Here is a 54,695-nt window from a genome sequence, read left to right as displayed (position 1 = left end):
GGCCACTTCCTGGTGGCGCATGTCGTTGGTGATGCTTTCGGCGAGCATCAGGTGGCCGATGTCGTGCAGCAACGCGGCGACGATCAGGGCCTCGGACTCGCCGGCCTGTTCGGCCAGTTGCGCGCATTGCAGCGCGTGTTCGGTCTGGCTGATGGCCTCGCCGCCATAGTAGGCGGCGCCATGGTGGGCGAAGAGGTCCTGGATGCGGGGCAGGGTGAGCATGAGGGGATGCCTTCGGGATGGGGATCGGCAGAGACGATATGCCTTCATGGTGACATCTAGATGACTAGAACATGAGGGGCGGCCGTTCCGCGCCCCGCCGCGCGCGGCGGGGCCGGAGGGAGCGCGCTTTCGGAGACAGTCTTCGATACTCGACAGGCAGTCTTCATGCCCGCCGTTCATCTCAAGCCTGCCCTGGTGAGTGCTTGCCTGATGCTGGCGGCATGCCTGGCCGCCGCGCCGGTGACGCCGCCGTGGACGGATGAGATACCCATGTGCGGCGGACAGGACCGTTCCACGCCGGCCGTGAAGGCCGCGGACGAGCGGCTGGCCGCGGACGCGGCGATTGCTTTCGGGCGCGTGCCGATGCGGCGCGGGCCTAGCTGCAGGTCAGGATATTGAGCCAGGCGATGGCGCTGGCCAGCAGGCCGGCGGCCCGCACGCGTTCGGGGGTCTGGCGGCCGGCCTGTAATTGGGCCAGCGCTTTTTTCATGTACAGCAACGGCGTGGCTTCGGCTTCGGCGACGGGCGTGACCGCGAGCGAAGCACGGGGGCGGCGGGTCTTGGCGTTGAGCGGTTCGGTGGTCAAGGGAGCCTCCTGGGCGGGCGCCGGCGCGGCGGGAGGAGGTCTGACCGCAGGCGTGTGCGAATGTTCCGGACAGGCAACTGCGTTATCCTGCACTCCATCATGATGAGAGCACTGTGGCTGATCCTGGGTTGCGCGATGCTGGCGCTGGGCGTGATCGGCGCCTTCCTGCCGGTGATGCCGACGACGATTTTCCTGATCCTGGCGGTGGGCTGCTTTTCGCGTTCGTCCCCGCGCCTGGAGCGCTGGCTGCTGGACAGCCCCACCTATGGCCCCTCGCTGCGCGCCTGGCGCGAACAGGGGGCGGTGTCGCGCAAGGGCAAGCTGTATGCGTCGCTGGGCATGGCGGTGGGCTACGGCCTGTTCTGGTGGGGCGCGCATCCCTCGCTGCTGCTTGCATCAGGCGTCGGCCTGTTCTTCCTTGCAAGCGCCGCCTATGTGCTGAGCCGTCCCAGTCCGCGAGCGCTTGATTCGCAAGGGAAAACGCCCGACGAAACCGGCGGCCCGGCGGCAGGCGCGTAAAGCCCGGTCGAAAGCCTGCGCGCGCCGTAACGCGCCGAAACCGGCACCTTTCATCGGCTGGGTCTGCCTGCCGGATTTCTCTGCTTAAATGGCCCGCAGCGTGGCCGGGCTGGCGGGCGTGTGGTTCCGCCGGCATGGCGCGCCCGCGAGGAAGATCCATGCATATCAAGCGACGAGAACTGCTGTTGGCCGGCCTGTCGGGCGCGGCGCTGGGGCTCTTGACGGAACCGGCGGTGGCGGTTGCCGCGCCGGCGGGTCAGCAGGCCATCGATCTCTGGCCGGGCAGCCGCGCGCCGGGCGGGCCCGGACCGGGCGAAGCCGAGCAGGTCAGCGCCAAGGGGGCGGTCACGCGGGTGTCGCGGCCACGGCTGGTGGTGTACCGGCCCGAGCGTCCCAATGGCAGCGCGATGCTGGTGATCGCCGGGGGCGGCTATGCCCACATCGAGCGCGGCGCCGAGAGCACGCCCGCCTGCCTGTGGCTGCAATCCCTGGGCGTCACGGCGTTCGAACTGGTGTATCGCCTGCCGGGCGAGCACTGGCCGGCCATGGCGCCGTTGCAGGACGGCCAGCGCGCCATGCGCGTGATCCGCGCCTCGGCACAGTCGTTCGGCCTGGATACCGGCCGCATCGGCGTACTGGGGTTTTCCGCGGGCGGACACCTGGCGGGCATGACCGCGGCCACGCCCGGCCTGGCGCGCTACCAGCCGGTGGACGAGGCCGACAGGCTGTCGTCACGGCCGGATTTCGCCGGGCTGATCTATCCGGTGTTGACCTTCATGCCGCCGTTCGACCATACCCACGCTCGTCGTTCGATCGTCGGCCAGCATCCGACGGCCGAGCAAAGCGCGGCGTTTTCCGTGGACCTTCTGGCCACGGCGCAGATGCCGCCCACTTTCCTGGCGCAGGCGCAGGACGACCCGATCGCGCCGGTCGACAACAGCCTGCTGATGTTCGCGGCCTTGCGGCGCCTGGGCGTGCCGGCCGAGATGCACATCTTCGCGGCTGGCAAACATGGCTGGGGCATGGGCAAGCCGGATTCGCTAGTGCATGCATGGCCCGGCCTGTTCACGCAGTGGGCCGCCTTCAACCAGTTCTTCAAGGCCTGAACCCGACCCTCCGTGTCAGTGCGAGTGGCGCGGATCGCCGCGGGTCTCGACCACCTTCAGGTACAGCGTCGCCGGTTCGAGGCAGCCGCCGGTGGACAGTTGGCCCACCAGTTGACGATACAGTTCCTGCCAGGGGGTCTGCGCCGGCGGCGGCTGGTACGGCGGCTCCTGCCGGCGCCGCGCCAGTTCGGCTTCGTCCACCAGCGCGATGACGCTGCGCTGGTTCAGGTCGACGCGGATGCGGTCGCCGGTGCGCAGCAGCGCCAGCCCGCCGCCGACGGCGGCTTCGGGCGACATGTTCAGGATTGACGGGCTGGCGGAGGTGCCGCTCTGGCGGCCGTCGCCCAGGCAGGGCAGCGAGTCGATGCCGCGCTTGATCAGATGCGAGGGCGGCGCCATGTTGACGACTTCGGCGCTGCCGGGGTAGCCCACCGTGCCGGCGCCGCGGATGACCAGGATGCAGTGTTCGTCGATGTTCAGCGCGGGGTCCTCGATGCGCGCGTGGTAATCCTCCGGGCCCTCGAACACGATGGCGCGGGCCTCGAAGGCGTTCTCGTCGCCGGGCGCGGACAGATAGGCACGGCGGAACGCCTCGCCCACCACCGACATCTTGATGACCGCGCTGTCGAAGAAATTGCCCGATAGCACGATGAAGCCGGCGCGATGCTTGAGCGGCGCGTCGCAGGCGCGGATGACGTCCGCATCGTGCGTCTTGGCGCCGGCGGCGATCTGGCCGATGGTCTTGCCGGACACGGTGGCGCATTCGGCGTGCAGGCGGCCGGCAACCAACAATTCGTGCATCACGGCGGGGACGCCGCCGGCGCGGTGGAAGCCTTCGCCCAGGTGTTCGCCCGCGGGCACGCAGTTCACCAGGAGCGGTACGTCCTCTCCCAACCGCTGCCAGTCGTCCAGGCTCAGGTCGATGCCGGCATGGCGCGCCATGGCGATCAGGTGCGGCGGACAGTTGCTGGACGCGCCCAGCGCCGAGGCCACGACGATGGCGTTCTCGAAGGCCTCGCGCGTCAGGATATGGGACGGGCGCAGGTCCTCGCGCACCATGTCGCAGATGCGCAGGCCGGTGGCGTAGGCCATCTGACCGCGTTCGCGGTAGGGCGCCGGGATGCTGGCGCAGGTAGGCAGCGACATGCCCAGCGCCTCGGCCAGCGAGTTCATGGACAGCGCGGTGCCCATGGTGTTGCAGTGGCCCACCGACGGCGAGGAGGCCGTGGCCAGCGTCATGAAGCCCTCGTAGTCCAGCTTGCCCGCCGCCATGAGGTTGCGGGCGTGCCAGATGACCGTGCCGGAGCCGACCCGCTGGCCGTCGTGCCAGCCGTCCAGCATGGGGCCGCCCGACAGCACGATGGCGGGGATGTCGACGGTGGCCGCCGCCATCAGGCAGGCGGGCGTGGTCTTGTCGCAGCCGGTGGTCAGCACCACGCCGTCCAGCGGGTAGCCGTGCAGGATCTCGACCAGGCCCAGGTAGGCCAGGTTGCGATCCAGCGCCGCGGTCGGGCGGCGGCCCTGTTCGGCCAGCGGATGCACCGGGAACTCCATCGGGATGCCGCCGGCGTCGCGGATGCCGGCCTTGACGCGCTCGGCCAGCGCCAGGTGGTGGCGGTTGCAGGGCGCCAGGTCGCTGCCGGTCTGAGCGATGCCGATGATGGGGCGGCCCGATTGCAGTTCCTGCCGCGTCAGGCCGTAGTTCAGGTAGCGCTCGACGTAGATCGCCGTCATGTCGGCGTGGGCGGGATCGTCGAACCATTTCTGGCTGCGCAGCTTGCGGGGGGTGTCGGTCATGGGGTGCCTCGTGTGCTTCTGTGATGCGTGGCGCGCCAGCGGGCGCGCCGGGGACCTAATTGCGCGCCTTGCTGATTTCGGCGTTCAGTTGCCGGATCAGGTCGGGACCCAGTTCCTGGGTGTACTTGTCGACCACCGGCTGTACCTTTTCGCGCATCCGCGCCACCTCCTCGGGCGACACGGTATTGATCTTCATGCCGGCCTGCTCCAGCGTGCCCATCGCCTTGAGCGAATCGGCGCGGCTGTCCTTGCGCTCGAAATCGCGCGAGGCCTCGGCGGCCTGGCGCACCAGCTTTTGTTCGTCGGGCGACAGCTTGTCCCACCATTTTTTCGAGGCCATCACCACCCAGGGCGTATAGACGTGGCGGGTGATGGTCAGGTAGGGCTGCACCTCGTAGAACTTGCTGCTCTGAATGGTGGTGATGGGATTTTCCTGGCCATCGACCGTGCGCGTTTCCAATGCCGTGAACAATTCCGAGAACGGCATTGGCACGGCATTCGCGCCCAGGGTGTTGAAGACGCCCAGCGCGATCTGGTTCTGCATCACGCGCAGTTTGATGCCTTGCATGTCCTCGGCGCGCACGATGGGGTGCTTGGAGTTGGTCATGTTGCGAAAGCCGTTTTCCCAATACACCAGCCCCACCAGGCCCTTGGCTTCCAGCTTCTTGAGCAGGTCCTGCCCCAGCTGCCCATCCAGCACCGCATCGGCTTCCTTTTCGCTGTTGAACAGGAACGGCAGGTCGAACACGCCGAATTCCTTGACCATGCCGGCCAGCGGCGCGGTGGAGCCAACCATCATTTCCTGCGCCCCGCCAACCAGCGCGCCCTGCATCTGTTCGTCCGAGCCGAGGTTGGCCGAGCCGAAGGTCTTCATCTTGAGCTTGCCGCCGCTGATCTTCTCCAGCTCCTGCGCCAGGTGGCGCGCGGCGCGGCCCTGCACGCTGTCTTCATTCAGGCCGTAGCCGAAGCGGATCAGGCGCGGCTTGACGTCGGCGGCCGCGGCGGCCCCGGCGAAGGCGCAGGACAGCGCCGTGGCCAGCACGACGAGGCGGGTCTTGAAACGGATGTTCATGGTGTTCCTCCTTGGCTTCTTCTAGGTGGCGCCGGATCGGCGCGCTTGTTCACGGGCCTCAATGCATCCAGCTCGCGGGGACGGTGATCAGTTCGGGGAAGATCACCAGCAGTACCAGCAGCAGCGTGTAGGCCACGACATAGCGCCACACGCCCCTGCAGATGGTTTCCATGTTGATGCGGGCGACGCCGCAGACCACGTTGAGCACGGTGCCGACCGGCGGCGTGAGCAGGCCGACGCAGCCCACCATGACGAACATGACGCCGAAATACACCGGGTCGATGCCGGCCTGGGTGACGACCGGCATGAGCACCGGCGCCAGGATCAGGATGGTGGGTGTCAGGTCCATGACCGTGCCCACCAGTGTCAGCAGCACCAGCAGCGCGAACATCAGCAGCTTGGGATGATCCAGCACCGGTTCCAGCAGCGCGATCAGGTCCTGCGGCATGTCGGCCAGGGTGATCATGTAGGACGAGACCATGGCGGCGGCCACCAGGAACATGACCACGGCGGTGGTGCGGGCGGCATTGATGAACAGCGGCAGCAGGTGGCGCAGGCCGATCTCGCGATAGACGAACAGGCTGATCAGCAGCGCGTAGACGGCAGCCACCACCGCCGCTTCGGTGGGGGTGAAGATGCCGCCGCGCAGGCCGCCGATGATGATGACGGGCAGCAGCAGCGCCCAGGCCGATTCGCGCAGCGCCCGCAGCCGGGCGCTCCAGGGCTGGCGCGGCGCGGGCTTGATGGCGCCGTGCTTGCGCGCCACCCAGGTCCACACCGCCACCAATGTCATGCCCATCATCAGCCCGGGGGCGATGCCGGCGAAGAACAGCTTGGTGATGGAGACGTTGGTGGCGACGCCGAAGATGATGAACGAGATCGACGGCGGGATGATCGGCGCGATGATGCCGCCCGCGGCGATCAGGCCGGATGCCTGGCCGGCGTCGTAGCCTTTCTCGCGCAGCATCGGGATCAGCAGCGATCCGAGCGCGGCCGCGTCGGCCACGGCCGAGCCGGAAAGCGCCGCCAGCAGCACGCTGGCGAAGATGGCGACGTAACCCAGCCCGCCCTGGATATGGCCGACGAACATGCTGGCCAGGTTGACAATGCGGCGCGAGATGCCGCCGGCGTTCATCAGTTCGCCGGCCAGCATGAACAGCGGCACCGCCATCAGCGTGAAGCTGTTGGCGCCGGACAGCATGTTCTGCGCCAGGATCTGGGTGTCGAAGAAATCGAGTTGGAACATCATGGCGATCGCGCTCAGCAGCAGCGCGAACGCGATCGGCATGCCCAGGGCGATGAAGCCCAGCAGCACCAGCAGGAAGAGGGTCAGGATCATGGGGGGCGGGTCCGAACGTGGGAGGCGAGGAGGCCGGGGTCAGACCAGCGGGTCTTCGGGACTGGATTCCGCGGGCAGCGGGCCGCCGGCCAGCACGCGAATCAAGTCGAACAGGGTCAGCAGGCCCATCGCGACGGCGGCGTAGAGCGCGGCGGCGTTGAATACCGCCAGCGGCATCGCGGTCACCGGCAGGCGGGTGTCCAGGCCGATCAGCGTCTGTGCCCAGCTGCCATCGGCCAGCAGCCACAGCATCCACAGCACCAGCAATTGGCAGACGATGTGCGAGACACGGCGGGCGGCGGGACCGAACCGTTCCACCAGCATCGTGACGCCGATGTGCTGGTGGTCGCGCAACGCCAGCACCGAACCCAGGAAGATCATCCAGACGAAGGCCAGGCGGGAGATCTCGTCGGACACGTTGATGCCGGAATTGAACAGGTAGCGCATGGCGACATTGCCGAACAGCAACACCACCATGACCACCAGGCAGGCGGCCATCAGCCAGGTCTGCAACCGGGCGCACCAGTCGGCGGCGCGCGCCAGCGGGGTGGCGCCAGGCCGCCCCTTGGGGGAACCATGCATGCTTGTCTCCTCTCCGTTTTCCGGAATTCTTATGGATATCGCGAGGCTGATGTTAGCGCTAACATTTTTGGTTTGGCAAGCCCCGATCTTTAGGTCAGACTACGTGCTCGCCAACCGCTCAGAACGGCCGATGTCCATCCGAAAGCCCCGCAGCACCCGCGCCGGGCGCGTGACCATGCAAGAGGTCGCGCGCCGCGCCGGGGTCAGCGCGATCACCGTGTCGCGCGCCTTGCGCACCCCCGACAAGGTGGCCGAGGCCGTGCGCCTGCGCATCGCCGAGGTCTGCCAGGAACTCGGTTACGTGCCCAACCACGCGGCCAGCGCGCTGGCGTCGGCGCGCTCGCAGACCATCGTGGTGCTGATCCCGTCATTGAGCAACGTGGTGTTCGTCGACATCATCAACGGCATCAAGGAAGTGCTGGACGAGCAGGGCTACCACCTGCTGATCGGCGTCACCGGGTATTCGCCCGATGCCGAGGAGGCGTTGCTGCGCAAGTACCTGCAGCACCTGCCCGATGGCCTGATCCTGACCGGCATCGACCACAACCCGGGGGTCTGGGAGCTGCTGCGGGCGCAGGGGATGCCCACGGTCCACACCATCGAGACGCTCGAGGGCAGCGACGGCATGAGCGTCGGGTTTTCTCAGTTCGAGTCTGGCTATGCCGCCGGCCGCCACCTGGTCGAACGCGGCCGCAAGCGCATCGGCATCGTCGGCGCCCAGCTCGATCCACGCTCGTTGCGGCGTTGCGAAGGCTGCCGCCAGGCGTTGCGCGACGCCGGCCTGTACGATCCGGCGCTGGAGATCATGACGCCCGAGAAGTCGTCGATCGCGCTGGGGGCGGCGCTGCTGGAAACCCTGCTGGCAGGACATCCCGATTGCGACGCGCTGTTTTTCTGCAATGACGACCTGGCGCAGGGCGCGGTGTTCCAGTGCGGGCGGCTGGGCGTGCGCGTGCCGGGCCAGATGGCGCTGGTGGGCTTCCATGACTTTGCGGGCACGGCCTGGACCACGCCGCCGCTGTCGACCATCGCCACGCCGCGCTACGAGATCGGCCGCGAGGCGGCGCTCTTGCTGATGCGCCACCTGGCCGGCCAGCCCATCGCGCAGCGCCACATCGACCTGGGTTTCACGCTGGTGCGGCGCGAAACCACCTGATCCCGCGTCAGCCGGCACGGCGCAACGCCAGGAACACGCCGGACGCCATGATCATGGCGATGCCGGTCAGCGCCAGTCCGTCAGGCGGACGCTGGAACCAGAACGTGCTGAAGGCCACCGCCAGCAGCAGCTGGAAGTAGTTCAGCGGCGCCAGCGTGGCCGCCGCGACGCGTTGGAAGGCGGCAATGAGCAGGATCTGCGCCAGTCCGCTGCAGGCGCCCAGGCCCACGATCAAGGCCATGTCCGTCAGGTCGGGCCAGGGATCCGGCAGGAAGAAGGGCGCGGGCAGGGCAGTGACGATCAGGCAGATGAAGGCGGTGTAAGCGTATTGCACCGGGCCGGCCACCTTGCCCGACAGCTTGCGGGTCAGCACCTGGAAGATGGCGTAGCTGATCGCCGACACCGCCATCAGCAGCGTGCCCAACGCCGGCAGGTCGGCGCCCGGCCGCACGATCAGCAGCATGCCGGCGAAGCCGGCCGCCACCGCCATCCATTGCACCGGCCGCACCCGTTCGCCCAGCAGCCAGGGCGACAGCGCGACCATGATGAGGGGCGAGGTGAAGTAGATCGCCGTGGCCTCGGACAGCGGCATCCAGATCAGCGCCGTCATGAAGCAGGTGCCGACGGTGGCCAGCATCAGGCCGCGCAGGATCAGCAGGGGCTTTAGCGGCGCGGCGCGCAGGTCGGGCCAGCCATGGCGCCACAGCAGCCCCAGCGCCAGCGTCGCCACGGCGAGATAGCGCATGATGTTCAGGAACGGCGCCGGGTAGCGCATCAGCATCTGCTTGGAGCCGGCGTCGAAAGTGGCGAAGGCCGCCAGCGCCGCGAAGAACAGCAGGATACCGGCCCGCCGTGAACCGGCGGCCGGGATGGCGCCGGGCGCCGTGGCGGAGGTGATGGCCATGGCGGGGTTCAGGCGCGGGCCAGGCCTTGCATGAACGCGTCCAGCGCCGGGCCGATGGCCTGCACCATGTAGCCGCCTTCCTGCACCACCACCGTGGGCAGGCCCAGGCTGGCCACGCGCGCGCCGATGTCGCGGTAGGCGTCGATGTCCAGTTTCAGGACGCTGATGGGATCGTCCTTGTAAGTGTCGAACCCCAGCGCCAACACCAGGGCCTGCGGCCCGTAGCCGGCCAGCGCCGCCAGCGCCGTGTCCAGCGCCCGCAGGAACGGGTCGTTGCCGGCGCCGTGCGGCAGCGGCAGGTTGAGATTGCAGCCCTCGCCGGCGCCGTGGCCGCGCTCGTGCGCGTAGCCGGTGTAGAACGGGTAGTAGCCGGCAGGGTCGGCGTGCAGCGACACCGTCATCACGTCGGCGCGCTGGTAGAAGATGTTCTGGGTGCCGTCGCCATGGTGCGCGTCCACGTCCAGCACCGCCACCTTGGACCAGGTTTGCAGCAGCCGCGCGGCGGCGGCCGCGCTGCTGTTCAGGTAGCAGAAGCCGCCAGCGCGGTCGCGGTGGGCGTGGTGGCCCGACGGGCGGCACAGCGCATAGGCCGATCCGCCGAAGACTGCCACGTGCTCGGCCGCGGCCACCGCGCTGTGGGCGGAGCGCAGCGCCGAGCGCCAGGTATGCGCGCCGATGGGGCAGGACAGGTCGCTCAGGTAGTAGCCGGTCTGCGCCACGATCGACGGCGACGGGCAGGGACCGCGCCCGGCCGTTTCGACGCGGCCGCTGTAGTAGGGCGACAGGTTCGGCAGCACTTCCGGGCCGGGGTCGACGCCCGGGGCCTTGAGCGCCTGCCAGCGGGCGAACGCGGTTTCCAGGTAGTCCAGGTAGTCCGTGCTGTGGACGGCTTCCAGCGGCTGACGGCCGTAGTCGGGCGGCGCCTCGACCGCGATGCCGCGGGCGCCCAGCGCGCCTTGCAGGCTGTGAGCGCGAGAGGGCAAGTCGGTGGGGCGCTGATGCGTCCCAGCCGCATGAACTGCTGGGGGGTGTGCAGCAGTTGTTCTTCCGAGAAAAACGCCTTCATGGTGGTCCTTTGCGTGTCGGCGGAACCGGGCCCGCCGACCGGCGGGTGGATGCGTGGCTCAGGGCGCGACGGTCGATGTGTGGCCGTCGGCCCAGGGCTGCCGGTCAATGCGAACAGCCGGCGTCCGGGGCCTGTCCCGGCTGCTTGATCTCGATCTCGACGAAGACGAACTCGGTGTCGCCCGGGTTGATGACATTGTGCTCCACGCCCACCGGCCGGTAGTAGGACACGCCAGTGGTGAGCTGGCTGGTGACCTGGCCGTTGGGCGTGTCCAGCAGCAGCGGGCCGGTGGTCTGCGGCACCACCACGTAGTTCATGCCGTGGCGGTGCCAGCCGGTTTCTCCGCCGGGCGGAAAACGCCATTCGGTGACGATGACCTGCTCGTTGTCGATCTGGACGGTGGGCACGGCGGGCGGGCGTTGCATGCGAGTCTCCTGGTTGGGGTGCCGCGGGCGTCGCGGCGGGTCATGCGCTTCACGCCGCGGCCTGCGCCTGGGTCGGATCCCAGTGCTGGCCGGGCACGGCGGCGATGAGTTGTTGCGTGTAGGCGTGCTGCGGGTTGTCGAAAATCTGGCTGGGCGATCCGTATTCCACCACCTTGCCCCGGTGCATGACCAGCACCGAATTGCAGATCTGCGCGGCCACGCGCAGGTCGTGGGTGATGAACACCAGCGCGATCTTCAGGCGCTGCTGCAGGTCATGCAGCAGTTGCAGCACCTGCGCCTGCACCGACACGTCCAGCGCCGATACCGATTCGTCGGCCACCAGCACCTTGGGCTCCAGCGCCAGGGCGCGGGCGATGCCGATGCGCTGGCGCTGGCCGCCGGAGAACTGGTTGGGGTAGCGGTCGAAGGCCGAAGGATCCAGACCCACCAGCGACAGCAGCTCGCGCACGCGGGCCTCGGCCTGGGCGCGCGGCACGCCGTTGGCGACCGGGCCGTCGCTGATGATGCGGCCCACGGTATGGCGCGGGTTGAGCGAGGCGAAGGGATCCTGGAAGATCATCTGGATGTCCTTGCGCAGCGGCCGGAAGCGCGACTCCGGCATGGCGGCGATGTCCTGGCCATTGAAGATCAACTGGCCGCCGTTGATGCCGACCAGCTTGAGCAGGCACTTGCCGATGGTCGACTTGCCCGAGCCGGACTCGCCGACGATGCCCAGCGTCTCGCCGCGCCGCACGCTGAAGCTGACGCCGTCGACCGCATGCACCTCGCGCTTGCCGCCCAGCCAGCCATGGCCGACGACGTAGGTCTTTCTCAAATCCTTCACTTCCAGCACCGGTTGTTCCGGCGTGGCGGTGGCGCGTTCCTCGCCGCGGCGGTGCGGCACCGCCGCGATCAGGCGCTGGGTGTAGGGATGGCGTGGGCGGTTCAGCACCTCCTCGGCCGGGCCCTGTTCGACCAGCACGCCTTTTTCCATCACCGCCACCCGGTGCGCGATCTCGGCCACCACGCCGAAATCATGAGTGACGAACATCACGCCCATGCCCTTTTCCTTCTGGATGCGGGCGATCAGCGCCAGGATCTGGGCCTGGGTGGTGACGTCCAGCGCGGTGGTCGGCTCGTCGGCGATCAGCAGCGCCGGTTCCAGCGCCAGCGCCATGGCGATCATGACGCGCTGGCGCTGGCCGCCCGACAGGCGGAAGGGATAGACATGGTAGAGCGTGGCCGGATCGGGCAGGCCGACGAAGGCCAGCAGTTCCAGCGTGCGCCGCATGCGCTCCGGTCCGGGATAGGCGTTGTGGACCCGCATGACCTCGTTGATCTGTTCGCCCACCGTCATCAGCGGGTTCAGCGCCGACAGCGGTTCCTGGAAGATCATGGCCATGTCCTTGCCGCGCATGCCCTGCAGCGTGGCTTCGTCCTGGCGCAGCAGGTCGGTGCCACGGAACAGAATGCGGCCCTGTTGCGGCGTCAGGTAGTCGGGCAGCAGGCCCATGATGGCGTTGGCGCTCATGGACTTGCCCGAGCCGGATTCGCCAACGATGCAAAGGATCTCGCCGGCGTGGATGTCGTATGACACGTCCTGCACCGCGAACGGGCGGTCGCCGCCGCGGGGCAAGGCGATGCTGAGGTGCTGGATGGACAGCAGGGGCGGGGAAGCGTTCATGCCGGTCTCCTATTCGCCGCGCTTGCGCAGTTGCGGGTTGAGGGCGTCGTTCAGGCCTTCGCCGATCAGGTTGATGGCCAGCACGGTCAGCAGGATCGCCACGCCCGGCCACACGCTCATCCACCAGGCTTCGCGGATCATGGTGCGGGCCGCGCCGATCATGAAGCCCCAGCTCATCTCGTTGCGGTCGCCCAGTCCCAGGAAGGACAGCGACGATTCGGTCAGGATGGCGGTGGCCACCATGAACGAGGCCGAGACGATGATGGGCGACATGGCGTTCGGCAGGATCTGCGTGCCGACGATGCGCGCCGGGGTCTGGCCGATGACAATGGCGGCCTGCACGAATTCGCGCTGCTTGAGCGTCATGAACTCGGACCGCACCAGCCGCGCCGCCGGCGGCCAGGACACCACCGCGATCGCGCCCATGATGGAATACATCGAGGGTCCGAGGATCGCCACCAGCACCACCGCCATCGCCAGTTGCGGGATGGTCTGGAAGAACTCGGTAAAGCGCATCAGCGCGTCGTCGACCCGGCCGCCGCAGTAGCCGGCGATGGCGCCCACGACGATGCCGAACACCAGCGCCACGGCGGTCGACAGCAGGCCCACCATCAGCGAGACCCGCGCGCCCCACACCAGGCCGGCGGTGATGTCGCGGCCCAGCATGTCGGTGCCGAACGGGTAGGCGGCGTCGGTGAAGGGCGGAATCAGCGGATCGGCCACCATCATCCAGGGCGAATCCTCGTACAGCAGCGGCGCGGCCAGGGCCACGATGACCACGGCCAGCACGATGGCCAGTCCGGCCACCGCGCCGTAGTTGCGCATATAGCGTCGGGCGAATTGCTTCATGCCGCGGCTCCTTGTTGCGCGCCCGCGCTGATGCGCGGATCGATCAGGCGGTACAGCACGTCGGTCAACAGGTTGAACACCACCACCATGATCGAGGTCACCAGGAAAATGCCCAGCAGCAGCTGGTAGTCGCGTTGCAGCAGCGCGTCGAACATCAGCCGGCCGATGCCGGGCCAGGCGAACACGGTCTCGGTCAGCACCGCGCCGCCGGCCATCTGGCCGAGCTGGATGCCGGCGAAGGTGATCACCGGCAAGAGCGCGTTGCGCAGCACGTGGGCGCGGATCACGCGGCCGGGGCTGACGCCCTTGGCGCGCGCCGTCTTGACGAAGTCCATGCCGATCACCTCCAGCATCGAGGCGCGCGTCAGGCGCACGTACACCGCCATGAAGAAGCAGCCCAGCGTCACCGTCGGCAGGATCAGGTGCTGCGCGATGTCGCCGGCGCGCGCCCATCCGGTCAGACCGGCGCCCACGGTTTCCATGCCGAAGGCCGGCAGCCAGCCCAGCACCACCGAGAACAGCAGGATGCCCATCAGCGACAGCCAGAACAGCGGCGTGGCATACAGCAGCAGGGCGCCTGTCATGACCGAGCTGTCGATCCAGCGGCGCTTGTTGCGGTAGCGCGCCTTGGCCGCGACCACGCCCAGCAGCACGCCCAGCACGATCGAGAAGACGAAGGCGCACGACATCAGCAGAAAGGTGGCGGGCAGGCGTTCGACGATCAGGTCCAGCACCGGCACGTGGTTGCGATAGGAAAAGCCCAGGTCGAGCTGGACCACGCCCTTCAGATACAGGAACAACTGCGTCAGCACCGGCTTGTCCAGCCCGAATGCGACGCGCAGTTGCTCGACGTAGGCGGCATCGCCCGCGCCGGCCTGGCCCGCCAGCACGGCGGCGGGGTCGCCGGGCGCCAGGCGGATCAGGAAGAAATTGATGATGACCACGCCCAGCACGACCACCAGGGCCTTGCCGATGCGCGAAACCAGGAAAGACAGGAATTTCATGCTCTGGGTCCTCCGTGGACGGGCGCGGACGTCCGTCGCGCGGCCGGGCGCCGCAAGCGAGCCGGGGTTGGCTGCGCTTGCGGCTTGCGGCGCTTACTTCTCGATGTAGACGTCGTCGAACGACTCGTTCAGGCCGATGGCCGTCTTGACCAGGTTCTTGACGTTGGCGCGATACAGCGTGGGGAACTCCATGTCCACCAGGAAGCCGTTGGCGACTTCATTGACCAGCGTGGTCTGCAGCTGCGTGTAGAGCGCCTGGCGCTTGGCCGGGTCGACCTCGGACGCGGCGGCTTCCCACTGCTTGTCGGTCTCGGGATTGCTGTAGCCCTGCACGTTGGCGAACGGCGATCCCTTGACGATGTTTGATGAGATGTACAGACGTTGCACGCCCAGCGCCGGATCGCCGTACTGGTAGGTGAAGTTGGTGGTCAGGTCGAAGTCCCAGTTGCCGGTGCGGCTGGCCCAGCCGCCGGCGTCGGTCGATTCCAGGTTGACCTTGAAGCCCAGCTGTTCCAGCGCTTGCTTGGTGTACTCGCCCAGGCGGTCCCAGGTCGAGCCGTACGGGAAGCTCAGCTGGCGGATGGTGTAGTCGCCGGGCTTGATGCCCGATTCCTTGATCAGCGCGCGCGCCTTCTTCATGTCGAAGGGCATCGGCGGCATGTTCTTGTCATAGAACATCTCGGTGGTCACGAACGGGCTGGTCGAGACCTTGCCCAGGCCGAAGAAGATGTTGTTGACCACCATGTTGCGGTTGATCGCGGCCATCACCGCCTGGCGCACCTTCAGGTTGTCGAAGGGCGGCTTGCGCATGTTGAAGATCAGGTAGGCCTGGGGCGAGAACATCTCCCAGCCGGCAGTGGTGTATTCCACCTTGGGCAGGGCGCGCAGGCGCTTGATGTCGACGTTGTCGACGTCGCCGCCACGCAATACGTCGACGCTGCCGCGCTCGAACGCCACCGCGCGCGAGGCCGCGTCCGGGATCACGTTGAACACCAGCTCATCCAGGTAGGGTTTGCCGGGCTTCCAGTAGTCGGGGTTGCGCGCCAGCTTGATGTATTCGCCGCGTTTCCATTCCTTGAACACGAACGGGCCGGTGCCGATCGGTTTCTGGTTGGCCGGGTTGGTCATGTAGTCGGTGCCGGCGTAGATGTGCTTGGGCATCATCGGCGCGAAGCCGGGTTCGAACATCAGCATGAAGGCCGGGAATGGCGATTTCAGCTTGATGACCACCGTCTTCGGGTCGCTGGCCTGCACCGAATCGACGAACTTGTTCAGGATCACGCGAGCTCGCGCATGGGTCTTGGGCAGCATGTCCGACAGCGTGAAGACCACGTCGTCGGCGGTGAACGGCTTGCCGTCGTGCCACTTGACGTTGTCCTGCAGGTGAAAGGTGTAGGTCAGGCCGTCGCTGGAGGCCTCCCACGACTTGGCCAGGCCCGGTTGCGGCTTGAGGTCGGTGGTGTAGGTCAGCAGGCTTTCATAGATCTTGCCGGCGACGAACTGGGTGGGACCCTGCTGGTTGATGGCCGTGACGATCACGGGCGGCTCGGGCTGGACGATCATGTTGAGCGTGCCGCCCTTGGTCTGGGCCAGCGCCTGCGTGGCGGGCAAGGCGGCCGCCAGGATCAGGGCGCCGATGCTGAGGGAGAACCAAGTCTTCGATTTCACTGCGAGCCTCCGGGCTGGAAGAGGGTTATCAGGTGGCCGCGCGTCACGCGGCGTGTGCCGGCTATGACAAGCAAACCTCGTGCCACCTGTTTCTCGGGGAACTGCGGGGTGGAGCTGCTACAACAATGCTGCGTATGGGTGCAGAGACGGCGCCGCGCACCAATGCGGCGATAGACGAGGTGCACGGCGGCCGCGCTATTGGGTGATGTCGATCCAGGTGGTTTTCAGGTCGCTGTACTTGTCCAGCGCGTGCAGCGATTTGTCGCGGCCGAAGCCCGATTGCTTGACGCCGCCGAACGGGACCGTGATGTCGCCGTCGGCATAGCAATTGACCCACACCAGGCCGGCGCGCAGGCGGCGCGACAGGCGATGCGCGCGGCCCAGGTTGGCGGTCCACAGGCCGGCGCCCAGGCCGTACGAGGAATCGTTGGCCAATGCGATGGCTTCGTCTTCCGTATGGAAGCGCTGCGCCGCCAGCACCGGGCCGAAGATCTCCTCGCGGATCAACGCGCTGGAAGCGTCGGCGCAATCGAAGATGGTGGGCTCGATGTAGAAGCCGCCGCTGTCCGTGTGCAACTGGCGTCCGCCGATGCGCAGCGTCGCGCCCTCGGCCTGGCCGGCCGCGATGCGCGCCATGACCGAGCGCGTCTGGCGTTCGTCAACCATGGCGCCCAGCGCCGTGGCCGGATCCAGCGGATTGCCCGGCCGCATCTCGGCGGCATGCCTGGCCACCTTCTCCATGAAGGTGTCGTAGATGGCGTCGTGCACGTACAGGCGCGAGCCGGCGATACATACTTCGCCCTGGTTCGAGAAGATCGCCAGCGCGGCGATCAGCGCGGCGCGGTCCAGGTCGGGGCAGTCCTCGAAGACGATATGGGGCGACTTGCCGCCGCATTCGAGCCACACGCGCTTCAGATTCGATTCGCCCGAATAGCTCATGAAGCGCTTGCCGGTGGCGGTGGAGCCGGTGAATGCCACGCAGTCCACGTCCGGATGCAGGCCCAGCGCGCTGCCCGCGACCGGGCCCGTGCCGGGCACCACGTTGAACACACCCGCCGGGATGCCGGCCTGTTCGGCCAGCGCCGCCAGCCGCAATGCGCTCAACGACGACTGCTCGGCCGGCTTGAGGATCACGCTGTTGCCCGCGGCCAGTGCCGGCGCGACCTTCCAGGCCGCCATCAGCAGCGGATAGTTCCACGGCACCACGGCCGCCACCACGCCGAGTGGCTCGCGCGTGACGGTGGCCAGTGCGTTGCCGCCCGTCGGCGCGATCTCGTCGTAGCGCTTGTCGATGGCCTCGCCATACCAGGCATAGCAATGCGCGGTCTCGGGCAGGTCGAAGGCCAGCGCGTCGCGGATCGGCTTGCCCATGTCCAGGGTCTCGATCAGTGCCAGCTCCTCGCTGTGCTCGGTGATGAGCTGTCCCAGCCGCACCAGGCGCGTCTTGCGCTCGCGCGGCGCCAGGCCGGACCAGACGCCGGCTTCGAAGGCGCGGCGGGCGGCCGCCACGGCGCGGTCGACATCGGCCTTGCCGCAGGCGGCCACGTCGGCCAGCTTGCGGCCGTCGATCGGGCTGGTGGCCGCGAAGGTGGCGCCGTCGGCGGCGTCGGCGTAGGCGCCATCGATGTAGGCCTGGCCGCGCAGGGTGAGCGCCGCGGCGCGGGCTTGCCAGTAGTCGAGAGTATGCAGGGTCATGACGAGGTCCTCGGTTCAGCGCGCGGCGTTGGCGCGGGCCACCATGGCGTCCAGCAGCACGTTGCAGCCGGCTTCCAGGTGCGCGGGCTGCGCGTCTTCGATTTCGTTGTGGCTGATGCCGTCCTTACACGGCACGAAGATCATGGCGGTGGGCGCCACCGCCGCCATGTAGACGGCGTCGTGGCCCGCGCCGGTGACGATGTCCATGGCCGGCAGGCCGCGACGCGCGGCGCCCTGGCGCACCTTCTCCACCAGATCGGGATCGAACGGGGTGGGGCGGAAGTACTGCACGTCCTTCACGTCCACCTGCACGCCGTGCTTCTCGGCGACCTCGCGGCAGGCGTCGCGCCACAGCTGGTCCATGCGCGTGAGCGTGGCCTCGTCCTCATGGCGCAGGTCGGTGGTGAAGCGCACCTGGCCCGGGATCACGTTGCGCGAGCCGGGGTGGGCATGGATCTCTCCCACCGTGCCGCGCCCGTGCGGCTGGTGCGCGTTGGCGATGTTGACCACGGCCTGCAGCAGATAGCTGGCGGCGAACAGCGCGTCGCGGCGGATGCCCATGGGCGTGGGGCCCGCGTGCATTTCCATGCCGGTCACGGTCACGTCGTACCAGCGCAGGCCGAGCGAGCCGGTCACCGCGCCGATCACTTTCTCTTCGTGTTCGAGGATCGGGCCTTGTTCAATGTGGGCCTCGAAATAGGCATCCACCGGACGGCCGCCGACCGGCTCCGTGCCGGCGTAGCCGATGGCCCGCAGTTCGTCACGCACCGCCAGGCCCTTGGCGTCGCGCGCGCTCAGCGCCGTCTCCAGCGAGAACTTGCCGGCGAACACGCCCGAGCCCATCATCACCGGCACGAAGCGCGAGCCTTCCTCGTTGGTCCAGATGGCCAGCTCCAGCGGCGCCTCCGTCTGCACGCCGGCATCGTTCAGCGTGCGCATCACTTCCAGCCCGGCCAGCACGCCGAAGCAGCCGTCGAACTTGCCGCCGGTGGGCTGCGTGTCGATGTGGCTGCCGGTCATCACCGGGGGCAGCGCGTTGTTGCGGCCGGCGCGGCGCGCGAAGATATTGCCCACCTGGTCCACGCGGATCGTCAGGCCGGCATCGCGCATCCAGCCTGTGACCAGGTCGCGGCCCTGGCCGTCGAGCGCGGTCAGGGCCAGACGGCAGTTGCCGCCCTTGGGCGTGGCGCCGATCTCGGCCAGATCCATCAGGGATTGCCAGAGCCGGTTGCCGTTGACGGACAGGGATGAAGTCATGGTGATCCTCGTTCGGTGTTAGTGGGTGGAGGCGGCGGCCTGGCGCGCCAGCGCGGCCTCGCGGATGGCGGTGAGCGTCTGGCCGGGGGCGATGCCGTCGGCGTCGTAGCGGATTTCCAGCAGCGCGGGCCGGCGTTCGCGCTCGGCGTACGCCAGCGCGCGGTCGAATGCCGCGGCGAAGTCCTCGGTGCGTTCGACCGCCTCGCCGTAGCCGCCATAGCCGCGCACGATCTGGGTGAAATCGGGATTCTCGAAATCCAGCGCGATCGGACGGCCCGGGAATTCGCGCTCCTGATGCGCGCGGATCGTGCCCCACATGCCGTTGTTGAACACCAGCACCACGATGCCCAGCCGGTACTGCTGGGCCACGCCCAGTTCCTGCAGGTTCATCTGGAAGCACCCGTCGCCGGCGTAGCAGACCACGGTCTTGTCCGGGTGCTCCAGCTTGGCCGACACGGCCGCCGGCAGCCCGTAGCCCATCGAACCGACAGTGGGCGCCAGGCTGGTGCCCGGGCCGGTGAACTGGCGATAGCGGTGCGGATACAGCGCGTAGTTGCCCGCGCCCACCGTGATGCAGGCGTCCGGCGCCAGGCGTTGGTTGACCAGCGCGGCCACGGCGTCCAGGCCCAGCGGGCCGGGTGACGGCAACGGTTCGAGCGAATCCAGGTATTCGGCGTGGGCCGCGCGCACCGCGGCGCCGCGCGGCATGGCGTGGGCCGGTTGCAGCGTGGCCAGCGCCTGCGCGAAGCCGGCGACGCTGGCGACGATCGCGTGAGTCGGCGCGTAGACGCGGCCGAGCTCCTGCGGGTCCGGATAGACATGGATAAGCGCCTGGCGCGGCAAGGGACTCTCGACGAGTTGATAGCCCTCGGTGGTGGCTTCGCCCAGGCGCGTGCCAACCGCGAGGATCAGGTCGGCCGTCCTGATGCGGGCGCGCAACGCCTCGGTCATGCCCCAGCCGATCTGGCCGGCGGCATTGGGATGGCGCTGGTCGAAGCACTCGAGGCGGCGCCAGGCGGTCGCCACCGGCAATTCGAAGCGTTCGGCGAAGGCGGCGATCTGCTGGATCGCGTCCGGAGTCCAACCGCTGCCGCCCAGCACCATGACCGGCCGTTCGGCCTGGTCGAGCAACTGGCGCATGCGTTCCAGGTCGGGTTCGCCGGGGCTGGCGGCGACGCGCGGGTAGCGCGGCATGTCGGCCACCGTCGCCGTGCCCCACAGCGTGTCTTCCGGCAGGGCCAGCACCACCGGGCCGGGGCGGCCGCTGGTGGCGGTGGCGTAGGCGCGCGCCACGAATTCCGGAATGCGGTCGGTGCGATCGATCTGCGCCACCCATTTGGCCATCTGGCCGAACATGCGCCGGTAGTCGATTTCCTGGAAGGCTTCGCGTTCGTAGAAGTCGTTGCCGACCTGGCCGACGAACAGGATCATCGGCGTCGAATCCTGGAACGCGGTGTGCACGCCGATGCTGGCATTGGTGGCGCCCGGGCCACGGGTGACGAAGCACACGCCGGGCTCGCCGGTCAGCTTGCCATGGGCCTCGGCCATGTAGGCGGCGCCGCTTTCCTGGCGGCACACCACCGGCTCGATGGCGCCGCGGTGCTCATTGAGCGCGTCGATGCAGGGCAGGTAACTCTCGCCGGGGATCATGAAGATCCGGCGTGTGCCGTGGATGCGCAGTTGCTGCATCAGGATCTGGCCGCCATTGCGCGGCAGGGGGGAGACAACCGTCATGCAAACACTCCCGGAATGGGCGCCCCGCGCCGGGCGCGGGCTTGGGGTTCGTGGCAAGAGGCAGGCGTTGCCGCCGGCGCGGTGGCGAGGCGGGGCCTAGATATCGGGCCGGATGCTTCCATCGTCATCGCCGAAATCTTCCCGCAGGCGGGCGAGAATGCCGATCAGGTGCGCATGCATGGCATGGCGCGCGCGGATCGGATCCCGCGCCAGGATGGCGGTCAGGATGCGCTGGTGCTCGGCGTGGGCGACCGCCCACACCTTGGTGTTGACGAAGTAGTCCTGCATGCGGCTGAACACCGGGCTCGCCAGGCTCAGGTTCCATAGATGGGCCACGGAGGCCGCCAGCGCCGCGTTGCCGCAAGCGGCTGCGATGGCGCTGTGAAATTCACGGTCGTGCCAGCCCGGCGATTCGGTCAGCGACATGGCGTCGTGGGCCGCGCGGATCGCGGCGATCTGCGCCGGCGTGCCTTGCTGCGCGGCCAGCGCGGCGCACTCGGGTTCGATCAGCATGCGCGCTTCGAGCAGGTCGAAGGGGCCGATGTCGTCCTGGGCGGCCGCCGGGGCGGGGGCCGCCTCGCGGGTTGCGGTCACGAATACGCCGGTGCCCACGCGCACTTCCACATAGCCTTCGATTTCCAGGGCGATCAGGGCTTCCCGGATCGAGGCCCGGCTGACCTGCAGTTGCTCGGCCAGCTCCCGTTCGGACGGCAGCCGCCCGCCGCGCGGGAAATCGCCCGCGCGGATGCGTCCGGCGATCTGGTCGGCAATCATGCGATAGAGGCGGGTGACGGCAACGGCTTGGAAGGTGTTCATCGTGGCACTGCGAAATCTTGGTCTGGTGGTCAGGCCACCAATATAGGTAGGTTGCCCTTGAAATAAAAGTAAAAAACGCACGATAGAGGGAAAACGATCAGAGGGATTTCCCGTCTTCCTATCTGGTGGTCAGGCCAGTTGGCGTATGCCCTCTCGCGCCCGCGCTTTACAGTTTTCGAACAAATGGCGAACAAATCCCGCGCCGTTGTGACGTCACCCGACCCCGATAATCGCTGCGCCTCGCGTCGAGGCCGACAGGGCGGGGCATTGCGTACGCCGACATTGGGAGAGTGGCGTGCAAGGGAGTGGCAACATGGCGTGGGCGCCGAAGCCCTGGCGAGTCGGCATCGGCATGGCGCTGTTTGCCCTGGCGTGGCTGTGGTTGTCGGATCGGGCCGTGCTGGCGCCGCCCACCGACAACATCGAACAGCTGATCTGGGTGCGCAGCCTGGAATGGGGCTACTACAAACATCCGCCGCTGCCGACCTGGCTGCTCTGGCCCGTCGTGCAGGTGCTGGGCTGGAGCGCCTGGGTTACCTACCTCCTCGGGGCGCTCTGCACCTTGGGGGCGTTTGCGCTCATGTGGAACATGCTGCGCGGCATGCGTGGCGAGGCCTATGCCGCGACCGCCGCGCTGGCCGGCCTGTGCATCACGTTCTACAACGGCCGCCTGTATTTCTATAACCACGAGATCGTCCTGATCCCGCTGGTGGCAGGGTGCGCGGCGGCCTGCTGGAAAGCCTATGCCAGCCGCAAGATCGGCTGGTGGATCGTGCTGGGCGTTTGCCTGGGGCTGGGGGCGCTGGCCAAGTACCAGATCGCCGTCGCGGGCCTGGCGGTGCTGGTGTTCTGGTGCGGCCGCAAGGCCTGGCGCGATCCCATGCACCTGTTCGGTTTGCAGGTGGCGGGGCTGACCGCGCTGGCGGTGTTCGCGCCGCACATGGTCTGGCTGGTCAACCACGATTTCGAGCCGCTGCGCTATGCGATGTCGTCGTCGCTGGCCGCTGGCCTGCCGTGGGGCGCGCGGGGCTACGAAGTGGCGCGCTGGTGGGGCGATCAACTGCTGAACCGCGCTTTGCCCGCCTGGGCCTTCCTGGCGTCGCTCTGGCTGTTCACCCGCCGCCAGCGGCGGGCGCCTGCCGTCTCCCCGGCCGCCGCGCCGGTCCGGGACGATGCGGCGCGCGCGCTGCTGTTGTCCTTCGGACTGGTGCCGCTGCTGTTCGTCAGCGCCATGGCGCTGATCTCGGGCTCGCACATCCAGTTGCATTGGGGCACGCCATTCCTGCTGTTCATCGTGCCGGCGGCGATGGAGCTGGCGCGCGGGCCCTGGCGCGCGCCGTTTGCGCCGCGCCGCGCCCTGGCGGTGTTTCTCGTCATCCAGTCGCTGCTGATGTTGCGGGTGGAACTCACCGCGCCGAATGGCGCCGGCCTGTGGCGGCGCGCGACCGATTGGCGCTATTTCGACGCGAAAGGGCTGGCCTCGGTGCTGCATGCGCCCGCCGTCGCGGCGCTGGGCGGGCCGGTCCGGGTCGTGTCAGGCCCGTGGGAAGAGTCAGGCGCGCTGGCGTTATGGCTGCCGGAAAGACCCGTGGTGCTGATCGACGGCCAGGCCCGCTTCAGCCCTTGGGTCGGCGCCGGCCTGGTGGCCGAGCGCGGTGCCCTGGAATTGCGCAGGGCCAAAACCCCGCCGCACGGCTTTCAGGCCGTCGGGCCGGATTTCCCTTTGCTGTATTGGCGCGTGTCGCGCCCTGCCGCGACGCGCGCCGGTGTCGCCGCGGAGTGATGCCGCGCGTTGGGCGTGGGCCTGGCCAGCCCTCAGGCCCCGCTATCCGGTTCCGGCGTCTGGGTAAAGGCGCGCACCAGGCGAGCGATGCCGTCCAGTTCGTCGTGCGCGCCGCTCACCCATTCGGGTTTATCGAAGGGGCTGTCCGCGGGGGCATCGTCCAGATTGGCCTTCAGGTCGCCCAGCAATTCCAGCGCCATGTCGGTGGCCTGCAGGCTGCCGCGGGTGGAAAGGGCGATGGCGATCGCCAGCGCCTGGCGCAGCGCGAGCAGGCGGCCGTCGAGTTCGGTGTCCACGGGGAATGTCCTTGTAATGGAGGAATCCCGCCATTTTACGGGCGCCGACGTCCCCCGCTCCTGGCTGGAGCGCGACGTCGGGCGGCAGGGCCGCCCGCCGCGGGGGCGCCCATCCCCGTATCGCCCGCCGCCGCATTCGCCCAGGCCGGCTTTGCTGCGCGGTGGCGGGAGGAGCCAGGCTAGACGCAAGCGCCTCGTGCCGCGCGCGAGGTTCTCGCGGGTTGCGCCTTCGGTGCTGCGGGATGCCGCGTTTGCGCAAGATCAAGGCGGGCAGGGCGGCGCGGGCGAATAATTCGAGGTATGCAAGCCGCCCTACGCCCAGCCTCCGCCGAACCCCCGGCCGCCGCCGAACCTTTCTTTCCGCCGCAGTTGCTGGCGCGCCTGGACAAGAACGGGCCCCGCTACACCTCCTATCCCACGGCCGACCGCTATAGCGGCGATTTCGACGCCGAGCAATATCGGCAGGCCCTGCGCCAGCGGCGCGCTTCCTGTACCACGGAGCCTCTGTCGCTCTACGTACATATCCCGTTCTGCGATTCGGTCTGCTATTACTGCGCCTGTAACAAGGTCGTGACCCGCCATCACGACCGCGCCGCCCGCTACCTCGATGCGCTGGCGCGCGAAATCGCGCTGCACGTGGCCGAACTGGGGCAGGGCGTGCCGGTATCGCAACTGCATTTCGGGGGCGGCACCCCGACCTTCCTGTCCGACGAGGAACTCGACCGCCTCATGGCGGATCTGCGCGACGCCTTCCGTTTCGAACCCGACGCCGAGATTTCCATCGAGGTGGATCCGCGTACCGCCACGCCGCAGCGCCTCGAAAAGCTGCGCAAGCTGGGCTTCAATCGTCTCAGTTTCGGTGTGCAGGATTTCGACGCGCGGGTACAGGTGGCGGTCCATCGCGTACAGTCCTTCGAAGAGGTCCGCGACCTGATGCAAAGCGCCCGGGCGCTCGGCTACGCCTCGGTCAACGTCGACCTGATCTACGGCCTGCCTCTGCAGACCACGGAATCGTTCGCGCGCACCATCGCCCAGGTCAGCGCACTGCGGCCCGACCGCATCGCGCTCTATGCCTACGCCCACCTGCCGGAACGCTTCAAGCCGCAACGTCGCATCAATGTGGCGGACCTGCCGGACCGCGCCACCCGGGTCGGCCTGCTCAGCGCCGCCATCGAAGGCTTTCTGAAGCAGGGCTACACCTACATTGGCATGGATCATTTCGCGCTGAACACCGACGCCCTGGCCATCGCCAAGCAGCGCGGGGAACTGCATCGCAATTTCCAGGGCTACAGCACCCAGCCCGACCGCGACCTGGTCGCGCTGGGGGTGTCGGCCATCGGTCGCATCGGCGATACCTACAGCCAGAACGCCAAGGACCTGGACGCCTACTACGCCGCCATCGAGTCCGGCCGTTTCGCGGTCGAGCGCGGACTGGCGCTCAGCGCCGACGATCTGGCGCGGCGTGACGTCATCATGGACATCATGTGCCAGGGCAAGGTGGACTTCGCCCGCGTCGAGGCGCGCCATGGCTTGCGGTTTGGTGATTATTTCGGGCCGGAGTTGTCGCAGGCGGCCAACCTGGCCGAGCTGGGCCTGGTCAACCTGCGCGCGGGCGAGCTGCGGGTCACCGGCTTGGGTTGGTATTTCGTCAGGGCCGTTGCCATGACGTTCGATGGCTATTTGCGCACGGTCAGCACCGGCGCCAGCTACTCGCGCATCATCTGACGGGCGCCGGCCGCCCCGCGGGCAGCCGGTACGCGCGTGTGGGCTACTCGGCGAATTTCTCGCGCAGGAACAGGGCAAGCGCCAGGTCGTCGGACAACTGCAGCTTGCGCATGGCGCGACGCTTGTGGGTGCTGACGGTCTTTTTGCTGCGTTTCAGGCGCGTGGCGATCTGGGTGACCGACAGTCCCTGGCTGATGTGGCGCAGGACCTCGACTTCGGAGGTGGTCAGCAACGCATGGGGCGGGCGCGGCGACAGCGGGCGGATCCTGCCGTCCTGCACCGACAGGAAGGGATCCTTCTTGCTGAGGACGCCGTGGATCATCTCGGGCAGCAGCAGCATGCCCCATTGCTTGGCCAGGTAGCCGTTGGCGCCGGCGCGGTAGGCCGCGTACTGGGTTTCCTGGCGGTTGCCAGCCGAAAAGGTGATGATGGCCAGGTTCGGGTGGTAGCGCCGCAAGCGGCGCAGGTAGTTGACGCCGTCCCAGGGTTCCTGGGGCAGGTAGAAGTCGATCAGGGCTACGTCGCAAGGCATGCTGGCGAGTTTGTCGAGCAGCCGGCTGGCCGAGGTTTCCTGGTGGATGACGCGGAAACCCGGGCGGGCGTCGAGGTAGGCACCCAGGCCGAGCGCGACGACGGGATGGTCGTCGAGGATCGCCACGCGGATGACGGGTGGCGGCCGCGACAGCAGCAGGTGCTTGCGGGAATTGGGGCGGTCACCTGCATCGTGGGAGCGCGGTTCGGTAGAAGCGGCATCCGGCGCTGAGGCAGTATTCATCAGGACTCCACAGAATGGACGGGAAAACGTCGGTAAAGAGGGTGTGCGCCCGAAGGCAGCTGGGACTGCACACTCGCGTAACCAGTCCGAAATTCGAGTGTGAAGCTTATGGTCTTACGGCTCAGCCCTGGCGAAAACTAAACACGAATAAGACAAAACTACATTTGTGATACCGTGATGCGACGTTAGTCCCGGCCACGTCGCACGTTGCATGGCAGGGATAAAATCAACAGCATGTCCCGGGACGGCATGTCGCCGGCCCGAGGCACGAGACAGGCAAGGCGGCGGACGGCGCATGTCCAAGAAGATTCTGGTGATAGGCAGGGATGGCCAATTGGGCTTCGAGTTGCGGCGCAGCCTTGCGCCGCTGGGCGCCGTGGTCGCGGTCGGACGCGGCGAGTGCGACCTGACTTATCCGCTGCAGATCGCGCGGCTGGTGCGGCGTGAAAAGCCGGACATCATCGTGAACGCGGCAGCCTATACCGCCGTCGAGCGCGCCGAAGAGGACACGGTGCGCGCCATGCGCGTCAATGCGGAAGCCGCGGGCGAACTGGCGGCGCTGGCGGCCGACCGCGGCGCGCTCATCGTCCACTACTCGTCCGACTACGTGTTCGACGGCGCCAAGGCCGGCGCCTACGACGAGCAGGATGCGCCGGCGCCGCTGAACGCCTATGGCCGCAGCAAGCTGGCCGGCGAGCAGGCGGTGCGCGCCCTGAACCCGGCGCATCTGGTGTTCCGTACCTCCTGGGTCTACGGGGTGTTCGGCAACAGTTTCCTGAAGACCATGCTGATGGCGTTGCGCCAGCCGGAGGCGTTGCGGGTGGTGAGTGACCAGCGCGGCGCGCCGACCGGCGCCGCCTATATTGCCGATGCCACCGCGCTGGTGCTGGCGCGCTACCTGGCGCTGCCGGCCGACTCGGACTTCCCCTTCGGCCTGTACCACCTGGCGGCCACCGGCGATGCCAGTTGGCACGAGTACGCTTGTTTCATCGCGCAGCAGGCGCGCCGCGCCGGCCTGGCGGTGACGCTGACGCCGGGTGACATCCGAGCGGTGCCGTCCGACCAATATCCCACCACGGCGCGCCGCCCCGCCAATTCGCGGCTCGATTGCCGGCTGCTGGCGCGCACCTTCGGCATCCGCGCGCCGCATTGGGAGGAGGGCGTGACCCACGCACTGGCCGCGATCGCCGACAGCCGCAACCTGGCATGAACGCCGGGGCCAAGCGCCGTCCCTGTCGCGTAAATGTCACGAAATGGGCGCAAAGGGTGCTACAATCGGCAACGATAAGCACTGCCAGCCATGGGTTGGCGGCGCGGCACTTACCCCCTGAAGGCCCAGGCACCATGTCTTTCCCGCTGGCACGAACTACGACCCGGAACTTTCGCCCTATGTCGCGTTAGTTTTTCGTGCGTCGGGTTTCACCGTGTCAGGTCAGCGGTAAGACTCAGCAAGACAACCAAATGAACGCGGCTACCAGCCGCGTTTGTCGTTTCTGAATTTCGTATTTTTCCCAAGAACCCCAGGAAGCACTCCCGATGGTACAGATCACATTGCCCGATGGTTCGCAGCGCCAATACCCGGGGCCGGTCACGGTCGCCGAAGTGGCGCAATCGATCGGCGCGGGATTGGCCAAAGCCGCCTTGGGCGGCCGCGTGACCTTTGAAGGCGCCGACTCCACGCTGGTCGACACCAGCTACCGCATCGAGGGCGACGCCCGCCTGGCCATCGTGACCGCCAAGGACGCCGACGGCCTGGACATGATCCGCCATTCCACGGCCCACTTGCTGGCCTACGCCGTCAAGGAGCTGTTCCCGGACGCGCAGGTCACCATCGGCCCCGTGATCGACAACGGCTTCTACTACGACTTCTCATACAAGCGCCCGTTCACGCCCGAAGACCTGACGGCCATCGAGAAGAAGATGGCCGAACTGGCCAAGAAAGACGAAGTGGTGACGCGCGAAGTCTGGTCGCGCGACGATGCCGTCGAGTTCTTCAAGGGCATTGGCGAGAAGTACAAGGCCGAGATCATCGCCTCGATCCCTTCGAACGAGCCGCTCAGCCTGTACCGCGAAGGCGATTTCATCGACCTGTGCCGCGGCCCGCACGTGCCGTCCACGGGTAAGCTGAAGGTCTTCAAGCTGATGAAGGTGGCCGGCGCCTATTGGCGCGGCGACAGCAAGAACGAGATGCTCCAGCGCATCTATGGCACGGCCTGGGCCACCAAGGAAGAACAGGAAGCCTACCTGCACATGCTGGAAGAGGCCGAGCGCCGCGACCACCGCAAGATCGGCCGCGAACTCGACCTGTTCCACTTCCAGGACGAAGCGCCGGGTCTGATTTTCTGGCATCCCAAGGGCTGGGCCCTGTGGCAGCAGGTGGAGCAGTACATGCGCTCCGTCTATCGCGACAACGGCTACCAGGAAGTGAAGGCGCCGCAGATCCTCGACATCTCGCTCTGGAAGAAGACGGGCCACTGGGACAACTACCGTGAAAACATGTTCACGACGGAGTCCGAGAACCGCGTCTATGGCCTCAAGCCCATGAACTGCCCGGGCCACGTGCAGATCTTCAACGCCGGCCTGCACTCGTATCGCGAACTGCCGTTGCGCTACGGTGAATTCGGCCAGTGCCACCGCAACGAACCGTCCGGCTCGCTGCACGGCATGATGCGCGTGCGCGGTTTCACGCAGGACGATGGCCACATCTTCTGTACCGAAGAACAGCTGCAGGACGAATGCGCCGATTTCACGGCCCTGCTGCAGAAGGTCTACCGCGACTTCGGCTTCACCGAAGTGCTGTACAAGGTCGCCACGCGTCCGGAAAAGCGCATCGGCTCGGACGAGGTCTGGGACACGGCCGAACAGGCCCTGATGGAAAGCCTGCGCCGCACCGGCTGCGAATTCGAGATCTCCCCGGGAGAGGGCGCGTTCTATGGCCCGAAGGTCGAATACACGCTGAAGGACGCCATCGGCCGCCACTGGCAGTGCGGCACGATCCAGGTCGACTTCTCCATGCCCGTGCGCCTGGGCGCCGAGTACGTGGACCAGAACGACCAGCGCCGTCCGCCCGTGATGCTGCACCGCGCCATCCTGGGTTCGCTCGAGCGTTTCATCGGCATGCTGATCGAAAACCATGCCGGCGCGATGCCGCCCTGGCTGGCGCCGGTGCAGGCCGTGGTGTGCTGCATTTCCGAACCTTCGGCCGATTATGCGGCTGAAATCACGCAAAGCCTGAAAAAACAAGGCTTTAGAGTAGAGTCCGATTTGCGCGGTGAAAAAATCACTCGTAAAATTCGGGAGCACAGCCTGCAGAAGGTGCCGTACATCCTCGTCGTCGGCGACAAGGAGAAGCAAAACGGTACCGTCGCCGTACGCGGATTGGGCGGTCTGGACCTCGGCGCCATCGCGTTCGACGACTTCGTCGCCCGCCTGTCCGAAGACGTATCCACCCGCCGCGACGTCAATCAACCCGATGGCAGCGCTGCTTAACATTTCTAGGAGCTTTCAACATCGCCACTGAAAAAGCCAATCGCATCAACGGTGAAATCCGCGTCCCCGAGGTGCGCCTGATAGGTCTGGACGGAGAACAGCTGGGCATCGTCAAGATTGCCGACGCGTTCCGTCTTTCCGAGCAAAACGACGTGGATCTGGTGGAAATCGCGCCGAACGCCGAGCCGCCGGTCTGCCGTTTGATGGACTACGGTAAGTTCAAGTACCAAGAGCAGAAGCGTCAGGCCGAAGCTCGTTCGAAGCAGAAGGTCATCCAGGTCAAGGAAGTCAAATTCCGTCCGGCCACCGACGAGGGCGACTACCAGGTCAAGCTGCGCAACCTGCGCCGCTTCCTCGAGGAAGGCGACAAGGCCAAGGTGACGCTGCGGTTCCGTGGCCGTGAAATGGCTCACCAGGAACTGGGCATGCGGGTACTTGAGCGTGTGCGCGACGATCTGCTGGAATTGGCCCAGGTCGAAGCCATGCCGAAGCTCGAAGGCCGTCAGATGGTCATGGTGCTGGCGCCCAAGAAGAAGGCTGCCCCCGCGGGCAAGCCGGAATCGGCGGCATAAGGCTCCTGCCGGCCTTCCCGTCCGGGAAGGCCTGGCCGCTCCTGCCCCGCGACCCGCCGTCCAGCCCATGTTCGGCGGGTTCGCTTATTGGGCGGCTCTGCGCTACGATGTCATAGATAGCCGCCTTCCCGAAAGGGAAGGCGGTGTACGTTCGGGGTGTCGCGATGCATGTTTTGTTCGTTTTGGATCCCTTGCCGCTCTTGAAGGCGTACAAGGACAGTTCTGTCGCCATGATGCGTGCCCTGGTGGCGCGCGGCCATACGCTCAGCGTGGCCATGCAGGGCGACCTGTACATCGAGACCGGCACGGTCAAGGCCGTCACCACGCCGATCGAGCTGGTGGCAGGCGCCGACCTGCACGGCCATGACTGGTGGCGCGAATCGGCGCAGCAGGACCTGCCGCTGGCCGATTTCGGCGCGGTGGTGATGCGCAAAGACCCGCCTTTCGACATGGAATACGTGTATTCCACCCACCTGCTCGAATACGCCCAGGCGCAGGGCGCCAAGGTGTTCAACAGTGGCGCGGCGATCCGCAACCATCCCGAAAAGCTGGCCATCACCGAGATCAGCGAGTTCACCGCGCCGACGCTGGTGACGCGCAACATGGCGCGCCTGAAGGCCTTCCACGACACGCACCACGACGTCATCGTCAAGCCGCTGGACGGCATGGGCGGCACCGGCGTGTTCCGCCTGCAGCCCAAGGACCCGAACCTCAACGCCATCCTGGAAACGCTCACCGACAACGGTGCGCGCACCATCATGGCGCAGCGTTACATTCCCGAGATCGTCAAGGGCGACAAGCGCATCCTGCTGATCGGCGGCGAGCCGGTGCCGTATTCGCTGGCGCGCATTCCGCTGGCCGGCGAAACCCGTGGCAACCTGGCCGCCGGTGGCCGGGGCGTGGCGCAGCCGCTGTCGCCGCGCGACCGCGAGATCGCCGAGGCCGTCGCGCCCAAGCTGGCCGCGCGCGGCCTGCTGCTGGTCGGCCTGGACGTCATCGGCGACTACGTCACCGAGGTCAATGTCACCAGCCCCACCTGTTTCGTGGAAATCGCCGAACAGACCGGTTTCGACGTCGCCGGCATGTTCGTCCAGGCGCTCGAAAAAGCGGTGGCGGCCGGCGTCTCGGCGCCGGCTGCGGCCTGATTTTCCTGGATCCGGTCATGACCACGGGTATTGTCATCGTCGTGCACGCGCCCCTGGGCGCGGCCATGCGCGAATGCGCCAGCCACGTCATGGGCAACCTCGACGGCATGCTGGCGATTCACGACATCCAGCCCGAGGATCGGCCCGACGACCTGGCGCCCGCGGTGCTCAAGGACATCCTCGAGCAGGACCATGGCGGCGGGGTGCTGGTGCTGACCGACCTGATCGGCGCCACCCCTGCCAATATCTCGAAGCGGGCCGTGGCTGACGCCCAGGCGCAGGGCATCCAGTGCTGTGTGCTGGCCGGCCTGAATACCCCCATGTTGCTGCGCGCGCTGACCTACCGCGGTCTCTCGCTGGCCGAGACGCGCGAGAAAGCGCTGGCGGGCGGGGTGCAAGGGGTGTTGCGGGTAGACTGACGGGCAGGAACTTGTCCTATTATTTCGGCTAATATTTCAAGCCGACGAGCGCTTGGACAATTTGCTGCAATCACCAACTGCGGTGTGATGCCGCGGTCACCATAATTCCTATGCCTAATACAGACATTGTCATCAGCAATAAACTGGGTTTGCATGCGCGGGCGGCCGCCAAGTTGACGCAACTGGCCAGCAAGTTCTCCAGCGAGATCTTCATTTCGCGGGGCGCGCAACGCGTGAATGCCAAGAGCATCATGGGCGTCATGATGCTGGCCGCCGGGCTGGGCGTAACGGTCAAGCTGGAGGCGTCAGGCAGCGATGCCGAGCAGGCGCTCTCTGAAATTGAAACTCTGTTCGACAGCAAATTCGGTGAACAGGAATAGCAGCGCTTCCGAATCCGCCGGCCCGGACGTCGTCCGGGCCGGCATGTCCGCGGCTGATGCCGCGGCTCAGACGCATGACGGGGCTGGCTCTGCCAGCCCCGTTATTTGTTTGTACGGCAAGGGCGTGGCCCGCGGCTACGCCATCGGCCGCGCGGTGGTCATGGGCGCGGCGGCGCTGGAAGTCGCGCACTACCGTATCGCGCCCGAGGACGTATCGGCCGAGAGCAGCCGCCTGACCGAGGCGCTGGCCTCGGCGCAGCAGGAACTGCGGCTGCTGGCCGACACCCTGCCGGCCGACGCGCCGCGCGAGCTGGGCGCCATGTTGAACGTGCACAGCCTGCTGCTCGGCGACCCGCTGCTGGCCGAGCAGACGCTGGCGCTGATCGCCGAGCGCCACTACAACGCCGAATGGGCGCTGACCACGCAGGGCCAGATCCTGGGCCAGCAGTTCGACGCCATGGAAGACGAGTACCTGCGCGAGCGCGGCGCCGACGTGCGCCAGGTGATCGAGCGGGTGCTGCACGTGCTGTCGGGCACCTCGGCCATCCTGCCGGACATGTCGCACATGGGCGGCGACGAGGCGCTGGTGGTGGTGGCGCACGACATCTCGCCGGCCGACATGCTGCGCCTGCGCGGCGGGCGCTTCGCCGCTTTCGTCACCGACCTGGGCGGGCCGACCTCGCACACCGCCATCGTGGCGCGCAGCATGGGCGTGCCGGCCGTGGTGGCCATGGGCAACGTGCGTGAGCTGGTGCGCGATGGCGACATGCTGATCATCGACGGCGCCGCCGGCGCCGTGGTGGTCAATCCGTCGGAACGCATCCTGCAGGAATACCGCCGCCGCCAGGCCGCCTACGCCGATGAGCGCGCCGAACTCAGCTTGCTGCGGGATGAGCCATCGGTCACCCTCGATGGCATCGACATCGTGTTGCACGCCAACATCGAGCTGCCTGAAGAGGCCGCGCTGGCCTTGGCCGCCGGAGCGCACGGCATCGGCCTGTTCCGCAGCGAATTCCTGTTCATGGGACGTCCGGATCTGCCGGGCGAGGAAGAGCAGTACGAGGCCTATTCGTCCGTCGTGAAAGTGATGGCGGGCCGTCCCGTTACCATCCGCACGCTCGACATCGGCTCGGACAAGACGCTGGACGGCGAAGCCACGGTGGCCACCAATCCGGCGCTGGGGCAGCGCGCCATCCGTTACTGCCTGGCGCGTCCGGAGATGTTCGCGACGCAGCTGCGCGCCATCCTGAGGGCCTCGGCCCACGGGCCGGTGCGGTTGTTGATCCCGATGATCGCCCACATGCACGAGGTGGTGGCGACGCGGGCCGCCATCGAGTCGGCCCGGCGCGAGCTGGATGCGCGCGGCCAGGCCTACGCGGCGCACATGGAAGTGGGCGCCATGGTCGAGGTGCCGGCCATCGCCATCGCCATTGAACCCTTCGCGCAGGCGCTGGATTTCCTGTCGATCGGCACCAATGACCTGATCCAGTACACGCTGGCCATCGACCGCGGCGATCACGACGTGGCGTCGCTCTACGATCCGCTGCATCCGGCGGTGCTGCGGCTGGTGGCCCACACCATCAATGCCGGCGAGCGAGCCGGCAAGCCGGTTGCGGTATGCGGCGAAATGGCTGGCGATTCGCGCATGACGCGGTTGCTGCTGGGGCTCGGCCTGACCGAGTTTTCCATGCATCCACAGCAACTGCTGGACGTGAAACGGGAAGTGCGCCGGGCGCACACCAATGCGCTGCGCGTGAAGGTGGCCAGCGCCTTGAACCGGGCCTTGCCGGTGGATTTGGATACGCTCGATCTGGCCTGAGAGCCGCTGACGCCGGGGCATTGCCCCAGCGAACGGAAAGCCCGGCGCATGCGCCGGGCTTTTTTTGCGCCGGCGGGCGCGGTGGGGGGGGCACCTTGGAGGTGCAGGCCGCTTGCGTCTGGTCCGGCCTTCGAAACGGCATTGCCCGGACGAAAAAAAGCCCCCTGCAAAGAGGGGGCTTCCCATGGCCCCGCCCGGCAGCGGGCGGGGGTGACGATCAGCTGTGGTAGGCCGATTCGCCGTGGCTGGTGACGTCCAGCCCTTCGCGTTCCTGGTCTTCCGGCACGCGCAGGCCGCACAGGGCGTTGGCGATCTTGTAGGCGATCCAGGCGACCACGCCGGACCAGACGATGGTCAGCAGCACGCCTTCAAGCTGCACCCACAGTTGGCCCAGGATCATGCCGGGTTCCGCCAGGCCGGGGCCGCCCAGGACCTGGGCATTGAAGACGCCGGTCAGCAGGGCGCCGACAATGCCGCCCACGCCGTGCACGCCGAACACGTCCAGCGCGTCATCGGCGCGCAGCAGGCGCTTCAGGCCATTGACGCCCCACACGCAGACCACGCCGGCGACCACGCCGATGATCAGCGCGCCCACCGGGCCGACCAGACCGGCCGCCGGGGTGATGCCCACCAGGCCGGCGACCGCGCCGGAGGCGGCGCCCAGCATCGAGGGCTTGCCCTTGATGGCCCATTCCGTGAACAGCCAGGCCAGCACGGCGCCAGCGGTGGCGATCATGGTGTTGAAGAAGGCCAGGGTGGCGTTTTCGTTGGCGGCCAGGGCGGAGCCGGCATTGAAGCCGAACCAGCCCACCCACAGCAGCGCGGCGCCGACGAAGGTCATCGGCAGGTTGTGCGGCTGCATGGCTTCGCGGCCGTAGCCGACGCGCTTGCCGACCACGTAGGCGCCCACCAGACCGGCCACGCCGGCATTGATGTGCACCACGGTGCCGCCGGCGAAGTCCAGCGCGCCCTTGGCGTTGAGCAGGCCCGGGGCCGTTTCGGACGCGAACCAGACCATGTGCGCGATGGGAATATAGGCGAAGGTGAACCAGATCACCGTGAACACCAGCACCGCCGAGAAGCGGGCGCGCTCGGCGAAGCTGCCGACGATCAGCGCGCAGGTGATGCCGGCGAAGGTGGCCTGGAACGAGGCGAACAGCAGTTCGGTCAGCGAGTTCGACATGGCGTACTTGCCATCCGCTGGATTGAACATGCCCGAGAAGAAGGCGCGCGAGAGGCCGCCGAAGAACGCGTTGCCTTCGGTGAAGGCAAGGGAATAACCGTAGATGAACCAGAGGACCAGGCCCAGCACGAACGTGCACATCACTTGCAGCAGCACCGACAGCACGTTCTTGCTGCGTACCAGGCCGCCGTAGAACATCGCCAGACCGGGTACGGCCATCATCAATACGAGAAGGGTAGAGACGAGCAACCAGGAGATATCTGCTTTATCCATTTTCAGGCTCCAATGAGTCTTTCTTATTTGTCTACAGCGCAGCTTCGCCGGCTTCGCCCGTGCGGATACGGATCACTTGTTCAAGGGGGGCGGCGAAGATCTTGCCGTCGCCGATCTTGCCGGTGCGGGCGGCTTGTTCAATGGCTTCGATGACCTGGTCGACCAGGTGGTCGGGCACGGCGGCTTCGACGCGCAGCTTCGGCAGGAAGTCGACCGCGTATTCCGCGCCGCGATACAGCTCGGTGTGGCCCTTCTGGCGCCCGAACCCTTTCACTTCGGTAACGGTGAGGCCCTGGACGCCGATTCCGGATAGAGCCACCCGCACTTCGTCGAGCTTGAAGGGCTTGATGATGGCGATGATGAGTTTCATGGCATTTCCTCTCATGGTTGCACGTTGGCATCGTCCATCAAGCAAATTCCATGCCACCATGGGCGGCACCCGCAGGGCGGGAGGGCAGGCGCTTTTATTGTGCCTGTGCGCACCAATATAGTGCGTCGTGCACCATACGTCAGCCTCAATTCGGTGCATGTCGTGGTCCGTGAGGGATGCAACGGAATATGTTTCCACGCCGCCATTTGTTGCGAGTTGATGCCAGCCCTGTTGCGATTTGTCGTGTTGATCCGTTGGCGCTCGGTCATCCGGTGGGCAGGGCTCGCGGGCCGGGGAACCTTGCTGGCCGGGCTTCACGCGGCAGGAACGATATCTGTCAGGCGTTTGAAAGCAGGCCGGAACGATCCATAAAACGGGGGCGGGGAGTGATACGAGGGTTTACACGCATAAGCTTGTTGCCAAAGGTTGGGTGAAGAAGAATCAAGTCCAGCTCATGGCGGTATCTGGGCCTGATCGGGCCGCGGCAACAGGGTTCCGGCGTTGCGGCTCTCTGAATACCAAAAAGCAAGAAAGGAAAGAGGAATGATGACGACCCAACGCAAAACCTTCGCCGTGTTGGCCTTGACCGCCGCGCTGGCTGCCCTGGCTGGCTGCAACAAGAGCGACGAAAAAGTCGCGCCGCCCGCGGCTTCGACCACGCCAGCACCGTCGACCACGACGCCTGGCACGCCGCCCGCGGCGACCACGCCGCCGGCCACCACCGCGCCGTCCAGCTCGGGCGCGCCTGCTGGCGCCACCGCCGGCCTGCCTGCCGAATGCGATGCCTATCTGACCAAGGTCAGCGCATGCATGGACAAGCTCGGCGCCTCCAATCCCGCCGCGGCCAGCTTCAAGCAGCAGCTCGATGCGGCCAAGACCCAGTGGGCCACGATCAGCGACAAGACGCAGCTGGCGGCCCAGTGCAAGCAGTCGGCGGACCTGTTTGCGCAGTCCGCTTCGCAGATGGGCTGCAAGTAAAGATGTTGGTAGGGGGTCGCCCCCAAGGCGGCCCGGTTTTCTCCTGTGCTTTGATGGGCGGTCACCGCATGCGGCCCGCCCTCTTTTTTTGCCTGCGGGGCGCGCCGGGAAAGCACTACACTTGAGGCATCAAGAACACGTGAGGCCGCTATGAACAATCGCACCCAGTGGATGGAAGACATCCAGAAGAACATTTCCGACCTGATCGCCCGCAGCCCGGCCGCGGATGTCGAGCGCAACGTGCGCGCCATGATGACGCAGGCGTTTTCGAAGCTCGATCTGGTCACCCGCGAAGAGTTTGACGTGCAGGCCGACCTGCTGGCGCGCACCCGCGCCCGCGTCGACCAATTGGCCGCCACCGTCGAGCAGCTGGAGTCGCGCCTGTCCGCCCTGGACAAGTAATCCGCGCGGGACACTTTTGCCACGGCCGCTTCCGCGGCCGTTTTCGTTTCCGGCATACTGGTCTTCGATCGCCACCGGAGACCGTCTTGACGCTTGCCGTAATCGCCAGCCGCACCCTCAGCGGCCTGCACGCCCACGCGGTGCGGGTCGAGACTCACCTGGGGCCGGGCCTGCCCAGCTTCAATGTGGTCGGGCTGCCCGACACCGAGGTCCGGGAAAGCCGCGAGCGCGTGCGCGCCGCCATCATCAACAGCGGCTTCAACTTTCCCGCTGGCCGCATCACGGTCAATCTGTCGCCGGCCGACATCCCCAAGGAATCCGGCCGCTTCGACCTGCCCATCGCCGTGGGCCTGCTGTTGGCCGCCGGGCAGTTGGCGCCGCAGGGTGAAGGCAGCTCGTCTGACGGGGACCTGTCCCGGGCCGCGCCGGATCCGCTGCTGGCCGGCCTGGTGCTGGCGGGCGAACTGTCGCTGACGGGCGCGCTGGTACCCGTTGCCGCCGCCCTGGTGATTGCGTTGAGCGTGGCCCGGGAGTCGCCAGGGGCCACCCTGATCCTGCCGGCTGGCAGCGCCGAGCAGGCGGCCCGGGTCGAGGGTCTGCGGGTCTTGTCGGCCCGCAGCCTGGCGGACGTGGCGGCCCATGTGGCGGGCCTGTGCGGGTTGCCGGACGCCATTGCAGCCCCCTGGCCCGAGGCGCCGCCGGCGCCCTGCCTGTCGGATGTGCGGGGCCAGCCTGGGGCGCGGCGCGCCCTGGAGGTGGCGGCGGCGGGCGGCCACAGCCTGCTGATGGTCGGACCCCCGGGGGCCGGCAAGAGCATGCTGGCCGCGCGCCTGCCTGGGCTGTTGCCGCCGCTGGCGCGGCCGCAGGCGCTCGAGGTCGCGGCCATCGCCGCGGTGGCGGGTGTGCCGGACACACGCATGGGCACGCCGCCGTTTCGCGCCCCGCATCACTCGGCGTCGGCCATCGCCATGGTGGGCGGCGGCGGCCGCCCGCGCCCGGGAGAGATCAGCCTGGCCCATCATGGCGTGCTGTTCCTGGACGAACTGCCCGAGTTCAGCCGGCGCACGCTCGAGGCGCTGCGCGAGCCGCTGGAGACGGGCAGGGTGGTCATCGCGCGCGCCCTGCATACCGCGCAGTTCCCCGCCCGCTTCCAATTGGTGGCGGCGATGAACCCCTGCCCCTGCGGTTGGCGCGGCCATCCTCGCCGCGCCTGCCAGTGCACGCCCGACCAGGTGGCGCGCTATGCAGGCAAGGTTTCGGGGCCGCTGCTCGACCGGATCGACCTGTATGTGACCCTGCCGCCGCCCGATCTGGACAGCCTGCGGGGCCCCCCGGCGAGGCCTCGGCGCCGGTGCGGGCGCGAGTGGCGCGTTGCCGCGAACGCCAGGTGGCACGGCAGGGCAAGCCCAATGCCGGCCTGACCGGCGCCGAACTGGAGCGTCATTGCCCCATGGACCCGTCCGCCCAGGCGCTGTTGCTACAGGCGATGCGGCGATTGGCGGGGTCCGGGCGGGCGCTGCATCGCGCCCTGCGGGTGGCACGGACCATCGCCGACCTGGACGAGGCGGATGCGCTGGAGGCCAGCCATGTGGCCCAGGCGGTGCAGTATCGACGGCCGGGGGTATGATCGCGAATCCTCCCCGGCGCGGGCGGGGGGCGTCCGTGGTGCGTGGATCCGTTTCCCCTGGTTCCGTCCCTGGTTGCGCTGCCATGTCTTTGTCCGGCCCGGTGTCCCGGCTCGACAAAACCAGGGAAATCACCATATAATCAAAGGCTTTCCCGGATCCAGGCTACCTTTTTTGCCGCCGGTGCGGGAAAGACCGGGCCAAATGCCCTGGCGGCAGCCGAATGGCTGCAAGCCGGGATTCATGGCCCGGGGCGTATTCGAGTAATACGTCAGAAGTACCCCCAGTAGTACCCCCAGAAGTGGCAAGAGGTCCTCAAGTTTTGCCGCAATGGTGTAGGTCGAACGTTCCTGCCTTCGTGGTTCGGGGCGACGCCAACCGCCTTGCGACAAGCACCTCGCGTCATGTAAATCAACAATGCGTTCAGTTTAGGGAATCATCATGCCCAAGATGAAAACCAAGAAAAGCGCCGCAAAGCGCTTTCAGGTTCGCGGCAGCGGATCCATCAAGCGTGGTCAGGCGTTCAAGCGTCACATCCTGACCAAGAAGACCACCAAGAACAAGCGCCAGCTGCGCGGTTCGGCGGCGGTTCATGAAACCAACGTGGCCTCCGTCAAGGCCATGATGCCTTTCGCTTGATCTAAGGGAGATCTACTATGCCTCGCGTCAAACGCGGCGTTACCGCCCGCGCACGTCACAAGAAAGTCATTTCCGCCGCCAAGGGTTACCGTGGCCGCCGCGGTAATGTGTTCCGTATCGCCAAGCAAGCGGTCATGCGCGCTGGCCAATACGCCTACCGCGACCGCCGCAACAAGAAGCGCACGTTCCGCGCGCTGTGGATCACGCGTATCAACGCCGCCGTCCGCGAACATGGCGTCAGCTACAGCGTGTTCATCGCCGGCCTGAAGAAGGCTGCGATCGAACTCGACCGCAAGGTCCTGGCCGATCTGGCCGTGCGCGACAAGGCCGGCTTTGCCGCCATCGTGCAGCAAGCCAAGGCTGCCTTGGCTGCCTGATCGCGCGCTTTAACTCATCGCGCATCGCTGCAAACGGGGCTGTAATGGCCCCGTTTGCGTTTTGAAGGCTGGATTTCATGACTCAATCGGTTGACGACCTGGTTTCCCAGGCACAGGAACTGTTCGCCGCGGCCAGCAACGCCGCCGCGCTCGAAAACGCAAAGGCCCGCTTCCTGGGCAAGGACGGCGCGCTGACGGTCCTGCTCAAGGGGCTGGGCAAGCTCGATCCCGAGCAGAAGCGCGACATGGGCGCCCGCATCAATCAGGCCAAGCAGAAGGTCGAAGAGCTCCTGAACCTGCGCCGCGCGGCCCTGGTGCAAGCAGAACTGGATGCCCGCCTGGCGTCCGAAACCATTGATGTATCGTTGCCGGGCCGTGGCCGTGTGCCGGGCGGCATCCACCCGGTCATCCGGACCTGGGAGCGTGTCGAAGAGATCTTCCGCTCCATCGGCTTTGATGTGGCCGACGGCCCCGAAGTCGAGAACGACTGGACCAATTTCACCGCGCTCAACAACCCGCTGGACCATCCGGCGCGTTCCATGCAGGACACGTTCTACGTCGACATGAAAGACGCCGACGGCCTGCCGCTGCTGCTGCGCACGCACACCAGCCCCATGCAGGTGCGTTACGCCCGCATGCACAAGCCGCCCATCAAGGTCATCGCGCCTGGGCGCACCTACCGCGTCGACAGCGACGCCACGCACTCGCCCATGTTCCACCAGGTGGAAGGGCTCTGGATCGCCGAGGACATCTCTTTCGCCGACCTGAAGGGCGTGTACACCGATTTCCTGCGTTGCTTCTTCGAAAGCGACGATCTCGTCGTGCGCTTCCGCCCGTCGTTCTTCCCGTTCACCGAACCGTCGGCCGAAATCGACATGATGTTCACGTCGGGCCCGAACCGCGGCCGCTGGCTGGAGATCTCCGGCTCGGGCCAGGTGCACCCGCAGGTGGTGCGCAACTTCGGCCTGGACCCCGAACGCTACATCGGCTTTGCCTTCGGTTCCGGCCTGGAGCGCCTGACGATGCTGCGCTACGGCGTCAACGACCTGCGCCAGTTCTACGAAGGCGATTTGCGCTTCCTGCGCCAGTTCAACGAATAACAGACGGCTAGATCATGCAATTTCCCGAATCCTGGCTGCGTACGCTGGTCAATCCTCCGATCGCAACCGACGAACTCGCGCACCGGCTCACCATGGCCGGCCTGGAAGTCGAAGACACCGTGCCGGCCGCGCCCGCGTTCACGGGCGTGGTGGTCGCGCACATCGTCGAGATCGCCCCGCACCCCGACGCCGACAAGCTGCGCGTCTGCCAAGTCGATGATGGCTCCGGCGCGCTGCTGCAGATCGTCTGCGGCGCGCCCAATGCGGCCGCCGGCCTGACGGTGCCGCTGGCCCGCGTTGGCGCGGAACTGCCCGGTGGCATGAAGATCGGCGTGGCCAAGATGCGCGGCGTGCAATCGTCGGGCATGCTGTGCTCGGCGCGCGAACTGGGCCTGTCGCAAGACCACGCCGGCCTGCTGGAGCTGCCGGCCGATATGGTGCCGGGCCAGTCGATCCGCGAAGCGCTGGATCTGGACGACACGCTCTTCACGCTGAAGATGACGCCCAACCGCGCCGACTGCCTGTCGATCCTGGGCGTGGCGCGCGAAGTGGCCGCGCTGACCGGCGCGCCGCTGTCGGTGCCGACCGCCAAGGCGGTGCCCGTGACCCTGGACGAGCGCCTGCCCGTCAAGGTCGAGGCGCCCGACCTGTGCGGCCGCTTCGGCGGCCGCGTGATCCGCGGCGTGAACGCCCGCGCGCAGACCCCCGCGTGGATGAAGACGCGCCTGGAGCGCGCCGGCCAGCGTTCGGTATCGGCGCTGGTGGACATCTCCAACTACGTCATGCTGGAACTGGGCCGTCCCTCGCACGTGTTCGACCTGGACAAAATCCATGGCGACCTGTCGGTGCGCTGGGCGCGCGAAGGCGAGACGCTCGAGCTGCTGAACGGCCAGACCGTCACGCTGGATTCGAAAGTCGGCGTGGTGGTGGCCGGCGATCAGGTCGAAAGCCTGGCCGGCATCATGGGCGGCGAGGCCACCTCGGTCACGCTCGACACGCAGAACATCTACCTGGAAGCCGCATTCTGGTGGCCGCAATCGCTGGCCGGCCGCGCGCGCCGCTTCAAGTTCAGTTCCGAGGCCAGCCATCGCGGCGAGCGCGGCGTGGACTTCGCCACGATCCCGCAGCACATCGAATTCATCACGCGCCTGATCGTCGACATCTGCGGCGGCCAGGCCGGTCCGCTGGACGACCAGATCGTCAACCTGCCCAAGCGCGAGCCGGTGCGCATGCGCCTGGCGCGCTGCCACCGCGTGCTGGGCGTGCCCGTCACGCAGGCCGAAGTCGCCAAGATCTTCGGCAGCCTGGGGCTGGAATTCACGCTCGATGGCGATGACTTCATCGTCGCTCCGCCGTCGTATCGCTTCGACCTCGAGATCGAGGAAGACCTGATCGAAGAAGTGGCCCGCATCTACGGTTTCGAGAACATCCCCACGGTGCCGCCGCTGGCGCGCGCCAAGATGTTCTCGCAACCCGAAGTGCGCCGTGGTCCGCACGCGCTGCGCCGCCTGGCCGCCGCGCAGGACTACCAGGAAGTCGTCAACTACAGCTTCGTCGAAGCCGAGTGGGAGCGCGACTACGCCGGCAACGATACGCCGGTCAAGCTGGTCAACCCGATCGCCAGCCACCTGTCGGTGATGCGGTCTAGCCTGATCGCCGGCCTGGTGGCCAACATCCGCCACAACGCCAACCGCAAGCAGACGCGCGTGCGCCTGTTCGAGCTTGGCCGCGTCTTCGCTCGCGATGACGCCGCGCAGGACGGTCCGCTGGAAGTGGCCGGCGTGCGCCAGCCGCTCAAGCTGGCGGGCGCCGCCTGGGGCCCGTCGGTGGAAGAGCAGTGGGGCGTGCCCACCCGACAGGTCGATTTCTTCGACGTGAAGATGGACGTCCAGGCGTTGTTCGGCGCTCGTGGCGCGCGCCTGCGCTTCGAAGCGGCGGCCCATCCCGCGCTGCATCCGGGCCGCAGCGCCCGCATCTCGCTGGACGGCAAGCTGGTCGGCTGGATGGGTGAACTGCATCCGCGCTGGGCGCAACAGGCCGATCTGGCACACGCGCCGGTGGTGTTCGAGCTGGACGTGGACGCCCTGTCCGAAGGCGAACTGCCGCAGGTGCGCGAACTGTCGCGCCAACCGGTGGTGGTGCGCGACCTGGCCCTGTGGGTCGACGCGCCCGTGACGGTGCAGTCTATGCTGGACACGGTGGCGGCGACGGTCAAGGCCGATCCGCAACTGGCCGTGGTGCAGGACGTGCGCCTGTTCGACGTCTGGCGCGAAAAGGCCCAGGGCGACCAGCCCGTGGCCGAGAAAAGCCTTGCGTTCCGTTTCTGGCTACAGGACACTGAGGTCACACTGGACGAAGCCCGGGTGGCCGATTGCCTGGCGCGCATCAAGGACGCTTTGGTCCGTGCCCACGGCGCGCGCCAGCGCGCTTGAACCATGGGGAACAGTATGCTTGCCGAGCCGCGCACCCTGACCAAGGCCGAGCTGGCCGAGCTGCTCTTTGAGCGGGTCGGCCTGAACAAACGCGAAGCCAAGGACATCGTCGACACGTTCTTCGAGGAAATCCGCGACGCCCTGGCGCGCGGCGATTCCGTCAAGCTTTCGGGCTTCGGAAATTTCCAGGTGCGCGACAAGCCGCCCCGCCCGGGGCGCAACCCCAAGACCGGCGAGACCATCCCCATCGCCGCACGCCGCGTGGTCACGTTCCACGCCAGTCAGAAACTCAAGAGCGTGGTGGAGCAGGCCATCCCCGCAGCGCCCGACGCTGAGGAGTGATACGCTTTGTCGGTAATTGTTATCGGCACTCGACGCATCGCGGCATAGAATTCTCTTATGACACGTACCGAATCCACCGTTACCTTACCGCCCATTCCCGCCAAGCGTTACTTCACCATCGGTGAAGTCAGCGACCTGTGTGGCGTCAAGCCCCATGTCTTGCGGTACTGGGAACAGGAGTTCACGCAGCTCAAGCCGGTGAAGCGGCGCGGCAATCGTCGCTACTACCAGCATCATGAAGTGCTGCTGATCCGTCGCATCCGTTCCTTGTTGTACGAACAAGGCTTCACCATCAGCGGCGCCCGCAACCGCCTGGGCGATGCCCGCGACACGCCGCACGACCAGGACGCCGCGGTGCGCCTGAGCGGCGCCGAGATGCAGGCCCTGCGCAACGAGTTGGGCAGTGTGTCGACGATGCTGGGCGAGGCGCTCGGCTCGGCCGCGCCGGCGTCAAGCGGCAGCGCGGTGAGCGCCAGCGCCACGGCTTGAACCGCGGCGGGGCATTGCAAATCCGTCTTTCCGAATTGATGCTTCGTGGCATGCGCGCTGTCGTTGATCGCGGCGCGCGTGAATCGCGGTGCCTCTAGTTCAGTCTGTCGCATCGCGCGGTCATGCGCGTGGTTCAGTCTGGCATTCAGTACCCTTGCGTGTCATGCGCGAGCCTTGCCTGCGAGGGTTGCGGGCATCGCGTGGGGCAGGCAAATTTTTTTGAGTATTCGGCACTTTTTTTGCACCAATGCGTGCAAACAATTTTTAGGTCTGCTATACTCTTTTTCTTTCGGGGCGTAGCGCAGCCTGGTAGCGCACTTGCATGGGGTGCAAGGGGTCGCGAGTTCGAATCCCGCCGTCCCGACCAGCAATACCCTAGGGGGTTAGTGATGAAAATCACTAACCCCCTTTCTCATTGGCCTGCGTGAAGGATGATTAGGGAATGCCCGGTCCGGCTGGCTGCGCCGGACTTCAATCCAATCGCCGCGGCGCAATCAGAATCTGAATCCGCTGATGTATTCGCCGCACGAGTTGTAGCTGATCTTGCCGTTGGTCTTCATGTCGTAGCGCAGCACCGTGCCGGCCTTGTCGGTGTAGAAGATCACGGCGCAGTCGGTGTACTCGGGCACGTAGGCGCTGTAGGACCCATACGTCGTGCCCATCGGGCCGTTGGTGGAATAGCCTCGGCCTTCGTAATGGCCGGGGTGGTAGCCATAGACGTAGGTATAGCTCGTGGTTTCTTCGTCCACCTTGTTCACGAAAGGCTTGGCGCCGGTCTCGGGAGGCCAGGCCGGCAGCAGTTCCTTGATGTTCTTGCCCACCTGGGCGTCGAGCTTGTTGCGCGTGGGTGAATAGACGGACAGTCCCATGCATGCGGACAGCGTCAGGGGCAACATGACGGCGGGGACAACGCGGCAGATGCGTTTCAGCATTGGGAGGCCTTGGAGGGTGCGCACAGGTGCGCGAGTATATCCAGCGGCCGCGCGCTTTGAGAAGGCAACTACACGTGCTGAGCGCATCGGAAACGATTGGTTCCAACCGTCAGAGGAACGTCAGGCGATCGCGGATATTGTCATTGGTTTTTTCGCGCGAGCAGGCTGGCGGGCCCATGCTGCCGGGCCGCCATCGGCCGGCGTCATCAGTCGATGATTTCCGCGCACGCATCCGTCGGCGCGGCGGCGACGCCGCCAACCACGGGCACGATCTTGATGACGGCGGACGTGACGCGGCAGGGCGCGGCGGCCAGGCCGCAGCCCGTACAGGACAAGCAGAGCAGGGAGATCAACAGCCGCTTCATGGGGTACACCGGCAGGGGTTCGTCGCCATGGCGGGGCCGGGGCGCAACACCGCGATTCTGCCTCGCGCCCGGACCGCCGATAGTGGGGAATTGATGGGCGAATGTAATGAGGTTTGCTCGCGGTCGATCAGGATGTAACGCGGATCGGGAAGCGCTGGCCCGCGTGCGGATCGTGTGCGGTGACGTGAGCGGCGCACGGGGGCCTGGGAACGGCAAAGCCCGCTCTGCCGGTGTCGCGGGTCATGTCGGCGGTGGGAAGACCTGACTGTAGAAGCGCATGGCGCGTTCGAGGTTGGCGGCGGTGATTTCCACGGATTGGATCAGGTTCTTGGGCGCATCGGCAAAAGGCGTCGAGGCGCCGCGTTGACGCGCGGCGATGGCTGTGGGATGGTCGCAAAGGAGGCGGCGCCCATGCCGCCGTGATGCGAGACCGCCATGCCCCACGTTCCAAAACCGAATGCCGCCGTGCGTCGCTACCGCTTTGCCTGCCAGGACATCGAGGCGCGATACGGCCACGGCAATTTCGATGATGCCGGCGACCACGTGGCCGAGGCCTTGCGTGAGGTGTCGGCGGGCGGGAACCAGTACCCGCTGGCTTTCGAGTTCGACACCGCGCATGCCAATCCGTGGTACCACACGTTCGTCGTGACGGTCACCGGCCTGCCGGATGACGTTGCGCGCTGCTTTGTCGAGCGCATGCAGGCGCTTGGCCTGCCGCCGCCGCGCTCGACCGATTGACCGGGATTCGCCCCGCGAGCTAGGATGCCGCGGCGCGTTCGCGCCTCAGTCATCCGCTATTGGAGCCTTTATGGTTACCTGCTATCTGCGCTACGTCATCGACCCCAGCCGCCTCAAGGAATTCGAAGCCTACGGCAAGATGTGGATTCCGCTGGTGGAGAAGTTCGGCGGCACGCACCATGGGTACTTTCTGCCGTCCGAGGGCGCCAACAATATCGCGCTGGCGCTGTTCACGTTTCCCAGCCTGGCCGAGTACGAGCGCTATCGCCAGCAGTCGATGCAGGACGCGCAATGTCAGGCGGCGTTCAAGTACGCCGAGGACACGCGCTGCATCCTGAGCTACGAGCGCAGCTTCTTCCGCCCCGTGTTCGACTGAGCATCGCGCGGCGCTTGGCGGGCCTGATCCGACCGCGCGCCTGTTATGCCCGGATTTCTGCGGCTCTGTGTCTGTCGCGCGACGCGGGCGACGCGGATAATTTTCCGCGTCCGCCATCCCTTTGAAGGAACCCGCATGCGCTACCGCTACGTCACCGCCGATGTCTTTACCGAGCACGCCTATCAGGGCAACCCGCTGGCGGTGGTGCTGGAGGCCGAGGGTCTCGACACCGCACAGATGCAGCGCATCGCGCGCGAGTTCAATTATTCAGAGACCAGTTTCGTGCTGCCGGCGCGCGATGCCGCGCACACGGCCTGGGTGCGCATTTTCACGCCCGACCGCGAGGTGCCGTTCGCCGGCCACCCGAACGTGGGCACGGCGGTGGTGCTGGCGCGCGAGATGATCGCGGCCGGCCAGCCGGCGCCGACCCGCTTCGTGTTCGAGGAGGAGGCGGGCCTGGTGCGCATCGACCTGCGGTATGGCGATGACGGCCGCCTGCTGGGCGCCGAGCTGGCCGCGCCGCAGCCGTTGACGCGCGCCAGCCAGGTGACGGCCGAGGCCGCGGCGCGCGCCCTGAGCCTGGCGCCCGGCGATATCCTGCTGTCCGAACACGCGCCGCAAGTGGTGTCGGTGGGCCTGATCTTCCTGGTGGTGCAACTGGCCAGCCGCGATGCGCTGCGCCGCGCCCGACCGGATCCGGCGGGCTATGCCGCATTGCTGCCGCTGGACGGCGCCCGGTCCATCTACGCCTACACCACCGATTGCGGCGCCGAGACGCCGCTGGGGGCGATCGACATCCAGGCGCGCATGTTCACCGGCCGCATGACCGAGGATCCCGCTACCGGCAGCGCCACCGGCGCCGCCACGGCATTGCGGGCGGCCCTGCGCGGCAAGGGCGAGTTGCGCCTGCGGGTGGCGCAGGGCGTCGACATGGGCCGCGCCAGCCTGTTGCTGGCGCACGCCGAGGTCCGCGATGACGGCGTGTGGGCCGGCGTGGCGGGCCAGGCGGTGGTGGTGATGGAAGGCACGCTGCCGGCGCCCGCCGCGGCCTGAGCGGCCGCTTGGCGCGGCGGGCCGGGGTCGTGTATGCTGCCCGCCATGAACCGCATCCTTATCGCCCCGCCGGCCGCGCCGGCCCGGGCAGACAACCGACGAGTCACTCGACGCCTGCGTTGAGTGGCAAGCCGTGTTCGAACGCCGGATCCCCGGTGTTCCCTCCAGAAGGCCACGATACCCCTCGTGGCCTTTTTGTTTGCGCGGCATGCGCGCTTTGCTTTCCAGCCATCGAGGCGTAGCGCCCGGCCTTCGTTTTTCCTTCAAGAGGAACGAAGCATGAAGCATCCCGAACTGGCCATCCGGTCTTTTCATCCGGCGGACGAAGCCGCCATCATCCAGTTGTGGACCGATTGCGGGCTGACGCGCCCCTGGAACGATCCGCGCAAGGACGTGGCGCGCAAGCTGACCGTGCAAGCCGATCTGTTCCTGGTGGGCGAGGCGGACGGCGTCATCGTCGGCACGCTGATGGGTGGCTACGATGGCCACCGCGGCTGGGTCAATTACCTGGCGGTGTCGCCGGCGCATCAGCGCCGCGGCTATGCCTCGGCGTTGATGCGGGCGCTGGAGCGCAAGTTCCTGGAGATGGGCTGCCCCAAGATCAACCTGCTGATCCGCGCCAGTAACCTGGCGGTCAAGGACTTCTATGCCAGCCTGGGGTTCCAGCAGGACGAGGTGATCAGCCTGGGCAAGCGCCTGATTCCCGATCTGTGAGCCGGGCGGTGTCTAATGGGCGCCTTCGATTCCTTTCCGATGACGGGTTTTTCATGACGACACCAGACGAACAACTGCTGCAGGCGGCGACGGCCGGCGACGCGCCGGGCGTGGCGCAGGCGCTGGCGCTTGGCGCGGGGGTGGACACGCGCAATGCGTTCGGCGCCACGCCGCTGTTCTGCGCGGCAACCGCAGGCGCGGCCGAGGCGGCGCGCCTGCTGCTGGCGCAGGGCGCGGACACGGCCTGCCGGGCGGGGCATGGATTGACCGCGTTGCATCAGGCCGCGGGCTGGGAGCACCTGGAACTGGTGGCCTTGCTGCTGGAGGCGGGGGCACAGGTGGATGCCGCGTCCGACGACGGCGGCACGCCTTTGATGGCGGCCGCGGCGCGCGGCAATGCCGCCATCGCCGCGTTGCTGCTGGCGCATGGCGCCGAGGCCGACCGCCGCGACGACGAAGGCTGGAACGCCTGGGCCTGGGCCATCGAGAAGGGCGCGCAGGACGTGGCGGATCTGCTGGAGAAGGCGGGCGCCGAGCCGGCGTTCCCCGAGGCGTAAAGCCCGTCGCCCCGCGCGCTCAATCAACGCCGGGCGGCAGGCGCCACGCCGGCGGAAGGGCGGCGAACTGCCCCCAGGAGGTCCAGGGTCGTCCGGCCGCGTCCCGCGGTCGGGTCCACAGTCCCCACTCGGGCGGATCGGGAAAGCCATGCCAGAGCAGTTGGGTCAGCACCCAATGCTCGTCCTGCACGGTGGCATGGCAGACGGCTTCGGCCGAGCTCAGTTGATCGGCGGTCAGGCCGAACAGTCCCTCGGCCGGCAGGTCGCCGAACGGGATGCTTTGCCAGCCGACGGCCACCATCCCGCGGACATGGAAACCCTGCCGCTGGATGTCAGCGGCGGCGGCGTCCAGGTCCCAGGGGTGGGGCTCCCACATCTACATCGGCTCGGTCAGGTACACCGCTTCACGGCCGACGATGGGCATGCGGGTCGGCATGAAGATGGTGCAGTTGTCGCACGGCGAGCGGATTTCCTCGCCGGCGTTGATGGCGATGAGTTCGCCCTTGTTGAACACCTCGAAGCCCAGCAGCGGCCGCGTGAAGGTGAAGTCCTCGGACTTGACCATGTGCACCTCGAGCAGCCGGAACGGCTGCGCGGGCGCCGCGGGCGCGCTGTTGGCCGGAGCGTCGATCAGGCCCAGGTGCGCCAGGAACCGCAACGTGACGTCGGTGGCGAGCAGGGCGGCCGATTGCGCGAAGTGCTGGCCGCATTCGACCACCAGCGCGCCGCCGCTGTCCGAGGCGGGATCGCCATGACGGCCGTAGTTCAGCACGCCGGTGCCGGGGAAGCGGCCGGCCGGCATCACCAGTTGCACCGCCGGGGCGCCGACGGCGGCGGCCAGCGCGGTGTTGCGGTCCATCTCGGGGTAGACCCAGAACGGCTGCACAGGCGCCCGCGTCGAGTGGATATCGAGCACGTAGTCGGCGGCGTCCAGCACCGGGCGCAGTTCGCGCGCGCGCCGCAGTTCCGGGCTTTGCTCGTCGCCGTCCAGCCACTGCGGCGACCAGATGCGGTTGAGGTTGTGGACCAGCTGGCGGTTCTCGTACGGGTTGTCGATGTCGAACGCTTCGTAGGCCTCGATGTTGGCGAAGCTGACGGTGAGCGTGCCGATCTTCGGGCGCACGCCCGTATCGAGCAGATGGGTCGCCGCCACCATGCCGCAGATCTCGTTGCCGTGGGTCAGGGCGTTGACCAGCACGTGCGGGCCGGGCTTGCCCGATTCGAAGCGGTGCACGTAGTCGATGCCGGTGTTGCCCTGGCGGTAGGCGGAAAGGTCGCGCGGCAGGACTTCGAGCGGCGCGGTGTCGGGGGCGAAAGCGGGGTTGGACATGGGCTGGAACCTATTCCGGACGGATGCCGGCGCGGTCGATCAGGTCTTTGTACAAGGCCAGGCGCTGCGACATCATGTCGGTGAATTGTTGAGGGGTCTGCAACTCGGGCGGCAGGGCGCCACTTTTTTCCAGAGACTGCACGGTGCTTTCCTGGCGGGCGGCGGTCTGCACCGCCTCCAGCAGTTTTTGCACGATGGCGGGCGGGGTGCCGGCCGGCGCGGCCAGTCCGATCCACGACATCGAGTTGAGCACGGGATAGCCGAGTTCGGCAAAGGTGGGCACGTCGGGCAGCGACGGCAGGCGCTCGGGCGCGGCCACCGCCAGCGCGCGCATCTTGCCGGTCTGTATGTGGGGCAGGAAGGGCGCCAGGTTGTCCAGCGCGAACTGGGCCTCGTTGGCCAGCAGCGCATTCAGCAGCGGCGCGCCGCCTCGATAGGGCACGTGCACCGCGCCGACCTGCAGGGTGTGCTTGAGCAGCTCGGCATTGAGCTGGCCCATGCTGCCGACGCCAGCGGTGGCGAAGTGGACTTCGTCGGGGTGAGCCTTCAGGTAGGCGATGAATCCGGCGAAGTCCTTGACGGGCAAGGCGGCGCTGGTCACCAGCACGTTGGGCGAACGCGCCAGCTGGGAGATCGAGGTGAAGTCCTTGATCGGGTCGTAGCCCAGGTTGGGATGCATCAGCGGGTTAGCCAGGTGCGAGCTTTGCGACGAGGCCACCAGCGTGTAGCCATCGGGCTTGGCGCGCGCCACGCGCTGGCTGCCGATCGCGCCGCCGGCGCCGTCGCGGTTCTCGACCACCAGGGTGACGCCCAGGATCTTGCCCAGCACTTCGGCGTAGAGGCGGCCGGCCAGATCGACGGATCCGCCGGCGGGGAAGGGCACCACCAGGGTGATGGGACGGGACGGATAGGCGGCATCCGCGCGGGTGGGCAGGGGGAGCAAGGCGGCGGCCAGGCCCGCGATCAGCAGTTGGCGGCGGGCGGGCGACAGGGCCTCGGACGGGTGCTTCATGAAGCTCTCTTGTGGGGACGAACGGTTCGGTCTATTCTGCAAAGAACGTTGCAGAATCAAATATAGTCTGCAATGAATATTGTTGAATTTGGGGTTATCACCTAGCCGGGGCGCGCCCGGCACCTTGGAGTCCGCCCGCACCGTGAATCTGCACCAGCGCATCGCCGCCTACGACAAAAAACTCACCAAGACCGAACGGCGCCTGGTCGACGACATGCAGGCGCGTTATCCCCAGGGGCTGCTCGAATCCGCCACGGCGCTGGCGCGCAACGTGGGCACCAGCGCCTCCACCGTGGTGCGTCTGCTGGCCAAGCTGGGCTATGACAGCTATGCGCAGGCGCAGATGCAGGCGCGCGCCGAGCTGACGGCGCGGCTGGCATCGCCGGGCGAGCGCGCCGACGCGGTCGGACTCGACAATCCGTCGGCGCAGGCCTGCCTGCGCAATGCCTTGCTGCACGACCAGCACAATCTGGAAACGACCTTTGCCGCGATTGACGCGGCGGCGTTCGAGGCCGCGGTGCGCCTGCTGACGCAGCGCCGCGCGCGCGTGCATGTACTGGGATTGCGGCAGGCGGCGCCGCTGGCCAGCCACATGGCGCTGTATCTGAATCTGTGCCTGCCCGGCGTGCGTGCCATGACCTCCGCGGGCCCGCTGTTCCTGGAAGACCAGTTGTTGTGGCTGGACGAGCAGGACGTGCTGCTGGCCTTCACGTTCCGGCGTTACTCGGTGGCGGCGGCGAATGCGGTCAAGGTCTTTCGCGAGCGCGGCGGCAAGGTGGTGCTGGTGACCGACTCGGCGGCCGCGCCGGCCGCGGCGCAGGCACACCACGTGCTGCTGGCGCGCACCTCCAGCGCCTCGCCGTTCGATTCGTATGTGGCGGCTTTGTCGGTCTGCAATGCGCTGCTGGCGGCGGTGGCATTGCGCCGCAAGAAGGAACTGGCCGCAACGCTCCAGCGCGGCGAGGCCTTGTGGGACGCGCAATGGATCCATCCGCCGGCGCGTTGAGATCCGACGCCCTGTGTCGTCGCGCCGGCATGGCCGGCGCGTGTTCGCGCGCGCGTGCGCACCGGCAGCGGAAAAAGGCCCGATTTCGAGGCCTTTTCGGGCTTGTCCAGATGCGTTGGCACCCCCCCTTCTAGTACGTCATAACCCCCTGAAAACTTCGCTTTTCAAGCCCGTTTTTTATTGGCATATTTCGGTCGGGAAAAACGGATTTCAGGAGTGGAGGACATGGAAGTGTGGCCGCAGCGTCACATCGACGGCTTCGAAGTGCAGTGCGAAGTCGTCAGTCTCGACGCCGGTGTGCTGGCGATAGAAATCAGCGTGTCACGGCCTGGCGATGCGGCTTTCCGGCAGCGCTGGTCTTTGCCGCGCTTCGTGACCTTCGCCGATGTCGGCGTGGCGCGGCGGCATGCCGAACTGGTGTTGTCCGGCATCATGTCGGTCGATCCGGCGACGGGCGAGCCGCGTTATGGAATCCTGTGAAAAATGCGGCGGTCGCGATCAGGTGTCGATCCGCTTGCGGACGAGTATCGAGACGCGGATTGCCCTACCAAATGTTGCTTCGGGCGACTGGGCGAAAGGCCGCGCTGTCTTGAGCTGTCCGTGACCGCCGGGCTGGTCGGCGGGGCATGCGCGCGCTAGGTTTTGTTTCGTTTATCACATCATGTGCCTTGCGCCGGCGCTTGGGGCCGGTAGAGTAACCAACGGAAGACAACAAAAAAGGAGAGTTCCATGTTTGACACTTTTCCTGTCCTGCGCCGCGTCGGTATGGCCGCCGCGACCATTAGCGTGGCCGGCCTGCTGTTCGCCGGTTGCACCACCACCACTCCGCAATCGAACGCCTCCGCCCAGGAGCAGCGGCAGTCGATCAACAGCGCGGCCAATGCGTCGTTGGGCAAGCTGTATGAAGCCGCGCCGCAGTCCAAGGACCTGGTCGCGCGCGCCAAGGGCGTGCTGATCTTCCCGGATGTGCTGAGCGGCAGCTTCTTCATCGGCGCGCAGCATGGCAAGGGCGTGCTGCGGGTGGGCGGCGCCAACGCCGGCTACTACAGCACCACGGCCGGTTCGATCGGCTTCCAGGCCGGCGCCCAGTCCAAGGCTATGTTCGTGCTGTTCATGACGGATGAGGCCCTGAACAAGTTCCGCAACAGCAATGGCTGGACGGTGGGCGCGGATGCCACCGTGGCGGTGGTCAATATCGGCGCCAACGGCCGTATCGACACCAACACGGCGCAGCAGCCGGTGGTGGGCTTCGTGCTCAACAACGGTGGCCTGATGGCCGGCGTGTCCCTGGAAGGCACCAAGATCGCGAAGATCGATATGTAAGGACCATCGCGGCGGCCGGTCCGGCCGCCACGATGCGCACAGACAAACGCCGCGGCGCAAGCCGCGGCGTTTTGCGTTGGAGGCGGGCGCGTCAGCGCAGGATGTCGTCGCCGTGGGCGCGCACCGCGCTTTCACGTTCGATTTCGGCGGCTTCGATTTTCGGATCCAGGCCGCGCCAGCGCAGGATGCGGCCGCGGTCCTCGGCGGGCTCCCAGCCCAGGATGCCGTAGCGGGTGATTTCGGTCTCTCCGGTGTCGAATGCCACTTCGAAGTAGCCCTGACGATCGGGTAGCGTGCTGCCGGGGTACCAGTCGGTTTCAGGCATGGTGGACTCCTTGCTAAGCGATGAAGGGGCGCCGGCCTCGGTCCGAGGCCGGACGCTTTTCATTGTGGGCTTGGCGGCGGGATCCCGCAAGCGCGGCGACGGCGCGGGTGGCCATGGCACGCGACGGCGGCTAGCCTAGCGGCACGGCGGTGGTGTAGAGCACCTGTTTGAGCGCGAAGCTCGAGCGGATGCTGGCCACGCCGGGAATGCGCGTGATGTGTTCGACGATCAGGCGTTCGAGCGCGTCGACGTCGGGCACCAGCGCACGGATCAGGTAGTCGGCATCCCCGGACATCAGATAGCACTCCATGATTTCCGGCAGCACGGCGATTTCGCGTTCGAACACATCGAGCGCCGCCTTGCGCTGCTTGTCCAGCGAAATCTGGATGAACACGTTGACCTTCAGGCCGAGCTTGCGCGCATTGAGCAGCGTGACGCGACGGTCGATCAGGCCTTCGGTTTCCAGGCGGCGCACGCGCGCCAGGCAGGGCGAGGCCGATAGATTGACACGCGCCGCCAGTTCGACGTTGGTCAGGCGCGCGTCGCGCTGGAGTTCGTTGAGGATACGGATGTCGGTGGCATCCAGGTTGATGTCCGGCATAACAGACCTGTGGTTCGTGGACGGGCAGTGCATTTGTGCCGAGTATGCCCGTTTCAACGGTGAATTGAGGTGAAATGTGCTGGGGTTTACCCTATAGACTATTCCTTTCTTTGGCGAATCGGCCAAAGCGCGGAATATTCAAGCGGTAGATGTGGCAGTAATGATCAGGCAGAGCACCTTGCGCAACTTCTTGCCCCTGGCGGGGGCGGTCATGATCTGGGGCGGCAACTGGCCCGTCATGAAACTGGGGCTGGCGCACATGAGCCCGC

At 67.0% G+C, this 54,695-nt stretch carries 56 protein-coding genes, 1 tRNA gene and 2 pseudogenes (2 of these 59 cut by a window edge); 31 read left to right on the top strand and 28 right to left on the bottom strand.

What is annotated here, in order from left to right; translation table 11 throughout:
* Together AruCF_RS18205 and AruCF_RS18200 are read right to left on the bottom strand one after the other, a co-directional pair.
* Positions 1-222: the 5' end (the start) of a phosphonate degradation HD-domain oxygenase gene (locus tag AruCF_RS18205; RefSeq protein WP_049075079.1), read on the bottom strand. Its footprint begins 312 nt before the window's first position; the window shows 222 of its 534 coding nt (coding positions 1-222); it begins with the start codon at positions 220-222; its stop codon lies off the left edge, out of view.
* Positions 223-598: 376 nt separating this feature from the next.
* On the bottom strand, positions 599-808 hold the full coding sequence (locus AruCF_RS18200) for a hypothetical protein (RefSeq protein WP_049075074.1): 210 nt from the start codon (positions 806-808) through the stop codon (positions 599-601).
* Positions 809-907: 99 nt separating this feature from the next.
* Here AruCF_RS18200 and AruCF_RS18195 point away from each other — a divergent pair, with 99 nt between their 5' ends.
* Positions 908-1,327, top strand: a complete 420-nt coding sequence (locus tag AruCF_RS18195; RefSeq protein ID WP_197487198.1) for a YbaN family protein — start codon at positions 908-910, stop codon at positions 1,325-1,327.
* A 158-nt stretch (positions 1,328-1,485) separates the two neighbouring features.
* Positions 1,486-2,433 carry an alpha/beta hydrolase gene (locus AruCF_RS18190; protein ID WP_049075073.1) on the top strand — a complete coding sequence of 316 codons (948 nt, stop codon included), beginning with the start codon at positions 1,486-1,488 and terminating at the stop codon, positions 2,431-2,433.
* A 15-nt stretch (positions 2,434-2,448) separates the two neighbouring features.
* Here the strand turns inward: AruCF_RS18190 and AruCF_RS18185 are convergent, their stop codons facing one another.
* Genes AruCF_RS18185 through AruCF_RS18170 form a run of 4 tightly spaced genes read right to left on the bottom strand, consistent with a single transcriptional unit; the run spans position 2,449 to position 7,223 of the window.
* On the bottom strand, positions 2,449-4,230 hold the full coding sequence (locus AruCF_RS18185) for an IlvD/Edd family dehydratase (protein WP_049075072.1): 1,782 nt from the start codon (positions 4,228-4,230) through the stop codon (positions 2,449-2,451).
* A 55-nt stretch (positions 4,231-4,285) separates the two neighbouring features.
* On the bottom strand, positions 4,286-5,302 hold the full coding sequence (locus tag AruCF_RS18180; RefSeq protein ID WP_049075071.1) for a TRAP transporter substrate-binding protein: 1,017 nt from the start codon (positions 5,300-5,302) through the stop codon (positions 4,286-4,288).
* 58 nt (positions 5,303-5,360) lie between these two features.
* Positions 5,361-6,641 carry a TRAP transporter large permease gene (locus AruCF_RS18175; protein WP_049075069.1) on the bottom strand — a complete coding sequence of 427 codons (1,281 nt, stop codon included), beginning with the start codon at positions 6,639-6,641 and terminating at the stop codon, positions 5,361-5,363.
* A gap of 39 nt (positions 6,642-6,680) precedes the next feature.
* Entirely contained in the window at positions 6,681-7,223 is a 543-nt protein-coding gene (locus AruCF_RS18170) for a TRAP transporter small permease (protein ID WP_049075067.1), read from the bottom strand.
* 130 nt (positions 7,224-7,353) lie between these two features.
* Between AruCF_RS18170 and gntR the strand changes: the two genes are divergently transcribed.
* Entirely contained in the window at positions 7,354-8,379 is a 1,026-nt protein-coding gene (gene gntR, locus AruCF_RS18165; RefSeq protein WP_049075065.1) for an HTH-type transcriptional regulator GntR, read from the top strand.
* A gap of 7 nt (positions 8,380-8,386) precedes the next feature.
* On the opposite strand, the gene AruCF_RS18160 is transcribed toward gntR, so the two are convergent.
* The 11 genes and pseudogenes from AruCF_RS18160 to AruCF_RS18110 all read right to left on the bottom strand — a co-directional run bounded on the left by AruCF_RS18160 (position 8,387) and on the right by AruCF_RS18110 (position 21,481).
* Positions 8,387-9,283, bottom strand: a complete 897-nt coding sequence (locus AruCF_RS18160) for a DMT family transporter (protein WP_049075064.1) — start codon at positions 9,281-9,283, stop codon at positions 8,387-8,389.
* Positions 9,284-9,291: 8 nt separating this feature from the next.
* Positions 9,292-10,349: pseudogene (locus AruCF_RS18155) on the bottom strand (histone deacetylase family protein).
* Positions 10,350-10,453: 104 nt separating this feature from the next.
* The gene (locus AruCF_RS18150; protein WP_049075062.1) at positions 10,454-10,774 is read right to left on the bottom strand and encodes a cupin domain-containing protein; all 321 of its coding nucleotides are present in this window, start codon (positions 10,772-10,774) and stop codon (positions 10,454-10,456) included.
* A 49-nt stretch (positions 10,775-10,823) separates the two neighbouring features.
* On the bottom strand, positions 10,824-12,458 hold the full coding sequence (locus tag AruCF_RS18145; RefSeq protein WP_049075061.1) for an ABC transporter ATP-binding protein: 1,635 nt from the start codon (positions 12,456-12,458) through the stop codon (positions 10,824-10,826).
* 9 nt (positions 12,459-12,467) lie between these two features.
* A complete protein-coding gene (locus AruCF_RS18140) occupies positions 12,468-13,307 on the bottom strand; it encodes an ABC transporter permease (protein WP_006387977.1) in 840 nt (279 codons plus the stop codon).
* A complete protein-coding gene (locus AruCF_RS18135) occupies positions 13,304-14,311 on the bottom strand; it encodes an ABC transporter permease (protein ID WP_049075060.1) in 1,008 nt (335 codons plus the stop codon). Before AruCF_RS18135 ends, AruCF_RS18140 begins: the two co-directional genes overlap by 4 nt.
* A gap of 93 nt (positions 14,312-14,404) precedes the next feature.
* A complete protein-coding gene (locus tag AruCF_RS18130) occupies positions 14,405-15,979 on the bottom strand; it encodes an ABC transporter substrate-binding protein (protein WP_049075059.1) in 1,575 nt (524 codons plus the stop codon).
* A gap of 195 nt (positions 15,980-16,174) precedes the next feature.
* A complete protein-coding gene (locus tag AruCF_RS18125) occupies positions 16,175-17,674 on the bottom strand; it encodes an aldehyde dehydrogenase (protein ID WP_049075058.1) in 1,500 nt (499 codons plus the stop codon).
* A 15-nt stretch (positions 17,675-17,689) separates the two neighbouring features.
* Positions 17,690-18,931 carry a Zn-dependent hydrolase gene (locus tag AruCF_RS18120; RefSeq protein WP_302473786.1) on the bottom strand — a complete coding sequence of 414 codons (1,242 nt, stop codon included), beginning with the start codon at positions 18,929-18,931 and terminating at the stop codon, positions 17,690-17,692.
* A gap of 18 nt (positions 18,932-18,949) precedes the next feature.
* Complete coding sequence (locus AruCF_RS18115) at positions 18,950-20,665, bottom strand: thiamine pyrophosphate-binding protein (RefSeq protein WP_049075055.1); 1,716 nt, start codon at positions 20,663-20,665, stop codon at positions 18,950-18,952.
* A gap of 96 nt (positions 20,666-20,761) precedes the next feature.
* A complete protein-coding gene (locus tag AruCF_RS18110) occupies positions 20,762-21,481 on the bottom strand; it encodes a FadR/GntR family transcriptional regulator (RefSeq protein ID WP_049075053.1) in 720 nt (239 codons plus the stop codon).
* A gap of 313 nt (positions 21,482-21,794) precedes the next feature.
* Between AruCF_RS18110 and AruCF_RS18105 the strand changes: the two genes are divergently transcribed.
* A complete protein-coding gene (locus AruCF_RS18105; RefSeq protein ID WP_049075052.1) occupies positions 21,795-23,264 on the top strand; it encodes a glycosyltransferase family 39 protein in 1,470 nt (489 codons plus the stop codon).
* Between the two features lie 32 nt (positions 23,265-23,296).
* On the opposite strand, the gene AruCF_RS18100 is transcribed toward AruCF_RS18105, so the two are convergent.
* The gene (locus AruCF_RS18100; RefSeq protein ID WP_049075051.1) at positions 23,297-23,560 is read right to left on the bottom strand and encodes a hypothetical protein; all 264 of its coding nucleotides are present in this window, start codon (positions 23,558-23,560) and stop codon (positions 23,297-23,299) included.
* Between the two features lie 300 nt (positions 23,561-23,860).
* On the opposite strand from AruCF_RS18100, the gene hemN reads away from it, so the two are divergent.
* Positions 23,861-25,285, top strand: coding sequence for an oxygen-independent coproporphyrinogen III oxidase (gene hemN / locus AruCF_RS18095; protein ID WP_172802424.1), 1,425 nt, complete (start codon positions 23,861-23,863; stop codon positions 25,283-25,285).
* Positions 25,286-25,328: 43 nt separating this feature from the next.
* Here the strand turns inward: hemN and AruCF_RS18090 are convergent, their stop codons facing one another.
* Positions 25,329-26,060 (bottom strand): response regulator transcription factor, encoded by a 732-nt coding sequence (locus tag AruCF_RS18090; protein WP_049075050.1) that lies wholly within the window; start codon positions 26,058-26,060, stop codon positions 25,329-25,331.
* 295 nt (positions 26,061-26,355) lie between these two features.
* On the opposite strand from AruCF_RS18090, the gene rfbD reads away from it, so the two are divergent.
* From rfbD to ptsP, 7 genes are all read left to right on the top strand, one after another.
* Positions 26,356-27,270: a dTDP-4-dehydrorhamnose reductase gene (gene rfbD / locus AruCF_RS18085; protein WP_049075049.1), complete on the top strand. Its 915-nt coding sequence runs from the start codon at positions 26,356-26,358 to the stop codon at positions 27,268-27,270.
* Positions 27,271-27,596: 326 nt separating this feature from the next.
* A complete protein-coding gene (thrS, locus tag AruCF_RS18080; RefSeq protein ID WP_049075048.1) occupies positions 27,597-29,549 on the top strand; it encodes a threonine--tRNA ligase in 1,953 nt (650 codons plus the stop codon).
* 20 nt (positions 29,550-29,569) lie between these two features.
* Positions 29,570-30,121 carry a translation initiation factor IF-3 gene (infC, locus tag AruCF_RS18075; RefSeq protein WP_076410237.1) on the top strand — a complete coding sequence of 184 codons (552 nt, stop codon included), beginning with the start codon at positions 29,570-29,572 and terminating at the stop codon, positions 30,119-30,121.
* 164 nt (positions 30,122-30,285) lie between these two features.
* Positions 30,286-31,266, top strand: coding sequence for a glutathione synthase (gene gshB, locus AruCF_RS18070; RefSeq protein ID WP_049075043.1), 981 nt, complete (start codon positions 30,286-30,288; stop codon positions 31,264-31,266).
* Positions 31,267-31,283: 17 nt separating this feature from the next.
* The gene (locus tag AruCF_RS18065; RefSeq protein WP_049075042.1) at positions 31,284-31,685 is read left to right on the top strand and encodes a PTS sugar transporter subunit IIA; all 402 of its coding nucleotides are present in this window, start codon (positions 31,284-31,286) and stop codon (positions 31,683-31,685) included.
* Between the two features lie 110 nt (positions 31,686-31,795).
* Complete coding sequence (locus AruCF_RS18060; protein WP_006387993.1) at positions 31,796-32,065, top strand: HPr family phosphocarrier protein; 270 nt, start codon at positions 31,796-31,798, stop codon at positions 32,063-32,065.
* 124 nt (positions 32,066-32,189) lie between these two features.
* Complete coding sequence (ptsP, locus tag AruCF_RS18055) at positions 32,190-33,884, top strand: phosphoenolpyruvate--protein phosphotransferase (protein ID WP_144419154.1); 1,695 nt, start codon at positions 32,190-32,192, stop codon at positions 33,882-33,884.
* A gap of 217 nt (positions 33,885-34,101) precedes the next feature.
* On the opposite strand, the gene amt is transcribed toward ptsP, so the two are convergent.
* A complete protein-coding gene (gene amt, locus AruCF_RS18050) occupies positions 34,102-35,340 on the bottom strand; it encodes an ammonium transporter (protein WP_049075040.1) in 1,239 nt (412 codons plus the stop codon).
* A gap of 31 nt (positions 35,341-35,371) precedes the next feature.
* On the bottom strand, positions 35,372-35,710 hold the full coding sequence (locus AruCF_RS18045) for a P-II family nitrogen regulator (protein WP_006218735.1): 339 nt from the start codon (positions 35,708-35,710) through the stop codon (positions 35,372-35,374).
* Between the two features lie 543 nt (positions 35,711-36,253).
* Between AruCF_RS18045 and AruCF_RS18040 the strand changes: the two genes are divergently transcribed.
* From AruCF_RS18040 to AruCF_RS17995, 10 genes and pseudogenes are all read left to right on the top strand, one after another.
* Positions 36,254-36,688 carry a DUF5339 family protein gene (locus tag AruCF_RS18040; RefSeq protein WP_049075039.1) on the top strand — a complete coding sequence of 145 codons (435 nt, stop codon included), beginning with the start codon at positions 36,254-36,256 and terminating at the stop codon, positions 36,686-36,688.
* A 150-nt stretch (positions 36,689-36,838) separates the two neighbouring features.
* Positions 36,839-37,090, top strand: coding sequence for an accessory factor UbiK family protein (locus AruCF_RS18035; RefSeq protein WP_006394062.1), 252 nt, complete (start codon positions 36,839-36,841; stop codon positions 37,088-37,090).
* An 86-nt stretch (positions 37,091-37,176) separates the two neighbouring features.
* Positions 37,177-38,717, top strand: a pseudogene (locus tag AruCF_RS18030) (YifB family Mg chelatase-like AAA ATPase).
* Between the two features lie 439 nt (positions 38,718-39,156).
* Positions 39,157-39,354, top strand: a complete 198-nt coding sequence (gene rpmI / locus AruCF_RS18025) for a 50S ribosomal protein L35 (protein ID WP_006387997.1) — start codon at positions 39,157-39,159, stop codon at positions 39,352-39,354.
* Positions 39,355-39,371: 17 nt separating this feature from the next.
* Positions 39,372-39,731, top strand: a complete 360-nt coding sequence (gene rplT, locus AruCF_RS18020; RefSeq protein WP_006387998.1) for a 50S ribosomal protein L20 — start codon at positions 39,372-39,374, stop codon at positions 39,729-39,731.
* A gap of 77 nt (positions 39,732-39,808) precedes the next feature.
* Entirely contained in the window at positions 39,809-40,831 is a 1,023-nt protein-coding gene (pheS, locus tag AruCF_RS18015) for a phenylalanine--tRNA ligase subunit alpha (protein ID WP_049075035.1), read from the top strand.
* A 14-nt stretch (positions 40,832-40,845) separates the two neighbouring features.
* Positions 40,846-43,263, top strand: coding sequence for a phenylalanine--tRNA ligase subunit beta (pheT, locus tag AruCF_RS18010; protein ID WP_049075033.1), 2,418 nt, complete (start codon positions 40,846-40,848; stop codon positions 43,261-43,263).
* Between the two features lie 3 nt (positions 43,264-43,266).
* Positions 43,267-43,605, top strand: coding sequence for an integration host factor subunit alpha (locus tag AruCF_RS18005; RefSeq protein WP_080977459.1), 339 nt, complete (start codon positions 43,267-43,269; stop codon positions 43,603-43,605).
* Between the two features lie 57 nt (positions 43,606-43,662).
* On the top strand, positions 43,663-44,094 hold the full coding sequence (locus AruCF_RS18000) for a MerR family transcriptional regulator (protein WP_049075028.1): 432 nt from the start codon (positions 43,663-43,665) through the stop codon (positions 44,092-44,094).
* A 290-nt stretch (positions 44,095-44,384) separates the two neighbouring features.
* A tRNA-Pro gene (locus tag AruCF_RS17995) sits at positions 44,385-44,461 on the top strand.
* A gap of 127 nt (positions 44,462-44,588) precedes the next feature.
* Here the strand turns inward: AruCF_RS17995 and AruCF_RS17990 are convergent.
* A complete protein-coding gene (locus tag AruCF_RS17990; protein WP_232732897.1) occupies positions 44,589-45,026 on the bottom strand; it encodes a hypothetical protein in 438 nt (145 codons plus the stop codon).
* A 206-nt stretch (positions 45,027-45,232) separates the two neighbouring features.
* Positions 45,233-45,391: a DUF6726 family protein gene (locus tag AruCF_RS17985; protein ID WP_049075025.1), complete on the bottom strand. Its 159-nt coding sequence runs from the start codon at positions 45,389-45,391 to the stop codon at positions 45,233-45,235.
* 435 nt (positions 45,392-45,826) lie between these two features.
* On the opposite strand from AruCF_RS17985, the gene AruCF_RS17980 reads away from it, so the two are divergent.
* The 5 genes from AruCF_RS17980 to AruCF_RS17960 all read left to right on the top strand — a co-directional run bounded on the left by AruCF_RS17980 (position 45,827) and on the right by AruCF_RS17960 (position 48,829).
* Entirely contained in the window at positions 45,827-46,129 is a 303-nt protein-coding gene (locus AruCF_RS17980; RefSeq protein ID WP_063569742.1) for a hypothetical protein, read from the top strand.
* Between the two features lie 70 nt (positions 46,130-46,199).
* Positions 46,200-46,505 carry an NIPSNAP family protein gene (locus AruCF_RS17975; protein ID WP_006388009.1) on the top strand — a complete coding sequence of 102 codons (306 nt, stop codon included), beginning with the start codon at positions 46,200-46,202 and terminating at the stop codon, positions 46,503-46,505.
* 135 nt (positions 46,506-46,640) lie between these two features.
* Positions 46,641-47,558: a PhzF family phenazine biosynthesis protein gene (locus AruCF_RS17970; protein WP_049075015.1), complete on the top strand. Its 918-nt coding sequence runs from the start codon at positions 46,641-46,643 to the stop codon at positions 47,556-47,558.
* Positions 47,559-47,837: 279 nt separating this feature from the next.
* Positions 47,838-48,272 (top strand): GNAT family acetyltransferase, encoded by a 435-nt coding sequence (locus AruCF_RS17965; RefSeq protein ID WP_049075013.1) that lies wholly within the window; start codon positions 47,838-47,840, stop codon positions 48,270-48,272.
* 53 nt (positions 48,273-48,325) lie between these two features.
* Positions 48,326-48,829 (top strand): ankyrin repeat domain-containing protein, encoded by a 504-nt coding sequence (locus tag AruCF_RS17960; protein ID WP_049075011.1) that lies wholly within the window; start codon positions 48,326-48,328, stop codon positions 48,827-48,829.
* A 19-nt stretch (positions 48,830-48,848) separates the two neighbouring features.
* Here the strand turns inward: AruCF_RS17960 and AruCF_RS17955 are convergent, their stop codons facing one another.
* Genes AruCF_RS17955 through AruCF_RS17945 form a run of 3 tightly spaced genes read right to left on the bottom strand, consistent with a single transcriptional unit; the run spans position 48,849 to position 51,171 of the window.
* Positions 48,849-49,205, bottom strand: a complete 357-nt coding sequence (locus tag AruCF_RS17955; protein ID WP_049075004.1) for a hypothetical protein — start codon at positions 49,203-49,205, stop codon at positions 48,849-48,851.
* Entirely contained in the window at positions 49,206-50,159 is a 954-nt protein-coding gene (locus AruCF_RS17950; RefSeq protein WP_049075001.1) for a M14 family metallopeptidase, read from the bottom strand. It abuts the gene before it with no gap.
* Between the two features lie 10 nt (positions 50,160-50,169).
* A complete protein-coding gene (locus tag AruCF_RS17945) occupies positions 50,170-51,171 on the bottom strand; it encodes a Bug family tripartite tricarboxylate transporter substrate binding protein (protein WP_049074999.1) in 1,002 nt (333 codons plus the stop codon).
* 142 nt (positions 51,172-51,313) lie between these two features.
* Here AruCF_RS17945 and AruCF_RS17940 point away from each other — a divergent pair, with 142 nt between their 5' ends.
* From AruCF_RS17940 to AruCF_RS17930, 3 genes are all read left to right on the top strand, one after another.
* Positions 51,314-52,177 carry a MurR/RpiR family transcriptional regulator gene (locus AruCF_RS17940; RefSeq protein ID WP_049074997.1) on the top strand — a complete coding sequence of 288 codons (864 nt, stop codon included), beginning with the start codon at positions 51,314-51,316 and terminating at the stop codon, positions 52,175-52,177.
* Between the two features lie 225 nt (positions 52,178-52,402).
* Entirely contained in the window at positions 52,403-52,657 is a 255-nt protein-coding gene (locus AruCF_RS17935) for a hypothetical protein (protein ID WP_049074995.1), read from the top strand.
* 249 nt (positions 52,658-52,906) lie between these two features.
* Positions 52,907-53,500: a BPSL1445 family SYLF domain-containing lipoprotein gene (locus tag AruCF_RS17930; protein WP_049074993.1), complete on the top strand. Its 594-nt coding sequence runs from the start codon at positions 52,907-52,909 to the stop codon at positions 53,498-53,500.
* 91 nt (positions 53,501-53,591) lie between these two features.
* Here AruCF_RS17930 and AruCF_RS17925 read toward each other — a convergent pair whose 3' ends face one another.
* Complete coding sequence (locus AruCF_RS17925; RefSeq protein ID WP_049074990.1) at positions 53,592-53,825, bottom strand: hypothetical protein; 234 nt, start codon at positions 53,823-53,825, stop codon at positions 53,592-53,594.
* A 130-nt stretch (positions 53,826-53,955) separates the two neighbouring features.
* Positions 53,956-54,426 carry an Lrp/AsnC family transcriptional regulator gene (locus AruCF_RS17920; protein ID WP_006388018.1) on the bottom strand — a complete coding sequence of 157 codons (471 nt, stop codon included), beginning with the start codon at positions 54,424-54,426 and terminating at the stop codon, positions 53,956-53,958.
* Between the two features lie 160 nt (positions 54,427-54,586).
* On the opposite strand from AruCF_RS17920, the gene AruCF_RS17915 reads away from it, so the two are divergent.
* Positions 54,587-54,695 carry the beginning of a DMT family transporter gene (locus AruCF_RS17915; RefSeq protein ID WP_049074985.1) on the top strand. The gene runs 803 nt beyond the window's last position, so only the first 109 of its 912 coding nucleotides appear in the window; the start codon lies at positions 54,587-54,589; its stop codon lies beyond the right edge, outside the window.

This window comes from Achromobacter ruhlandii (assembly GCF_002082135.1).
Classification (GTDB): Bacteria; Pseudomonadota; Gammaproteobacteria; order Burkholderiales; family Burkholderiaceae_B; genus Achromobacter; species Achromobacter ruhlandii.
This window is presented reverse-complemented; position numbering and strand designations above follow the sequence as displayed.

Bases quoted from the DNA above. Each gene is read 5' to 3' on its own strand.
- AruCF_RS18195 (WP_197487198.1), top strand. From the start codon at position 908: ATGATGAGAGCACTGTGGCTGATCCTGGGTTGCGCGATGCTGGCGCTG.
- AruCF_RS18190 (WP_049075073.1), top strand. From the start codon at position 1,486: ATGCATATCAAGCGACGAGAACTGCTGTTGGCCGGCCTGTCGGGCGCG.
- AruCF_RS18185 (WP_049075072.1), bottom strand. From the start codon at position 4,230: ATGACCGACACCCCCCGCAAGCTGCGCAGCCAGAAATGGTTCGACGAT.
- AruCF_RS18180 (WP_049075071.1), bottom strand. From the start codon at position 5,302: ATGAACATCCGTTTCAAGACCCGCCTCGTCGTGCTGGCCACGGCGCTG.
- AruCF_RS18175 (WP_049075069.1), bottom strand. From the start codon at position 6,641: ATGATCCTGACCCTCTTCCTGCTGGTGCTGCTGGGCTTCATCGCCCTG.
- AruCF_RS18170 (WP_049075067.1), bottom strand. From the start codon at position 7,223: ATGCATGGTTCCCCCAAGGGGCGGCCTGGCGCCACCCCGCTGGCGCGC.
- gntR (WP_049075065.1), top strand. From the start codon at position 7,354: ATGTCCATCCGAAAGCCCCGCAGCACCCGCGCCGGGCGCGTGACCATG.
- AruCF_RS18160 (WP_049075064.1), bottom strand. From the start codon at position 9,283: ATGGCCATCACCTCCGCCACGGCGCCCGGCGCCATCCCGGCCGCCGGT.
- AruCF_RS18150 (WP_049075062.1), bottom strand. From the start codon at position 10,774: ATGCAACGCCCGCCCGCCGTGCCCACCGTCCAGATCGACAACGAGCAG.
- AruCF_RS18145 (WP_049075061.1), bottom strand. From the start codon at position 12,458: ATGAACGCTTCCCCGCCCCTGCTGTCCATCCAGCACCTCAGCATCGCC.
- AruCF_RS18140 (WP_006387977.1), bottom strand. From the start codon at position 13,307: ATGAAGCAATTCGCCCGACGCTATATGCGCAACTACGGCGCGGTGGCC.
- AruCF_RS18135 (WP_049075060.1), bottom strand. From the start codon at position 14,311: ATGAAATTCCTGTCTTTCCTGGTTTCGCGCATCGGCAAGGCCCTGGTG.
- AruCF_RS18125 (WP_049075058.1), bottom strand. From the start codon at position 17,674: ATGACCCTGCATACTCTCGACTACTGGCAAGCCCGCGCCGCGGCGCTC.
- AruCF_RS18120 (WP_302473786.1), bottom strand. From the start codon at position 18,931: ATGACTTCATCCCTGTCCGTCAACGGCAACCGGCTCTGGCAATCCCTG.
- AruCF_RS18115 (WP_049075055.1), bottom strand. From the start codon at position 20,665: ATGACGGTTGTCTCCCCCCTGCCGCGCAATGGCGGCCAGATCCTGATG.
- AruCF_RS18110 (WP_049075053.1), bottom strand. From the start codon at position 21,481: ATGAACACCTTCCAAGCCGTTGCCGTCACCCGCCTCTATCGCATGATT.
- AruCF_RS18105 (WP_049075052.1), top strand. From the start codon at position 21,795: ATGGCGTGGGCGCCGAAGCCCTGGCGAGTCGGCATCGGCATGGCGCTG.
- hemN (WP_172802424.1), top strand. From the start codon at position 23,861: ATGCAAGCCGCCCTACGCCCAGCCTCCGCCGAACCCCCGGCCGCCGCC.
- AruCF_RS18090 (WP_049075050.1), bottom strand. From the start codon at position 26,060: ATGAATACTGCCTCAGCGCCGGATGCCGCTTCTACCGAACCGCGCTCC.
- rfbD (WP_049075049.1), top strand. From the start codon at position 26,356: ATGTCCAAGAAGATTCTGGTGATAGGCAGGGATGGCCAATTGGGCTTC.
- thrS (WP_049075048.1), top strand. From the start codon at position 27,597: ATGGTACAGATCACATTGCCCGATGGTTCGCAGCGCCAATACCCGGGG.
- gshB (WP_049075043.1), top strand. From the start codon at position 30,286: ATGCATGTTTTGTTCGTTTTGGATCCCTTGCCGCTCTTGAAGGCGTAC.
- AruCF_RS18065 (WP_049075042.1), top strand. From the start codon at position 31,284: ATGACCACGGGTATTGTCATCGTCGTGCACGCGCCCCTGGGCGCGGCC.
- AruCF_RS18060 (WP_006387993.1), top strand. From the start codon at position 31,796: ATGCCTAATACAGACATTGTCATCAGCAATAAACTGGGTTTGCATGCG.
- amt (WP_049075040.1), bottom strand. From the start codon at position 35,340: ATGGATAAAGCAGATATCTCCTGGTTGCTCGTCTCTACCCTTCTCGTA.
- AruCF_RS18045 (WP_006218735.1), bottom strand. From the start codon at position 35,710: ATGAAACTCATCATCGCCATCATCAAGCCCTTCAAGCTCGACGAAGTG.
- AruCF_RS18040 (WP_049075039.1), top strand. From the start codon at position 36,254: ATGATGACGACCCAACGCAAAACCTTCGCCGTGTTGGCCTTGACCGCC.
- AruCF_RS18035 (WP_006394062.1), top strand. From the start codon at position 36,839: ATGAACAATCGCACCCAGTGGATGGAAGACATCCAGAAGAACATTTCC.
- rpmI (WP_006387997.1), top strand. From the start codon at position 39,157: ATGCCCAAGATGAAAACCAAGAAAAGCGCCGCAAAGCGCTTTCAGGTT.
- rplT (WP_006387998.1), top strand. From the start codon at position 39,372: ATGCCTCGCGTCAAACGCGGCGTTACCGCCCGCGCACGTCACAAGAAA.
- pheS (WP_049075035.1), top strand. From the start codon at position 39,809: ATGACTCAATCGGTTGACGACCTGGTTTCCCAGGCACAGGAACTGTTC.
- pheT (WP_049075033.1), top strand. From the start codon at position 40,846: ATGCAATTTCCCGAATCCTGGCTGCGTACGCTGGTCAATCCTCCGATC.
- AruCF_RS18005 (WP_080977459.1), top strand. From the start codon at position 43,267: ATGGGGAACAGTATGCTTGCCGAGCCGCGCACCCTGACCAAGGCCGAG.
- AruCF_RS18000 (WP_049075028.1), top strand. From the start codon at position 43,663: ATGACACGTACCGAATCCACCGTTACCTTACCGCCCATTCCCGCCAAG.
- AruCF_RS17990 (WP_232732897.1), bottom strand. From the start codon at position 45,026: ATGCTGAAACGCATCTGCCGCGTTGTCCCCGCCGTCATGTTGCCCCTG.
- AruCF_RS17985 (WP_049075025.1), bottom strand. From the start codon at position 45,391: ATGAAGCGGCTGTTGATCTCCCTGCTCTGCTTGTCCTGTACGGGCTGC.
- AruCF_RS17980 (WP_063569742.1), top strand. From the start codon at position 45,827: ATGCCCCACGTTCCAAAACCGAATGCCGCCGTGCGTCGCTACCGCTTT.
- AruCF_RS17975 (WP_006388009.1), top strand. From the start codon at position 46,200: ATGGTTACCTGCTATCTGCGCTACGTCATCGACCCCAGCCGCCTCAAG.
- AruCF_RS17970 (WP_049075015.1), top strand. From the start codon at position 46,641: ATGCGCTACCGCTACGTCACCGCCGATGTCTTTACCGAGCACGCCTAT.
- AruCF_RS17965 (WP_049075013.1), top strand. From the start codon at position 47,838: ATGAAGCATCCCGAACTGGCCATCCGGTCTTTTCATCCGGCGGACGAA.
- AruCF_RS17960 (WP_049075011.1), top strand. From the start codon at position 48,326: ATGACGACACCAGACGAACAACTGCTGCAGGCGGCGACGGCCGGCGAC.
- AruCF_RS17955 (WP_049075004.1), bottom strand. From the start codon at position 49,205: ATGTGGGAGCCCCACCCCTGGGACCTGGACGCCGCCGCCGCTGACATC.
- AruCF_RS17950 (WP_049075001.1), bottom strand. From the start codon at position 50,159: ATGTCCAACCCCGCTTTCGCCCCCGACACCGCGCCGCTCGAAGTCCTG.
- AruCF_RS17945 (WP_049074999.1), bottom strand. From the start codon at position 51,171: ATGAAGCACCCGTCCGAGGCCCTGTCGCCCGCCCGCCGCCAACTGCTG.
- AruCF_RS17935 (WP_049074995.1), top strand. From the start codon at position 52,403: ATGGAAGTGTGGCCGCAGCGTCACATCGACGGCTTCGAAGTGCAGTGC.
- AruCF_RS17930 (WP_049074993.1), top strand. From the start codon at position 52,907: ATGTTTGACACTTTTCCTGTCCTGCGCCGCGTCGGTATGGCCGCCGCG.
- AruCF_RS17925 (WP_049074990.1), bottom strand. From the start codon at position 53,825: ATGCCTGAAACCGACTGGTACCCCGGCAGCACGCTACCCGATCGTCAG.
- AruCF_RS17920 (WP_006388018.1), bottom strand. From the start codon at position 54,426: ATGCCGGACATCAACCTGGATGCCACCGACATCCGTATCCTCAACGAA.